We start from the raw sequence: 56,819 nt of genomic DNA on the forward strand, positions 1-56,819 counted from the left end.
AACGGGAGCTATTTGGCGCTGCCTTCGACCACTCAACGGAGCTGGATTTGCTGCCGGGCGCTCGGGCGCTTGTCGAGGAGCTGTACCGGCAGGGCGTGCCGCTGGTGCTGGCGTCGTCGGCTTCGAAGGAGACCATTGCGCGCGTGTTCAAGCGCTTCGAGCTCTATCCGTATTTCGACCACATCGTGAGCGGCGAAGATTTTCCGCAGTCGAAGCCGAACCCCGCTATTTTCCTGCAAGCCGCCAAACTGGCCGAAACGCCCGCCGCCGAGTGCGTGGTAATCGAGGATTCGTCCAATGGCGTAGCGGCAGCCAAAGCGGCCGGTATGTATTGCATCGGCTACAGCAGCGAGCACTCCACGGGTCAGGATCTACACCTGGCCGACCTCGTTGTCTCCAGCCTCAGCCAGCTCGATGCCGCCACTATTATGGGGCTAGCACCCGCCCGATAAGCGGCTGATCGAAAAGCCTTAACCTTCGGGCGAAGCACAACGTTAAGCGGTGGGCCAACTGCCTTCTTCTCCAGAAAATCTGCGTTTGGAAGAAGGTTTGGCGGTTTCTGGCATTCTCATAACCACCGTTCGCTTTTTCCCGATGAAGTATTTTTCCTATCTGTTTCTGAGCGTGGCTTTGTGGGCCTCGCCAGGCCCGGCTGCTACGGCCCAACAAGCTCCTTCGCCCTACAAAACCCGCTTCGCCGTGGACGCGCCCATTACGGTGGGCCTCGGGGCGGCCAGTGGGCTGGGCCTTTATCTGATTCAGCAAAAGAAAGGGCTGACCAACACCGAGCTGACTGCTTTGGATAAGAACGACGTGCCCAAGTTCGACCGGTTTTCGGCGGGCAATTACAGCCAAAAGGCCCAGACTGCCAGTGACTTCCTGTGCTACGGGAGCTTGGTGGCCGCGCCGGCTCTGCTGGCCCTGAATTCGGATGTGCGCAGCCGCTACGGGCAGGTGCTGGGCCTGTATGTGCAAACGCTCACCGCCACCGACGCCGTGTTTACCCTCACGGTCGGCTCGGTGACGCGCTATCGGCCTTTTTTGTACGGGCCCGACGGCGATGCCAGCCGCAACAGCAAGATTTCCACCAACTCGTTTTTTGCCGGGCATACGGCCCACACGGCCACGGCCACGTTTTTCGCCGCTAAGGTTTTCCACGATTTCAACCCCGGCTCGGCTGCCGAACCCTTTGTATGGGGCGCGGCTGCGCTGGTGCCGGCGGCCGTCGCGTATTACCGCATCGAGGCCGGCAAGCACTTCCTGTCCGACAACATTGTGGGGTACGTGGTCGGAGCTACGGCGGGCATTCTGGTGCCGCAGCTGCACAAAAAGGCCTCCAACGGCCTGAGCGTGCTGCCCATTCAGGGCCTGACGCCCCAAGGCCACTCGTACAGCGGCCTGCTGTTGGTGAAGCAGCTCTAGCTGCCGAAACGCGATACTAGGGCACAAAGCCTTCCTTCGTATAAGTAGTTGATTATCAAATACTTATACGAAGGAAGGCTTTTATTTGCACTTCTTCTTACGCCGCGTATCAATGATGTAGGCGATTTTCCAGCCCCCAGCCAGCTTCACCAGCTGAAAAGAATCGTAGCCGCAGTGGCTGAACTTGTTGCCCAAATAGAATTCGTAAGGAGCCCACACACTGGCTAAGTTCGCATCAATCAACACTTTATCGAAGCTGATACGCTCATCCCACACGTCGGGGTGCGGCGTGCCTACGGCTTTCAGAAACTCGTTTGTGCTTTCGACCTGGAGTTGCGGGGTGCCGTTGCGGTTGGCGATGGTGTGCAGTACTGCGCCTGGCGCTAACGCGCTGCGTACCAAGGTGCTGTCGCCCTTGCGCATGCCGTCGAAGAAGGTAGTGACGGTTTTTTTCACCGCGGCCGTTTCGGCGGAAGTTGCCTGAGCGAATGCGCTGGCGCTCGTGGTTAGCAGCAGGCCGGAAAGTAAGATTTTGATCATGGACAGCGTACGATATACTGGGTGGGCCTCAACGACACGCGGGCTGGGTTGGGGTTGCAGAAGGCTAGCCTGGGCACGCGGGCAAAACGGATATTCACCGGAATATTGTTAGTTTTCCATAAATCTTTCTGCCTTCCGGGGTGTTATAGATTCATACCAAAAGCCCACTCCATGCGTACCAAAGGCCTTTTTAACCTCGGACCCGTTTTCGGTTATTTCTTCCGCAAAAACGATCCGAACCGGCATAGCAACTTCAACCTGCGCACGATGCATTTCATCAACAAGCTGAGCATGGCCATGTTCTTGGTTGGCTTCTTGGTGCTGATTTATCGTTGGTTTATTCGCTAAGTCTCTCTGGCAATGAACATTGAGGATTTCCGCGACTACTGCTTGCTGAAACCCGGTGTTGTCGAAGATACCCCCTTCGACCTGGACACGCTCGTGTTCAAAGTTGGCGGTAAGATCTTCGCCCTCACCGACATTAGCACATTTGGAAGCGTTAATCTGAAGTGTGACCCGGAGCGTGCTATTCAGCTTCGTGAGGAGTACGATTACGTACTGCCGGGTTATCACATGAACAAGAAACACTGGAATACCATCCTCATCGGCACTGGTGTCAGCGACCGCCAGTTGCGGGAATGGGTTGATCATTCCTACGAGTTGGTGTTGAAATCCTTGCCCAAGGCCAAGCGCGAAGCTGCCGCCGGCCCCGAGGAATAAAGCGTTGATTATCCGAATAATAGAAAAAGCCCGTGGCATTGCTGCCACGGGCTTTTTCTATTGTCAGTACCTCACTTGCTGAGCATTGTCCTGTAACCCACCCGCCTGTCATCCTGAGCTTGCGAAGGACCTTATCACGGCAGAACAGACAAAAAGGCGGTCATGCAGAGCGGAAGCGAAGCATCTTGCTCGCTGACATCAGGTTACCAACTCAACGAAGCGGTAAAGATGCTTCGCTTCCGCTCTGCATGATGTTCTTGTATTGTAAATTATTGATTATTAATAACTTACAGAACAACGTTTACCATGCGGCCGGGAACTACGATTACTTTCTTCGGGGTTTTGCCCTCGCCGAATTTCTCAAATACCTCAGAGGCAAGTACTTCCTGCTCGATGTCGCTGGCGGGCGCGGAGGCGGCGAACGTCATTTTGCCGCGCATCTTGCCGTTGAACGCAATCGGATACTCCACCGTGTCTTCGGCCAAGTATTTCTCCTCAAAAGCCGGGAACTGCGCCGTACTAATGCTGCCCGCTTCGTGGCCCAGTTCCTGCCACAGCTCTTCGGCCAAGTGCGGCGCGTAGGGCGACAGGATGATGGTCAGCGGCTCCAGAATCGCACGTTTGTGCGTGCTTAGGGCCGTGAGCTCGTTCACGCAGATCATGAATGTGCTCACCGACGTGTTGAAGGAGAACCGCTCGATATCCTCCTGTGCCTTCCGAATGGCTTTGTGCAAGGCCTTCAGCTCGGCGGCGGTTGGAGCTTCGTCAGTTACGGCGAAAGCACCGTCTTCGGGGTGGAACAGGCGCCAGAGCTTCTTCAGGAAGTTCGAAACGCCGCTCATGCCGCTGGTATTCCACGGCTTGAACTGCTCCAGCGGGCCGAGGAACATCTCGTACATACGCAACGCGTCGGCGCCGTACCGCTCAATGAGGTCGTCGGGGTTGACTACATTGTGCTTCGACTTCGACATCTTCTCGACTTCCCAGCCACAAACATAGCGGCCGTCCTCTTCGGTAATGAACACCGCATCAGCGTAGTCTTCGCGCCACTTGCGGAAGGCTTCCACGTCGAGCACATCGTTGCTGTCTACCAAGCTCACATCAGCATGCAAAGCAGTGGTTTCGTGTTGATTTTTCTTGGAAAGCGTTACAAACTCATTCGTACCGTTGATCCGATACACAAAGTTTGAGCGGCCCAAAATCATCCCTTGGTTGATGAGCTTCTGGAACGGCTCGTTGCCGCTTACAATGCCTAGGTCCTTTAGGAACAGATACCAGAAGCGGGAGTAGAGCAAGTGACCCGTAGCGTGCTCTGCGCCACCCATATATAAATCGACATTGCCCCAGTACTGTTCTGCTTCCTGGCCCACAAAACGCTCGTTGTTGTGCGGGTCCATGTAGCGGAGGTAGTACCACGACGAGCCAGCCCAACCGGGCATCGTGCTCAGCTCGTAATCGTACTGGCCCTTGTACTTCCAGTCCTTGGCGCGGCCCAGGGGGGGCTCGCCGGTTTCGGTAGGCTTGTACTCATCGATTTCGGGCAGCACGAGCGGCAAATCGGCTTCGGCCACGCCGTAGGCGGTGCCGTCTTTGTAATAGATCGGGATGGGCTCGCCCCAGTAGCGCTGGCGGCCAAAAATGGCGTCGCGCAACCGGAAATTAACTTTGCCTTTGCCGAGGTTATGCTCTTCCAGCCAGCTAATCAGCTTGTCGGTAGCCTCTTTGTAAGTGAGGCCGTTGATAATGCCGGAGTTGATGTAGCGGCCTTCCTTAGTTGGATCGGCCTGGTGCTCAATGTCTTTCTGGGCGTCGGTTACCTGAATGATGGGCAGGTCGAAGTGCTTGGCAAACAGGTAGTCGCGCTGGTCGCCGGAAGGAACGGCCATCACGGCGCCCGTGCCGTAGCCGGCCAGCACGTAGTCGGCCAGCCACACCGGCACGGGCTCGCCGCTGACGGGATTCAGGGCGTAGCTGCCCGTAAATACGCCCGAAACGGTTTTGGTATCGGCCATGCGGTCGCGCTCCGAGCGGTGCTTGCTCTGCGTCACGTAGGCTTCTACGGCTTCGCGCTGTTCGGGCGTGGTGAGCTGTGCAGCTAGCTCATGCTCAGGGGCTAACACCATGAACGTGGCGCCATAAATGGTATCGACGCGCGTGGTATAAACCTTGATGCTCTGGTTTGGGTCGTTCTGGAGCGGGAAGATCACTTCCGCGCCCACCGAGCGGCCAATCCAGTTGCGCTGCATCTCCTTCACCGCGTCCGGCCAGTCGATCGTGTCGAGGCCCTGCAACAGGCGGTCGGCGTAGGCCGTGATGCGCAGGTTCCATTGCGGCATCAAGCGCCGCTCGACGGGGTAGCCGCCGCGCTCCGAAAGCCCGTCTTTTACCTCGTCGTTCGAGAGCACCGTACCCAGCGCCGGGCACCAGTTCACATACGTATCCGATTGATAGGCAAGGCGATACGGATGCACTGCTGCAAGGCGCTGCTTTTCGCTCATCATCTGCCACTGACCAGCCGAAAACTCGTGGCGATCTTCCTCGTCGCCAGCGGCGCGGATGCCGGCGCTGCCGTTCTGCTCAAACTTGTCGAGCAGCGTTTTGATGGGCTCGGCGCGGTCGGTGTCGAGGTTGTACCAGGCGTTGAACAGCTTTAGGAAGATCCACTGCGTCCACTTGTAGTAGCTGGGGTCGGAGGTGCGCACTTCGCGGCTCCAATCATAGCTAAAACCCAGCGACGACAACTGCTCGATGTAACGGGCTATGTTTTCGCGGGTCGTTTTTTCGGGGTGCTGGCCGGTCTGGATGGCGTACTGCTCGGCGGGCAGGCCAAACGAGTCGAAACCCATGGGATGCAGCACGTTAAAGCCCTGCAAGCGCTTGAATCGCGTAACAATATCGGAGGCAATGTAGCCCAGCGGGTGCCCCACGTGCAGGCCAGCGCCCGACGGGTACGGGAACATGTCGAGGACGTAGTACTTGGGCTTATCCGATTGATTATCAGCCTTAAACGTATTATGTTCTTTCCAGTGGGCTTGCCACTTTTTCTCAATTTCCTCCGGACGGTATGCGGGCATGGGGCTAGGGTTTGTCCATTCGTATATGGATCGCGAAATTACGGGTAATTGCCGTAGCGTGGTAGGGCGGCTCTGCCGAAGCTCTTACAGTAGCCGTTGGCCGTTCCAGGTGCCTTCCGTTTTCAGCACCCGGAAACGGGCAAACAACTCTTCTTTGTACCACTGCTCGGCGCGCGTGCGCTGAATGACTTCGCGGTGCAAAGGGCCACGGTAGGCGTACTGCTGCATGGCCTCCGCCGATTCCCAGAGGCTAAACGTCGCTTGCCGCACCAACGGCAGCTCGCCCAGCCCGATCGAGGCCAACAGGCCCGAAGCTTCGGCCAGCGCGGTGCTCGTTTGGGGCACAAACTTCCAGAAGCGCGGGGCCTTCAGCAGCCGAATCGAAGCCCGCGTCAGGACCGCAACGGGCCCGTCAGCAGAATCCTTGGCCATTGCTTCTGCTTGATACTCAAAGGGATTGACGCCGTCCCAGAGGCCGTGGGAGCGAAGCGGTGCCAGATACGCCGTCCAGATTTCTTGGCAGCGCCGCTCGTATATTTGATACAGGGCATGGCCGCCGAAAAAAGCGGCGGCGGCTTCCTCCGATTCCCACACGGCCATCATCCCGTAACGGTGAAAATTGGGCGTCAGGCCAAAACCTTGTCCCTTGCCGCTGCCAAACAGCTTAAAAAAACGCAGCCCCGGCACTCGTTGCAGCTGCGGCGGCGAAGTGCCCATCTGGGCCAATCCCCAACGGACGTTGCCAGGCGCTAAGCCAAAAAGCGTAAGGGTGGTGAGCGGAGAAGGCAAGAAGGAGGAGCGTTATACCAAAGTGTAGGCAAATGTAGGAAGGCAGACTCGCGTCTTTGCAAGGGCTGCTCAAACGAAACTGGTTTGCTGCTAATGCAACAAAAAAGGATCGGAATTGCTTCCGATCCTTCTATAATCATCAGTAAATCAAGTAATTATGGATTTACTTTTGCGTGCTCGTCGCCGGTTGGCTGGTAGCGCTCGCCGGTAGTCACGGCTTTGACATAGCCAAAAGCCCGCACCAACAGGCTGCTGGGCTGATCCCAATACTCGCCGCGGTCGATGTCGATGCGCAGCAAGGCGATGTTGGGATCCTCCTGGCCTTTGGGGAACCAGGCTCGCAGGCCTTCCGACCAGTATTTCTTGATCAGCTCCTTGTCGGATGTGACCGTAGCCTTGCCGGAAATCGACACGTACAGGTTATCGTCGGGTTTGGAATAGCCCAGATTAACGTGGTTTTCTTTGCGAACCTCGTAAATCTTGGCGGAGTCTTTTTCGGTAAAAAACCACAGCGTGCCGTCTTTTTCCGGCTCCTGGGTGTACATCGGGCGGCTATGCAGGGTGCCGTCCTCGTCGTAGGTGGTCAGCATCGCAATCTTGATGTCTTTGATTCTCTCAATCAATTTCGTGACATCGTTACTGACAGCAACTTGTTCGGCCATGACAGGGGTGTTTTGGTAGTGGAGGATAGTCCACAGAAGTACGGCCCTGCTGCCTGAAGGTTCTGTTTCAGCGGGTTCGCCGCCGGTAGAGTACCTTTGAACCCGTGAATTTTCTGGCGCACCTCTACCTTTCCGGCTCCGACGACCCCGACTTGCTCCTCGGCAACTTCATCGCTGACTCGGTGCCTGGCCGGCAGCTCGAAAAGTATGCGCCCGGCATTCAGCGCGGCATTCGGCTGCACCGCCACATCGATACCTTCACCGACCAGCACCCGGTGGTGCGCCGCGCTACGCTGCGGCTGCGCGAGGCGGGCTACGGCAAGTACTCCGGTGTTATTTCCGACGTGTTTTTCGACCACTTCTTGGCCCGCAACTTCAGCGAGTTCTCCAGCGTGCCCTTGGCTGAGTTTTGCCAGCGCGCCTATGCATTGCTCACGCGCCGGGCTGCTGAGTTGCCGGAGCGGGTGCAGCATTTCCTGCCCTACATGGTGCAGCACAACTGGCTCTTGCACTACGCTGATTTTGAAGGTATTGCGGCATCGCTTCGTGGCTTGAGCCGCCGCGCTTCGCCGGGCTCAGGCATGGAAACAGCCGTGGAAGAGCTAAAGCTGCAGTACGCAGCCTATGAAGCGGATTTTCGGGAGTTTTTTCCGGAATTGCAGGCGGAAGTAGAGCTAAGAGGTTCAACTACTTAATCGCAAGAATTCTTGTGTGAGTAACATTGCGCTGAACCCGCGCTAGGTATGGGGGTATACATACTCTTGCATGCATCAATTCTTCTCCCATTTGATAAAGAAATACCAATAGTCGTTTCTGGGATCTTCGTACAGGGTGGCCTCACCCCACGCGAAGGTGTTCTTCGCTTGCAGTCCCATTGCAGCCAGTATGGTACGTAATTGCGTATGCTGCTCACTACGGGGCGGACCAGTAGCCAAATCACTTGAGTTAAGGATTATGGAGACACTCTGCACGCTGTGGCTCCGGAAAAGCGCTGAGAGCACCAAGTTCTCATCTGCTTGGTTTGGGGTCGGAACGAAGCCTAGTCTTTCCCATTCTCCGTTTTGGGTTAACGGGCGTAGTGCTCCTTTCCCGCTTAGTTTATCGGTCAGCGATAGCAAAGTTTCGTGCTTGGAGAGCACGATATTATAAATATTTAGATTCCCAGCGGCAGCATCTAGTATCATATTCCTTCTAGATAATTTGAATAAAAAACGGGGCCTATAGCCCCGTTTTTTCAACTCACGAAAGTAACTTCTAATGGTGATGCCCGCCTTCGCCATGTACGTGGCCGTGCTCTAGCTCTTCCTGAGTGGCTTCGCGCACCGACTGCACCTGGCCGTCGAAGTGCATGACCATGCCGGCGAGGGGGTGGTTGAAGTCCATCTGCACTTCGTCGGGGCCGATGGCGACTATTTTGCCCTGCATGTGGTTGCCTTGGTTGTCGGCCATGGGCAGGTAGTTGCCTACTTGCAGCATTTCCTCGTCCATCTGGCCGTCGATTTCAAATACCTGCTTCGGGATTTTCACCAAAGCTTGCTCGTCGTAGTCGCCGTAGGCTTGCTCGGGCGTGAGGGAGAAGCTAAAGGCATCGCCGTCGCTTTTGCCATCTAGTTGATGCTCAAACTCTTCTGGCAAGCCGCTCTGGCCGAACAAAAAGACCATGGGACTGTCGGCTTCCGCCGATTCGACGAGCACTTTCTGGTTGTTTTCGTCAGTCACGCTCAGGTCGTAGGTGATCGTGACGACTTTGTTGGGGCTGATTTGGGCCATAAATAGGGGTGGACCGCGGTCCGGGTGAGAGGTTGAAAGAAAGGTTTCGGGCGGCTAGTTACGGAAATGACGCCGGATTCGTGGGCATCCTGTCCTTGTTAGATAAGAACCTGGAAATCTTACGTTTTCCTACGCAAGATTTTGGCATTTGGCTAACTGGCTCACGGCTATTGCGTTAAGCAGAACATTAAAACTGATTAACAATATGTTAGGCTGCGTTGCTGTAACGCGCAGAGTATCAACCGCTACACCCATGAACCAAACCCTGACCGCGCTGCTGCTGGGCGGCGCTCTGTTGGCCGGCTGCCAGCAAAAGAAAAACACCCCCGAACAAGCCAGCCAGGCCGCCGCTACCGATTCGGCGGTAGCCGCAACCGACACGGCCGCCCGCGTGGGCAAGCCGGTATTGCTGCACACGCTGCCCGACCAATACAACACACCCGATGGCCTCGCGCTGGCGCCCAACGGCAGCCTGATCCTGTCCGTTCCGAACCTGGCCGACAACAAATACCCGGCGGTGCTGCTCGAAATGACCGACGACACCATCAAGCCCTATCTCACCAACCTGCCCGTGCAGCCCGATACCAAGCACGCCGCCCCCATGGATTTGGCTTTTGGGCCCGATGGTAACCTGTATTATGCTGAAAATCAGTATGAAAACGACAAGAATTTCAAATCGCGGCTGATGCGCGTGCGCGTGCAAAACGGCAAGCCTGGCGCCGTAGAAACCGTGGTCGACAACTTCGCGCTGGCTAACGCTGTGGTGTGGAAAGGCAATACGATCTATGTAACTGATAGTCAATGGGATATGCCCAACGACGACAAGGGTAGCGCCATTTTGCGTTTCACGCTCGCCGAACTAAACAAAGGCCCCGTGCACCTGAAGCCCAAAACGATGGACCCGCACGTGCTGACTACCTTCACGACGGCCGTGAACGAGACCGGCGTGGACAACGGCGCCGACGGCCTCGACTACGACAGCAAAGGCAACTTCTACACCGGCTCCTTCGGCGATGGCACCTTCTACAAAGTCACGCTCAAGCCCGATGGCAGCCTCGCCAAAAAGGAAGCCATGACGCTGAAAGGCAAGAAGATACCCTGCATCGATGGCCTCATTATCGACCGCACAACCGATAAGGCGTACGTCTGCAATTCGCGCGAAAACGCCATTGAAATCATCAATCTGGCCGATGGCACCGTCACGACGCTGGCCCAAAACGGCGACACCGACGGCCAGAACGGCTTGCTCGATCAGCCTGCCGAAGTGCTGCTGAAGGGCAACCGTTTGTATATCAGTGATTTTGACAAGCCCGAAAAGAAGTTCGTCAACCAGAAGTCCGATGCCCCGCACACGATGTCCTACATCGACGTGCCGAAGTAGACGCAAATAAGGGGCAATGCTTATACCCACCATTCATTCTGTAACCATGTGTATATCTGCAGTTTGTATAGAATCTATGCGCGAGTGGTAACCTCTAGAGTACAGAGTACGCGGCTGGGAAATTCCTTTGCGCGCTGACAAAAGCAGACGGTTATGGTTCAGGTGATAGGTAACGGATAAGCTGTTATCTTGAAACAAGTAAGTTTCAGCAGGTTATAACCCCTTGTACCGATGCAGCACCAAGCGACCGCCACTTCTTTTGCCCGCGAAACCCTGTTGCAGCAAATGGTCGGCACCCCCAGTTGGGATTTGATTGTAATCGGAGGGGGGGCGACGGGCTTGGGTGTCGCGTTGGATGGCATCAGTCGGGGGTACAAAACCTTGTTGCTGGAGCAGGTAGACTTTGCCAAGGGCACCTCCAGCCGCAGCACCAAACTCGTGCACGGGGGCGTGCGCTACCTGGCCCAAGGCAACGTAGGGCTGGTGCGCGAAGCGCTCTACGAACGGGGGCTGTTGCTGCAAAACGCGCCACATCTGGTTAAAAACCAAGATTTTGTAATTCCGAATTACGATTGGTGGGGCGGGCCTTTTTACACCATCGGCCTGAAGATGTACGACGTGCTCGCGGGGCGCTTGAGCTTGGGCGCCTCGGTGCACCTGAGCCGACAGCAAACACTGGAGCGCCTCAGTACGCTGCAGCCGGCGGGTCTGCGCGGCGGCGTACTCTACCACGACGGCCAATTTGACGATGCACGCCTAGCCGTCAACCTCGCCCAAACGGCCATTGAGCAGGGCGGTACTCTCCTGAATTATTTCGAAGTAAAGAGCCTGCTGAAAGACCCGCAGGGTCAGATAACGGGGGTAACCGCCACCGACCAAGAAACGGGCACCGCGTACGAATTGCGGGCGCGGGCCGTGGTGAATGCCACAGGCATTTTCGTGGATGAAATCCGGCAGATGGACCAGCCGGGCACGCCGAAGCTGGTGCGCCCCAGCCAGGGCATACATTTGGTAGTAGATAAATCGTTTCTGCCTGGTAATGAAGCGCTTATGATTCCGAAAACCGATGATGGCCGGGTGCTGTTTGCCGTACCCTGGCATAATCGGGTGGTGCTGGGCACGACTGATACACTGCTCAACGCCTATAGCCAAGAGCCAAAGGCGTTGGAGCAAGAAATTGAGTTTGTGCTGCGCACGGCCGGCCGGTATTTGGTCCGCGCCCCGAAGCGCAGCGATGTGCTGAGTATGTACGCCGGGCTGCGGCCGCTGGCGGCCTCCCAAAACGGCTCGCAGAAGACGAAAGAAATCTCACGCAGCCACAAAATCATGGTGTCGGAAACGGGGCTGATTACCATCACGGGCGGCAAATGGACGACGTACCGCCGCATGGGCCAGGATACTATCGACAATGCCATTGCCTTGGGTAAGTTGCCCGCTGCTCTCAGCCAGACGGCTCATCTGCCCATCCACGGCGCCCTGCCGACCGCCGACCATAGCCCGCACCTCGCCGTATACGGTAGCGACCAAGTGCCTCTGCTGCAATTGGTTACAGATGAGCCGGCATGGGGCGAGAAGATTGATGCCGCGCTGGAATTTCTAAAGGCAGAAGTGGTGTGGGCGGCCCGCTTCGAAATGGCTCGCACGGTAGAAGATGTGCTCGCTCGTCGCGTGCGCATCTTGTTTCTGGACGCCAGGGCAGCTATTCGCGCGGCTCCGGAAGTCGCGGCGCTGCTGGCCCAGGAGCTAGGCCACGATGCGCAGTGGCAACGGCAGCAAGTAGATACCTTCACCCAGGTAGCCCGCCACTATGTATTGCAGGAACAAGCTACAACAGTGGGTGTGGAAGACTAAAACCTGCTTTACTAGAGCTACAAGCTAGTTCCCCTCCTTAGCTAAGGAGGGGTTAGGGGTGGTTGGCCGGAGCGCCATACGATTATTAGTTCTAGCTTCTAACTCTAACCTTTCAACCACCCCTAGCCCCTCCTCAGCTGAGGAGGGGAACTAGCTTGCTAGTTTTAATCTGGTAGCCCTGATTTACAATCTTGGCAATAGCCAGCCTCAACAGATTCTTGCCTGCATATCACGGGTTTTCGACTTTTTCTTCTTCCTTAGCGATTCCGCAGCTTCCCACTCTCAATCGCTTTGTATGCAGCAATTTATCCTGGCTTTGGATCAGGGAACGACGAGCTCTCGTGCCATTCTGTTCGACCAAAAAGGGCATATCGTTTCGCAGGCCCAGAAAGAGTTTACCCAAATTTTTCCCCGACCGGGATGGGTAGAGCACGATCCGCGCGAAATCTGGTCGACGCAGGCGGGAGTAGCAGCCGAAGCGACGGTGAAAGCCGGGCACAACGGCAGCAACATCGCAGCCATCGGCATCACCAACCAGCGCGAAACAGTGGTAGTCTGGGATCGCAAAGATGGCAAGCCCGTCTACAACGCCATTGTGTGGCAAGACCGCCGTACGGCCGAATACTGCGACCAACTCAAAGCGGATGGGCACGAAGAAATGATCCGGGCCAAGACCGGCTTGGTGCTCGACGCTTATTTTTCGGCTAGCAAAGTCCGGTGGATTCTGGATAACGTGAAAGGGGCCCGTAAAAAGGCCGCGGCCGGTAAGTTGCTCTTCGGTACCGTGGACACGTGGCTGATCTGGAACCTGACGCAAGGCCAGCGGCACGTAACCGACGTGACCAATGCTTCGCGTACTATGTTGTTGAATATCAATACATTGGAGTGGGACGACGAGCTGCTGGCCCTTTTCGATATTCCGCGTAGCATGCTGCCCGAAGTGCGGCAGTCCAGCGAGATTTATGGGGAAACCAGCACGACGCTTTTCGCCTCCAAAATTCCGATTTCGGGCATTGCCGGCGACCAGCAGGCCGCGCTGTTTGGGCAGCATTGCATGAGTCCGGGCATGGTCAAAAATACCTACGGGACGGGCTGCTTCATGCTGATGAACATTGGCAACGAGCCCAAGCCTTCTCGCAACAACCTGCTGACCACGGTGGCCTGGAAGCTCAACGGGCAAGTGCAATATGCGCTGGAGGGCAGCATTTTCATTGCCGGGGCCGTGGTGCAGTGGCTGCGCGATAACATGGGCGTGATCCGCACGTCGGCACAAGTTGAAAAGCTGGCCCGCCAGGTCAGCAGCACCGACGGCGTGTACTTTGTGCCTGCCTTTGCCGGCTTGGGCGCTCCTTATTGGGATCCCTACGCCCGCGGCACCATCTTCGGCCTGACGCGCGCCACCAAAGCCGCCCACGTGGCCCGGGCGGCGCTGGAAGCCATTGCCTACCAAACGATGGATGTGCTCAAGGCCATGGAAGCCGATTCAGGCCTGTCGATCAAGGAGTTACGCGTCGATGGGGGTGCCACGGTCAACGAGCTGCTGATGCAGTTTCAGGCCGACGTGCTCGATACCCAGGTGGTGCGCCCCAAGATGACCGAAACCACTGCGTTGGGCGCTGCTTACCTCGCGGGCCTGGCCGTGGGATACTGGCGCGACGCGGACGAAATCCAGCAGCTCGGCCAGGCCGACACCGTCTTCAACCCCAAAGCCGATCGCGACGGCATTGCGGCAGGCATCGGCAACTGGCACCGGGCTGTGCAGGCGCTGCAAGTCTGGTCAGGTGCTTCGCAACCCATTGTTTCACAAGTACTTACTGAAACTAAATGACGCCCTTCGCCGCCGAATTTGTGGGCACTGCTCTACTGATATTGATTGGCGACGGCGTGGTGGCCAACGTCGTGCTGACGGATACCAAAGGCCACAACAGCGGCTGGATCGTGATTACAACAGCGTGGGCACTAGCCGTTTATGTGGGGGTAGTGGTGGCGGGGCCGTACAGCGGTGCCCACCTCAACCCGGCCGTGACCCTCGGGCTGGCGGTGGCCGGCAAGTTTGCCTGGGCGCTGGTGCCGCAATACATCGGGGCGCAATTTGCGGGTGGTTTGCTGGGAGCCGGCTTGGTATGGCTGCTCTACAAAGATCACTTCGACCGCACCCGCGAGCCGGCCCTGCAACTGGCCGTGTTTTGCACCGGCCCAGCCATCCGCAACCACCGCCTGAACCTGATCAGCGAAATAATCGGCACGTTCGTGCTGATGCTGACCGTGTTGTACATCACCGGCGCCGAACTTACGGCCACGCATGCGGCCGTAGGGCTGGGCTCGGTAGGAGCCTTGCCGGTGGCGTTTCTGGTGTGGGCGATCGGGTTGGGGCTGGGCGGCACGACGGGCTACGCCATCAACCCCGCCCGCGACCTTTCGCCGCGCTTGGCGCATGCGCTGCTCCCGATCCGTGGCAAGGGTTCCAGCGAGTGGTCGTATGCCTGGATTCCCATCGTAGGGCCGGTGATAGGGGCCGCCCTGGCCGCCCTGACGTTTCTGCAACTCCAGTAAAAGCCTATCCGGAATCGGTAGTATTGCCGGACTTATAGCAAAGTGTTTAGCTGGTTATCATGCGTGCATTCTCGACTATTTTTCTGTTGCTGACAACTTTAGGGCTGATGGCAACCCAATGCAGCTCTCCTACACCTGCTGCCTCCACCGCCGAAACTGATTTGGCCACGGAGCCTAAGCTCATTGCTACAAACTCCGGTGAGGCTGAGCCGCTTAGCCCGGACCCTAACCTTCCTTACCAAGAGGTGAAGCCGGAAGTCTTGGCCACTATGCCGACCAACTACACGGCAATTTTGCCTTGCACGCGCGATTCGGCGGGCCAGCTTAGCGTACAAATCCAGTTGAATCCGCACAAGCAATCCATTGAGAAAATTACGGTGCTCTACGCCGGCACCAGTTCAAAGCGCACCCTCAAGCAGATTGGCAACGGCGTAGGCCACTTCGACCCGAAAACCCAGCGGTATTATTTCAATGCCGCTTACCAAACGATTACTGAGCTTACAGGCCACCTCCGCAACTTCAGCGACTTGCACGAAATAAATGGCTGGGTATCTGCCCAAAACAATACAGCCGGACTGCAACCGATACAGCCTTAGCTGCTTAAGCTGCTAAATTGTGCCTCCAGCAGAAGTAGGGGCACTCAGCTATCAAGTAGTGCAGAAAGATTTTGCAGCGTTCATGGCGACGTATTATGGCAACGTTGCCATGGAGGATCGCTTGCGTACCCCTCAATAATCTCCATCACGGCCTGACCACTGTGCTGATGCACGTAGGCGTGACATGATCGTTCAGATATTTTATAAATATTTGTATTTAAGCAGGTTATGTGTAGTTCTGGGCTAAAGTCCAGGACCTTCCATGTTGAGAAGATTTAATGTCGATTTAATCTAACTGGTCAATCCAAGCTAAATATGTACGCCGTATCTGTATAGGTAATTTTTAATTTTTTCACGTTTAATTCATAAAGAATAACTGAAATGAAAAAAAACACCTACATCGCTGGCTTATGTGTTTCTGCACTTGTGCTGTCTACCTTGGCTGGGTGCGATAAATTCGAGCATTCCCCCAACCCTAACGTTCCGCAAACAAAGTTAGCCACCACGTTTTATGCCTTGGCCGGGGGCACCATGTTGGATAAGTATTCCACTACCAACCCCGCGCAAGAGCTGAAGTCGGTTTCTATCAGTGGGTTGCAAGGCGGCGAAACCATTTTGGGCATTGATTACCGTCCGGCTACGGGGCAGTTGTATGGGGTTGGCAGTACCAGCCGCCTGTACGTGATCAACCCGGAAACCGGCGCGGCCCGTATGATCGGCGCGGGCCCGTTTACGCCCGCATTGGCGGGCAACATGGTTGGTTTTGATTTCAACCCCACCGTCGACCGCATTCGCCTGGTAACCAGCACGGGCCAGAACCTGCGCCTCAACCCCGAAACCGGCACGGTAGCGGCTACCGATGGCTCCATCAACGGGGCTGCGGGCGCTACGCTGACGGCAGTGGCCTACGAAAACAACACGGCGGGCGCCACCGCTACCGATTTGTTCGGCATCGACGTAGCCAGCGACAAGCTGTATCGCATCTCGCCACCCAACGACGGTACGTTGGTAGAAGTAGGGGCTTTGAAGCTTAATGTAACGGGCAACGGCGGCTTCGATATCGACCCTGTAACCAACATCGGCTTGGCGCTTTTTGAAGTAAACGGCAAGGCCACACTCTTTACGGTGGATGTGGAAACGGGCAAGACGCAAACCTTGGCGAAGTACGATAAAAGCCTGATGTATACCGGCATTGCCATTCCCACGCAGCCCGTAGCATACGCCGTAACCAATGCTAATCTGTTGGTATTCAATCCGACGAACCCAAGTGCTGCCGTGAGCAAGCCCATTACGGGATTAGCAACCGGCGAGAACATCGTAGGACTTGATTTCCGGCCGGCGAACGGCCAACTCTATGCCGTAGCCAATAGCAGCAGCAACAGCCGACTTTTTACGATTAATGCATCGTCGGGGGCCGCGACAGCCGTTGCAACGTTGAGTACTCCTTTGGTGGGCTCCAGCTTTGGCGTGGACTTTAATCCGGTCGTTGACCGGATTCGGATTGTAAGCAACACAGGCCAGAACCTGCGTGTAAATCCGGCCGATGGCATAGCCATCGTTGATGGCAGCCTGAATCCGGGTTCGCCTTTCGTGACAGCGGCGGCTTACGAGAATAACTTCGCCGGCACAACGGCAACTAACTTGTATACCATTGATAGTCAAACAGATAAGCTTTATCTGCAAAATCCACCGAATGCGGGAACACAGGCTGCAATCGGCGATTTGGGTGTCAATGTGGAGGCCTCCAACGGCTTTGATATCGGAGGGACCTCCAACAACGCCTACGCGCTTTTAACTGTTGGCAGTGCCACCAGACTCTACGTCGTCAATAAAAGCACTGGCGCAGCCACCGCCTCCAACTCCTATAGCTTTTCCAGTCCGGTAAGCGGCTTTGCGGTCGGTTTAGGATTCTAAGCTATTTCGGTAGAAATGTTTTACAACAAAAAAACCTGATTAACTGGTCAGGTTTTTTTGTTGTAAAACACAGATTATTAATCGGTTATGCTGGTTATGCATTAAGATGCGTATGCTCAGGTAACTAGGGCAGCAACTCTACTGCATCTCCCAAGCCGTGCGGTATGCGCCAATGCTCTCGACATAGTCGAGAAAGTTTTTGTAGAACTCGTGGCGGCCGAGCGTGCCGGAGTCGCCGACGATGAGCAGCTTGCGGCGCGCGCGCGTCATGCCGACGTTCATGCGGCGAATGTCGGAGAGGAACCCGATGTCGCCCTGGTCGTTGCTGCGCGTCATGGTAATGCAGATGATGTCGCGCTCCTGGCCCTGAAACGAATCGACGGTGCCCACCGACAGCAGGCGGTGCGTTACCATTTCGGCTAGCTCCGGAATCTCTTCCACTTTGTCTTTCAGATAGTTAATCTGGGCGCGATACGGCGCGATGACGCCCACCGTGAGCAAATCTTCCAGGTGATCTTCGGGTACGTACACGCGCAACAATTCCGACAGACGGCGTAACAGCAAGTCGGCCTCCTCAGGGTTGGCAACGGAGCGGCTTTCAGCAATACCCAGTTCCTGGAAGCCAAAGCCGGCCGTATCCAGAAACTCCACGGCCAGGTCGGGGGCGAAGCGCAGGTCGTAGTCGGGCAGGTCGGCGTGCGCCACGCTGGGCGCGGCCACCAGCTTGCCGTCGTAAAATTGCTCCGAGCTAAATTCCATGATCTGCTCGTGCATGCGGTACTGCACCTGCAACATGCGCGACGCGTCGGGCTGGCGCAGAATGCATTTCTCAAACAAGGTTTCGCGCAGGCCATCGCGGGCAGCTTGTTCGCTTTTCACGGTGGGCGGCAGCTGGCAATGGTCGCCGGCCAGCACCACGCGATTGGCCTTCGTAATCGGAATCCAGCAGCCAGGCTCCAGGGCTTGGGCCGCTTCATCGATGAAAACCGTTTCGTACGTTAGGTGTCGGATCGCGCGGTTGGAAGCGCCTACTAATGTGCACGTTATGACCTGCACCTGATCCAGCAGGTCCTCGGTAATGTAGCGCTCCAGTTGATCTGATTCCTGTAGCATCTGGTGGGCCTGCTCTTTGAGCACGCGGCGCTGTTCGCGCTCTTCGTAGCCAAAGTGCCGCTTGTACTTGCTGGCCATTTCGCGGTACTGCTCCGCCGTTTGCCGCATCGACTTTAGCTCGCTGTAGCTCTTGTGCGACATAATTTGGGCGTCGAGCGTGTGTTGCAGCAGCAAGTCCGACACCCGCGACGGGTTGCCCATCCGAATGACGTTGACGCCGCGCTCGGCCAGTTTTTCGGTCAGCAAATCCACGGCCGTATTCGAGGGCGCGCACACCAGCACCCGACGCTCGCGCCGGATGGTTTCCAAAATGGCCTGCACCAGCGTTGTGGTTTTGCCCGTGCCCGGCGGGCCGTGAATAATGGCCACATCCTGCGCGGCCAGCACGTGCCGCACCGCCGCCAGCTGCGACTCATTGAGCGGGCTTGGGTAATACAGCGTGGCTTCCGAAGCGGGCTTGTAACGGGCTAGGCGGGCACCCAGCAGCACGTCGCGCAGCTCCGCCAAGCGCGATTCGTAGGCGCCCATCACCTTGCCCAGGGCATATTCCATCTCGCGGTAGCTCACCTCGTCGAAGGTCAGGTCTACGCCCAGCTTGCCCTCGTCGACCCAATCTGGTAGGTCTTCCTTGTTGGTGGCGAGCAGGATTTTGTTGCGCTTGACGCTGGTAATCACACCGTTGAGCGTGGGGCGGTCGGAGCCGGCGCGGTTGGGAATGTTGCCAAACAGCGCCGCGTTTTTGCCCACCTGAAACAGGTGCAGGCTGCTTTGCGAGGCCGGGCGTTCGAGTTCGAGCACAAGCTTGCCGCCGAAGCCGATATCTTCCTTGGTGATGGTGACCGGGTACCACGTCAGGCCGCGGTGCTGGCGCTCGGCAATGGTGGTTTTGGCGCTGCGAATCTTGAACTGCTCCAGGTCTTCCTGCTGCTCAAGTTTGAGCAAGGCCTGCACTTTACGCAGCTCTTTTTCCAGCGCGTAAGGGTCGGTGTATGTAGGTTCGGACAAAAGAATGGGTATTTGGGATTCGTTGGTAACAACGAAAACGGCAAAAGGGTGGCTTAAGGTTGAGGAGAATTTATCTATCGCCCATTTCGAAATAATGCTTGATGCGAAATAGGCCTTCTCGAGCTATATCTTCTAATAACCTGCCCTTGCTTGTTTGCGAGCGTTGCTTGTCATACGTCCTCAGATGCTTAATCTGCTCATTTATAAATTGATAGAGAGAATGGTTGTCATCCTGAAATTCACGCCATAAGATGTTGTGCGCTTGGGTAAGTAAATCTTCTACATCTTCCTTTTTCCGACGACACTCATACATCTCATGACCGATTTCCAACAAGACTTGTTTCACCGTTTTGTCCGAAGGATTAACCCATTTTATCGGTTGATCAATGTAAGTAATAGTGCCATTAGGACTTCTATATCCTACCTTACGAGTTGGTGCTTTTTCGTTCATATTTATATCGAGGAAAGTTAAACTACGCTGCCAATAATATTTTCGGCGAAATACTCAGATGCCAGTGCAGTAATAAAGTAAGCAATAAAAATGGCGGTCATGCTGAGCTAGCCGAAGCATCTCTACCACTTCGTTGAGACGACAAAAGGATTAGTGTTGCGGTAATGCTTCGGCTAGCTCAGCATGACCGCCTTCTTGTCTGAGGAAAGCATTTGCTACTCAAAAAAATCACTCGAATCCGTTTGGCTGAAGTACTTGTTCAGCGTTCCCAGATCCGCGAAAATGGGGCCGACAATGCGAAGAAAGTGCTGCACGGTTTTTTCATCATCGGCCAAAAATAACAGGCTCGCCGCGGTCGAATAGCCGCTTACGTGGTCCAGCAGCTCCGGTGCTTCTTCCTCCAGCATCGTGGTGATGTGCTCTTCCCACGACAAGCCGCTGCCGCCAAAACCGTATTTTTCAAACAGATAAAAATACCCTTCCAGCGCCGCATCCGCTTCGACGTCGGCCGTGATGCCCCACAGAAATTCTTCCGTACGCAGGTGTTCCGGAAGGCGGTAAACTTTGAAAGGGAAGGTAGTTTCCATGGGGAAGCAAAAGGTTATTCCGAGAACTCCTCGCCGCAATTTCGGCATTGGTAGAGGGTCGTGCCGGCGTAAAAAAGGCGTTTCAGCCACGAGGTGCGCGGCACGGGCCACGCGTCGGGCGAGCCGCAGCGGGGGCAACGTTGGGGCAACGGCTCGGTGCGCTTGCGCTCAAACTCCGCCAGTATTTCCTGGGCGGCCGCCGTTTCGTCGGCTTCAATCAGAAGCTGGTAATACAGCCCGTCGCCAAACGGCAGCGACGGCGGTCCGCACGTCTTGACCAACGACACGATCTCGGCGTCGAGCAGTTGATTGTACAGCCCCACCGCTTCGGCGTAAGTCAGGTAATTGGCAGCCGGGACGAGCATTTTTAGGTAAATTTATAAATAATTGATTGTCAATTATTTATGTAATAACGCAGAAGTGCCTGCTACCGACGATTTCGGCGGGCGGGCAACTTGCTGCGCAGGCGGTACACGTACAGCAGCAGAGCCGCACACAGCAACGCCAGTACCGCGGCCAGTAGTTCGCGGCTGGTGCGGGCCTGGGTGGCTTCGGCGGCAGTTTCCTGGGCATCGCGCAGCTTGGCCTCGCGCTGTTTATCGCGCTCTTTGAGGTTGTCGATCTGGTTTTGCAGGTCGTAGAAGCGCTGGCGTGTAGAGGTTTGGTCGCCTTGGGCGACCGAAATCTGTTGTTCGGCTTGTGTTTTTTCGGCGACGATGGCCGCCGTGCGGCGCAGCGCGCTTTCCTTCACGGCCTGCACCACTTCGGTGTCCTTGCGAATGATGCCTTTGAGGGCATCGACCACGTCCTGCAAATCCTTTTTGGAGGGCTTGTTGCCGAACAGGCTGTTGCGCTGGGCATTGGCTTCTTCGTACTGCCGCACCAAGGCTTCGCGCTCCCGAATCAGGCGCGGCACGGGGTCGTCGGTAGGCGGGGTGGGCTGCTGGGCTGCCGCGGTAAATGCGGTGAAAAACAGGAATAACAAAGGCAAAAAACGGTGCATCATGGCGCAAAGTAACACGGAAGCGGCCAGTCGCGCGCACTTGTGGCACGCAACCAAGGGGCGTTGGGGCCCTATCGCACGAATGGAAGCGGCAAATTCGCGCCGGTGCCTTCAGCCCTTACTTGCGGGCCGGCGCGAACGGACGCGTCCAGAGCAGCACCGCCGCGGCGGTGCTGGCCGTGAGAAAGCGCAAATCACTCTGCAAACCGCTTTTTAGCCAGATTTTACCCTGTGGCGTTTGCAAATCGACCAGCGCAATAGGCTCGTTGTGGTAGATGATTTCGTAACCCACAAACTGCGGGGCGGGCAAAGGTTCGGGGGCACCGGTTTGGGGGTTCGGGGCCATGCGGCGCACATCCTGCCGGATGGCCAGCAGCACGCGGTCTTGGTCGCCGACGAGGCCCACCGTGGCCGGTACACTGGCGGCCGTTTCAGGAGTGGGTATGTCACTGCCCAGCAGAATGTTCCAGACGTTCGTGGAGTCCAGGCGTGGGCCCAGAATAACGCCCGTGAAGGCTTCGGCGTGCGACCTGGCAAACGTGGCTGCATCCTTTCCCCACAGCGGCGACAGCGTTTGAAGCTCCCGGTTGCTGACGTTTTTGGCCCCGTAGAAATCGGCCCAGTGCGTTGTGCGGTCGTGGATGGAGAATTGCAGCTTATTGGGCGCATTTTTCAGCCGCGCCATGTAGGGCAAATCCAGTACATCGAGTACCGGCGAACCGCCCGTGCCCGTGCGCAGCTGCGGCCCGCCCAGCGGCCGCGACGGCGACCAACCGCGGCGAAGCTGATCGGTCTGGAAGTCGCCAAACGACACTTTGTGCTCAAACGTCCATTGCGCCAAGCCTTCTACCGGCAACTCGTCGGCGCCCGCCGCAAAAGCCGGGGGTGCCACCTCCGACTGCACCGCCGCGACTCCACAACCAGCCAGAATGCATAAAACCAGCAGGATCAGCGGAGTCAGTCGTTTCATAGGGTGCCAAAATAGGAGTGGGGAAAGCCAAACGGTCGGGGCCCCAAATTTGACACAAAAAAATCAAGCTACCATCCAATTTGCCAAGCGCCGTGCATCGCTGCCTCTCGCGATCGCTGCTTACCCACCTAGCGCGGGCACCGGTTGGCGAATCTCCTTGACCTTGTGCTTGTAGAAATAAATAATCAGGATGGGCAGCAGCGTCAGCTCGGCTACTACGCCGAAGAGCAGCGTCAGGCCGATGAGCAGGCCCACGTAAAATGTGCCGTCGAAGGAGGAAAAGATCAGCGTAGAGAAGCCGCCTACCAGAATCAACGACGTGACAATCACGGCTTTACCGGCCATCAGGTAAGTCTTGCGCACCGCCTTGAACAGGTTGGGTTCGTGTTGCAACGTCAGCTTTAGCTTGCTGATGAAGTGGATGGTATCGTCGACGGCAATGCCAAAGGCGATGGTGAAGATGATGCTCGTGCTGACCTTCATGCTTACGCCCGCCAAGCCCATCACCCCGGCCACGATCAGGATGGGTACTAAGTTGGGGATGAGCACGATAGCGGTCATGCGCAACGAGCGGAACAGCGCCAGCACGATGATCGTGACCATCACAATGTCGATGCTCATGCCCGAGATCATGTTCAGGGTGAGGTTTTCGTTATTCTTGTCGATGAGGTTGGCCGAGCCGGTGAGGCGCGTGCGCACGACGGTCGAGTCGGTTTGTTGGCGCAGAAACCGGCGCAGATTGGCGTTGAGCGCATCGGCTTTGATGCTGCCTACGTCGGGCATGCGGCCGGTGATGCGACCCTCGCGACCGTCGGGCAGCGCCAGCGCGCGGAACTCTGGCTTTTTGCGGAACAGCTTGATTTTGTTGACGATACGCCGCAGCTCCGATTCTGAATCCGGCAGCCGGTATTCTTCCACCAGGCCGCCCTTGAGCGCCTTTCGCACCGATTTGACGATGGTAACCGGCGAGGCCAGGAAGTTCAGCCCGTAGTCGCGTTGGAGGTAGTTTTCGATGCGCTCGGTTTGGCGCAGCACGGCAAGGTCGTACACGGTGCGGCCGTCGGCGGGCTGTAAATCCAGCTCAAAAGGCCGCACGCCGGCAAAATGCCGCTCAAAAAACCGGAAATCCAGCTTCACCGGGTCGTTCTTCGACAGATCATCTAGCAGCGCCGAGTTAATCCGGATTTGCATGGCTGAGGCAATGGAAGCGGCTAATATTAAGCCACTTACCGTTACCACCAAGCGGCGGCGGGCCAGCACCGTCCGGAACATGCGCCCCAGCACGCCATCCCAGCTGTGGCCCTGCGACCGCGGCACGCGCAGTTGCGGCTTTTTCAGGAGCATGAGCATGGCCGGCAGCAGCGTAAACGACAGCAAAAACGTGAGCAGCACGGCAATGCCCGTAAACAGGCCGAAGTTGTAAATCGGACGTATCGTGCTGGTCATCAGCGTGAAAAAGCCAATGCTGGTGGTCAGAGCCGAAAGCCCCGAGCCAAACCCCGATTCTTTTAAGGTAATCAGCAGGGCTTCGCGCTTAGCCGTGCCATAGCCCAGCTCCGTTACGTAGCGCGTGATGATGTGAATGGTGTCGGACATGCCTACCACGAACAGCATCACCGGCAACAGGGCCGTCATCAGATCAATGCTCACACCGCACGCCGACATCAGCCCCAACCCCCACAAAATCGCGCCCAGCACCACTACCAGCGGCAACACCACGCCCCACCACGTGCGAAAAGTAAACCACAGCAACACCGTCACGAGCACCACCGACAGCGACATAAACACCATCAGCTCGCGTTGCAGCCGATCGACGAAAATGGACTGGGCAACCAGCTTGCCGGCCAAGTGGTATTGATTCTCCGCGAAGCCCTGCCGCGCCAACTCGGTGCGCACGGCTGCGAGCATGGAGTCGCCGGGGGGCTTGCTGAGGTTGGGCGAGGTCTGGAACAAAATCGTGACGGCGCGGGCATCGCGGGCAATGAGGTTGTCGACGAGGCCCGGCGTGCGGTACACCAGCGCCGAATCGGCGGCGCGGCGGGCGGGCTCGGCAGGGTGGAGGTAGGGCACGTTGAACACGCCCAGCCCTTCCACTACCGGATTGGTAGCGTTGGTAGGCGAGGTAACATGCTCAATATGTGGACGTTGCTGAATAAAGCGCGTGAGCGAGTCAACGTGCGTCAGAAATTGTGAATCGAAGACGGTGCGGCCCGCCGGCGCTTCCAGTCCCAGCAGCACGTAATCGTTGTCGTTGCCGAAGCGCGCCGAATATTTCTCGTAATAGGCCAGATCGGGGTCGCCGGCCGGATAGAAATCGTTGAAATTGTAGTTAAAGCGCAGTTGCGCCACAAAATAGACGCTCAGGCCGGTGAGCAGCACCAGCACGAGCAGAATAAGATGACTGAGTTTGCGAAGCGGCATGAGCACAGAACCGCGAAGCAGTGCTTCGCGCGGGTAAAAAGTAACGGTTCTTCCGCCAGGCAGAAGCCGCACGGATGGGGCCGCGAGCGTTGAAATCGCGGGGCGTTTCGTACTTTAGGGTCGGCGGAAAACCGGTACGAAGACGTAGTCAAGCCAACCGCGCCCCGCTGGCTTTTGTTTCCTCATCCTTAGATTATTCCCCATGAAAAACGTTCTGTTGGCCCTCGCACTTTTCGCTTTCGTTGGCACCGCTTCCGCTCACGGCGACAAAGACGGCAAAAAAGGCAAAAAGGAATCTTGCGCCATGAAAGGCACCGACGCCTGCTGCATGAAGAAAGGTGCCAAAACAGCCGCGGGAAAAGCCAAAACCGCCACTACGGAAACTGCTGCTACGAAGTCACTGTAAGTATTTGTTAATCAGATATTTGCAATAAAAAGCCATCTATAGCATAAATGGCTTTTTTTATCTAATAATTGTAGGAAATTGTTTAATAGCTGTGCCAAGGATCGAAATACAGACCATCGTTCATGCACCTCAAGGGGTCTGTTATCAACTAGCCCTTAGCACTGATCTACACACGGTTTCCACTAAGCAGACTCAGGAGAAAATCATTGCTGGGGTAAGAACTGGAATTCTGCAACTTGGCGATACAGTAACGTTTCGGGCACGGCATTTTGGATTCTGGCTAACCCTGACTAGTCAGATAACTGAAGCCGAAGCACCCGACTATTTTTGCGATGTTATGCGACAAGGCGCTTTTAAGCTCATGCGTCATGAGCATCATTTCGCAAGCGTTGGAGGAGCTACCGTTATGAGTGATGTATTTACCTTTGAATCGCCTTTTGGATGGATCGGTAAAGTGGTAGATGCTTTGATTCTCAGGAAGTACTTACGCCGTTTTTTAACCCAGAGAGTAAGCGTGATAAAGGAATATGCAGAAGATGGTTCGTGGCGGGAGCTGTTGCCTGCCGATGCGCTCGACATCTAAGAATTTCAAAAAAAGGTCGTTGGCACTCAGCTTTGTCATTCTTAAATATGTGCCGTTCTTGTAGTCGCAAGCCACGTTACTTTGTTACTAATGCAGCAATATCTCGACCTCGTCCGGCACATCCTCGACCACGGCACCCAGAAAACTGACCGAACCGGCACGGGTACGCTCAGCGTGTTTGGGTACCAGATGCGGTTTGATTTGCAGCAAGGCTTTCCGTTGGTAACCACCAAAAAAGTGCACCTGCGCAGCATTATTCACGAGCTGCTGTGGTTTCTGCGCGGCGACACCAACACGCAGTACCTCAAGGAGAACGGCGTAAGCATCTGGGACGAATGGGCCGATGCCAGCGGTGAGTTAGGCCCCGTGTACGGCAAGCAATGGCGCAACTGGCCTCGGCCCGACGGCTCCCACGTCGACCAAATCAGCGAGGTGGTGCGCCAGCTGCGGCAATCGCCCGACTCGCGGCGCATTTTGGTATCGTCCTGGAACGTGGCCGAACTCGATCAGATGGCCCTGATGCCGTGTCATGCGTTGTTTCAGTTTTATGTGGCCGACGGTAAGCTTTCGTGCCAGCTCTACCAGCGCTCCGCCGACGTGTTTCTGGGCGTGCCGTTCAACATTGCCAGCTACGCGCTGCTGACCCTGATGATGGCGCAAGTCACGGATTTGCAGCCCGGTGAGTTTATCTGGACGGGCGGTGATACGCATCTGTATTCTAATCACTTAGAACAGGCCCGCTTGCAACTTACGCGCACGCCACGCCCCTTGCCGCAGATGCACCTGAACCCTGAGGTAAAGGATATTTTTGAGTTTAAATACGACGACTTTAAGCTGGAGAATTACGATCCGTGGCCGGCCATCAAAGCGCCAGTCGCGGTATAGGCCGATCGGTTCGCACATACTGACCGGCAACCTTCGTGCGTTATCACAGTAAAAAGGGCGTATCCAGCCCGTTGGACAGTGTTGACGTACTCGAAGGTTATGAACGTAAAATCTTTACTTACAGCGCTTTGCAACCCGGCTCGGACGCTGGCGGTCGGGTCCTTGCTGCTGGCAGCGCATGCCGGTCAGGCCCAAAACTCATTCAACGTCTGGGAAGCCAAGCCCGTTACCAAGCCTGAACCGGCCGCCCGGCCGGCTCGCAAAGCTGCGCCGGCCGCAGCCCCGTTGGTTGCTCCCGCGGCTACGCCCGCTCCGGCATTCGCCCCCGCAGCAGCTCCGGCGCCTAACAACGCTCAATCATTATCGAAAGCCCGCCGCAAAACCCAAGATTCGTTGCAGGTAGCCAAAGGGTATTCGATGACGTTGCGCCGGGGATTAGGCGAGCGGTTGCGCCGAAACCGCTACAGCAAAGCCGATTCGGCCTATTATATGTTTACGTGGCAGCATTTACACTACCCATCGGCGGCATTACATGCTGGCCTGGCGGGGCAGGTGATGGTACGCCTCAACGTGAGCCCAGCCGGCGACGTAACCAATTCGGAAGTGACAGGCACGAGCATTCAGCAGGAAAGCCAGGCTGACAAAGGTGCCTCGGCCGCGGCTGGCAAGGAAGCCATGCAGCGCAGCGCCAAAGAGTTGCTGTGGCGGCTGCGCTTCGAACCTGCCTCGGGTGCTACTCAGGAGGAAATACCAGTTCGGTATGTGTTGCAGTAATTTTATATAAATACTTGATCATAAGGTATTTGTGTAAATAAAATTGAAGTTACGAATACCAGCCGAAAGCAGATCGCCAAAGAACTTCCGGCGACACGACTGCAACGTTCAGGATTAATAGTGGGTCTGCATGGGCAGCACTCCGGGTGATGGAAAACAGGTCTTGCTGACGGGCTGTGTGTTACCGTAGCGCACCCTGAAGGCGTAAACGCCGATTGTGTCCGGCAAATGCAACCAAGTGCCCCAAGAAGCGGTTGAGGCAGTAATTGCTTGATTCTAACGATGCTATGTCCTGTTGAGGCGTCCCCAGCATAAGCTGGTCCGGCAGAACAAAGCACAACCAACGCTAACTCACGAAAAGCATGAGAAAGAGGTTTATCGTTGTGATAGGGGTGGCCATGATGTTGGCAGACCACGCAGCGCAGGCGCAGAACAGTTTCAATCAGTGGACGGCTGCCCCTCCCGCACCCATTACGCCTTTGGCCAAAAAACAGCGGTCGGCACCTAAAACGGCGCCTGTTCCAATTATTACGCCTCCTCCGGCTCCTGCGGCTGCCCCACCAGTAGTGGCTCCTCCGGTTGCTTCAACGCCGGTGGTAAAACAATCGAAGCTGCTTAAGCGCGGACTCACCATGCGGATGCGGGAAAACCGTCCGTTGTCAGAAGACAGCGTTTCAATGGTCTTCTTCGCCCAAAACAGCGAGTACCCGCCCGTCGCCATTCAGGCCCGTGCCCAAGGCAAAGTAATTATCAAGCTGAAAATTGCACCAAGTGGAGAGGTAAGCAGTACTTCGGTAGTGGCCATGGAGCCACGCTCGCTGCCGGGGTGGGACAACAAGGTTCCGGCTTCGGCCATGCAAGCGCTTGCCTCGGAGGCACAACGGGTGTTCCAGATGCTACGATTTGAGCCCGCCACCAAGACTACCGAAGAAGAATTGATGGCAAATTTTTCGTTGCAGTAGAGTCACTTGTACCACAAATCCTTAGCTAAAGGCTACTGCTCAAGTAGTTACATAGACTTGGTTTTGAAATATTTGATGAGGTTATACAGTATCATCAGAAATAGTATTCTGTATAGTTGAGTTGATTGATATTTCGATTATTTTAGCGATAAATAGTACAATAATCATTCATGTATGTATTAATAAACGACGATTGGTGGCTTTGAAAAATTAATTAAACTTTAATAAGTACAACTATAGGGGATATTCATTTTAGCTATTATGTTTGTCCATATGCAATGGTCATCGGCCGAAAAACCCTCCCCCCTGAACTCAATTCTTTCGCGGAAACATCGCGCCTGGATCGCTCTATACGCCCTCGACGGTACGTTTCAAGCGCGTGATGAGGTATTACACCTCAACAACGTAACCGAGGCCGACCTACTCGAATTTGAAGAAAGCTGGTTGCGTATGCGGTTCCGGAACCAAGAGCTAGCGCACGTTTGTGCATAGGATTACGCCAAGAGCGCGTCGAGTATACTGTGGTTGATGCTTGAAAATAGCACTTTACCTACTTGCTTTAAAATACGTATTCCGGCAATATTAGCTGTAAATACAACTTCGGCCTGTAGAAGTGCCTCTGACTCGTACAGCCCTTCTGCACACGGAATAGCCAGCTCACGGGCACGCTGAAGCAAGTAAGCCCGGCGTACGCCCGCTATGCATCCTGTTTCGAGGGATGGCGTGTACAAACAGCCGTTACGCACCCAGAATATTGCGGCCGACACGCACTCGGCCACGCAGCCAGCACCGTCCAGCAAAATCAATTCGTCCAGTTCGCGCTGCTGCCGCTCTTGTGCCGCCAGCACGTACTGCAGTGCGTTGGGCCCTTTGCAAAAAGATACCGTTGAAAAAGCAGTGCGCACACGCTGCGCAAAATCTGCCTTGTTCACCACCGATTCAGCGGGCTGAAAGGGCTGCGCCGTAACCACAAATTCTGCCTCCGCCGTGGTAGGGGCGTACAGTCCGCCGCCTGTTCGCCAGAATTGCAGCCGCAGCCGCGCCGTGGTAAGCTGTTTTGCTTCCACGAGGGCGCGCAGCATATCCTGCAAACCAGTTTCGGTGGTTAGTGCAGTGGGCAACTGTAGGCTCAAAGCCTGAGCCGCTTGCCGCATCCTGGCCGTATGGTAGGGCAGAAGCTGTACTTTGTGGTCGTCCCAAATCAGCGTTTCGAAAAACCCGTCGTTGAATTGCAGCCCGCGGTTGGGCAGGGGCAACGCAAACGTAGCTTCCGGCACCAAATGGCCGTTGTGGAGCAGATACATAGCAATAAATTGTGGGCTTGGTACCTGCGCAAGCTAAAGCTTCCGCTATACTAAAACGTATTTCTTGCCCGGCAGCGATTTGACCACCCCGCGAAACTCCAACCCCAACAATAAGCTAGCTACTTGATTGACTGGTAGTTGAGTTTTCCAGCTAAGGTTGTCCATGAGCTCTTCCTTGGCGGCCATCAGCACCTCCACGAGGCGGAATTCTTCCTCCGAAAAGTCGGCGGCCTGGTAGGTGGGCGTGGGCTTGAACTTGCCGGTCTGATGCAGTGCTGCATCCCAATTGAGCAGTTCTTCCAAGTCTTTGGGTTCGCTGTAGAGAGCCGCTTTGTGGTCTTTGATCAGGGCGTTGCAGCCCTCAGACGTGGGCTGCCCGATGTTGCCGGGCACAGCCAGCACATCCTTGTTGTAGCCCAGCGCGATTTCGGCCGTAATCAGAGCACCGCCTTTTTTTGCCGCTTCCACTACCACCGTGCCGTCGGCAAGGCCGGCAATGATGCGATTGCGAGCCGGGAAATTGTATTTGTCGGGCTTGGTGCCGAACGGAAACTCGGTCAGCAGGCCGCCTTGGGTGAGCATCTTTTCGGCCGTTTTGCGGTGCGTCGGTGGATAGATCACATCCAGCCCAGTGGCCATCACGCCGATGGTTTCCAATCCTTCCTGCAGGGCGGCGCGGTGGGCTGCAATGTCGATGCCGTAGGCTAATCCGCTAATAATTAAAGGATTATGTGAGGCAACACCTTTGACGATGCGTTCGGTCTGTTCACGGCCGTAGTCGGTGGCCTGGCGAGTGCCCACGAGCGCGACCGTTTTAGGATGGTTGAGGTTGCTGGTGCCTTGGTAGTACAGCAACGCCGGCGCATCCGGAATCTGCTTGAGGCGGGCAGGGAAGGCTTTGTGCGTGTAAAAAAGCAGCTGTACGCCATCTTTTTCCGATTGGCGCAAGATGGTTTCGGCGCGGTTGAGGGCAAGGGTGCGCTCGCCTCCGGTGAGCGTGGCCACCATCGCGGGGCCCACGCCCGGAATTTTGCGCAGCCGGCCGGGTGGCGCCATCAGCACGTTTTTGGCCGAACCGCCATAACTCATTAACTGCCGCGTCAGTTGCGGCCCGATACCGGGGAAAAGCGTAAGAGCAACCTCGTGAAATAGATCCTGATTAATTACTTGCACTTTGTTGATAATTATTCTGAATAAGATTTAAAAAGAAACCTTCGCATTACCCAAAGCATAGGTATAGCGCCAAGTAAGACTCCAATAAAGCGTGCTGTTTGGTGATGTTTAACTTGCAAGCGCACCCCCAATCCTAATAAACAAAGTAGATAAATAGCTAAGATAAACCTGCTTACTGTTTCTTCGGACGAATAATCTCCATTGGTTTTGTCTCCCATTATAGGAAGAAGAGCTACAAACGCTGCTACGATGTCAATCAGTAGCACCAACGCAGTTGTTGATACAACTACACCAAAGGCATTTAGGTGTTTCCTATGATGAGGGTCCACCTACCCCTGCGATTTGGCGATGGCATCCAGCTCTTTGCGCATGGTGGTAAGGAAAGTGCGGACCTTTTCCAGCGACTGAATCACGTCGATTTTTTCCTTGAGCTGTGGGCCTTTTTGCTTGAGCAGGTCGCGGGCGCCGGGAATGGTAAAGCCGCGCTCTTTCACCAAGTGATAGATGGTGCGGAAAATATCAACGTCCTGATGCGTGTAGAGGCGGTTGCCCTTTTTGCTCTTGCGCGGGCGCAATTCCTCAAACTCGGTTTCCCAAAAGCGAATCAGCGACGGGGCCACCTTAAACTGGGCCGCCACCTCGCCGATGGTGAAATACTGCTTTTCTATATCGCGCTCTTTATAAGGCATGGTCGTACGCTTTGGAGGCTTAGAAGCTGCGGGTTGCAGGTAATGTCCGAACCGCGCCGAGCGGGCAATTCCAAACGGCGCCAACAACACGCAAGCTAAAGCTTAGACTGCACTTTTTAACTAGTTTGGCGGTAAAGTGTTACTTAATCTTGTACTTTTTACTGATTTCGTCATAGACCAGGATGCGTTCGTTGGACTTGCCTTGCTTGTCAAAAATCGCCTCCCAAGTGTTGAGCGGTTCCCAGATAAAAGTACCCTTGCCCTTGTTGTTGGGCAAGCTGAAAGCGGCGTCGTTGACCTCGGCTTTGCGCTCCGAGTATTCCACTACCACCACGTCCTGCGGATAGCGTTTGGCCAAGTCCGTCAGGTTGTTGCGTAACTCTGGGATGGTACCGTGCCACTTAGGGTAGTACGATTCGCCGATCACATCAAACGGCACGTTGCGCGCCCGAATGCGGTCGAGCCAGGTTACCGAATGCAGGTTCTGGCCGCCAAGCGCTATGTGCAACATTACCAAAGTTTTAGGCGCTACTTCGTGCACAGCCGAAACACCAGCTTTCAGCAAATCGGCCAGCGCGTCGAACTTCACTAGGCTGTCGGCCTGCTGCACATCGCCGTCGGGCCAGATCATGCCGTGGTTGATTTCGTTGCCCACCTGCACCATGTCAGGCGTCGTGCCTTGCGCTTTCAGGGCCAGCAGCACGTCGCGGGTGTAGTCGTGGATGGCTTGGTTGAGCTGGGCGCCGCTCAGGTTGGCCCACGCCGACGGCTTAAATTGCTTCTGCGGATCGGCCCAGGTGTCGCTGTAGTGGAAGTCGAGCAGCAATTTCATCCCCGCTTTCTTCGCGCGGGCGGCCATTTGCTTGGTGTGCTCCAGGTCGCAGAAGCCGCGCTTGGGCGAATAGCCGCTGTCGGCGGCGGGGTTATTGAAGATGCGCAGGCGGACGTAGTTGAAGCCGTGGTCCTTTAGAATCTCGATGGCATCCTTCTGCACGCCCTTGTCCTGAAACTTGATGCCGCGGTCTTCCAGCTGCGGCAAAAAAGAAATGTCGGCCCCCAGGATCTTCCCGTCAATCTTTCTAACCACCGTTTTGCCGGGCGCTGAAGCAGAAACGGACGTTGCTTTGACCGATTGCCCAACAGCCGACAAACTGCCCAAGAGGCAAATGCCAGTAAACCAGATACTTGCCTGGGTAGCTAAAGACGAAGGCGCAAAGCGTGCGAAATGAAAACCAGACATGGTGGGAAGCAGATTAAGGAAAGTGAAGGAGGCAAAGTAGTGAATCAACCGCCGTTTCGACTTACAGTTGAAGTGGCTACCTTTGTCGGAAGTGCCTTCCACACCCGATTGTTGGGTTGGGAAGGCCAAAAAGTAGCCAAAATCCCGGCCGCCGCCAACTGCGGGCGCGCCGCAACCCGATCCGCCATGTCACTTCCTACGGCCGCCCACGTTCGCCAACAATTCCTGGATTTCTTTGCTTCCAAAGGCCACCACATCGTGCCCTCGGCGCCGCTGGTGCTCAAAGACGACCCGACGCTGCTCTTCATCAATAGCGGCATGGCACCCTTCAAAGACTACTTTTTGGGCAACAAACCGGCTCCGTTCAAGCGGATCGCCGACACCCAAAAGTGCCTGCGCGTGTCGGGCAAGCACAACGACTTGGAAGAAGTAGGCTACGATACCTACCACCACACCATGTTCGAAATGCTGGGCAACTGGTCGTTTGGCGATTACTTCAAGACGGAAGCCATTGCCTGGGCCTGGGAACTGCTGACGGAAGTATACAAGTTGCCGAAAGACCGCTTGTATGTGACTTATTTTGAAGGAGATACGGGCGACAACCTTGGGGCCGACACCGAAACCCAAAACCTGTGGCGCCAATACACTACCGACGACCGCATCTTGCCCGGCAACAAGAAGGATAACTTCTGGGAAATGGGCGACACCGGCCCCTGCGGCCCCTGCACCGAGATTCACATCGACCTTCGCGACGAGAGCGAAGTAGCCGCAAAATCGGGCCGTGAACTCGTGAATGCCGACCATCCGCAGGTGGTTGAAATCTGGAACAACGTGTTCATGGAGTTCCAGCGACGCGCCGACGGGTCGCTGGTAAAACTGCCTCAGCAACACGTAGATACGGGCATGGGCTTCGAGCGTTTGATGATGGCCGTGTCGGGCGTCAAGTCGAACTACGACACCGACGTTTTCCAACCGCTGATTCAGTTTATCGCTGCCGAGGCCGGGGTGGCATACACCGGCCAGATGGAGAAAACCGACATCGCGATCCGCGTTATTGCCGACCACATCCGCGCCATCAGCTTCACGATCGCCGACGGCCAATTGCCTTCCAACGTGAAGGCTGGCTACGTAATTCGCCGCATTCTGCGCCGGGCCGTGCGCTACTCGTTTTCGTCGTTGGGCTTCAAGCAGCCTTTCCTCTACAAGCTGGTGCCGGTACTCGCCAATCAGATGGCGGGGGTGTTTCCGGAACTCAAACAACAGACGCAGTTTGTACAGCGGGTGATTGAGGAAGAAGAAATTGCCTTCCTGAAAACGCTGGAAAACGGCCTGCGCCGCATTGACGCCTTGGAGGAGTCCGTGAAAGCGCAAGGCGGTGTGATCGACGGCAAAACGGCGTTTGAATTGTCCGATACCTTCGGCTTTCCGCTGGACTTAACGGCGCTGATTGCGCGCGAAAAAGACCTGACCGTGGACGAGGCCGGTTTTCAGAAGGAATTGGCAGCGCAGAAAAACCGCTCGCGCAACGCCCAAGAAACCGAGCAAAGCGACTGGACCATTGTGACGCCTTCGGAGGAGCAGCCGGCGTTTGTGGGCTACGATCTGGACGAAGCACCGGCTCGCATCCTGCGTTACCGCAAAACCACGCAAAAGGGCAAAACCGAGTACCACATCGTGCTCGACCAGACGCCTTTCTACGCCGAGTCAGGTGGGCAGGTAGGAGACACGGGCTTCCTCGAATCGGAGCTGTCGAAGGTGCGTGTGCTGGACACCAAGAAGGAAAACGACCTGATTGTGCACACCGTGCTCGACTTGCCCGAGGACTTGAAAGCTGACTTCCTCGGCCGCATCGACCACGCCCGCCGCGAGCAGATCCGGAAGAACCACACCGCTACGCACTTGCTGCAAGCCGCTCTGCGTCAAGTAATTGGCTCGCACGTTGCTCAGAAGGGCTCGTTGGTAAATGAAAAGCTACTCCGTTTCGACTTCTCGCACTTCACGAAAGTAACGGATGAGCAACTACGTGATATTGAGCGCATTGTGAACGAGCGCATTCGGCAGCAAATACCGTTGGACGAGCGCCGCAACGTGCCCATCAACGAGGCGAAGTCGCTGGGCGCCATGGCATTGTTTGGTGAGAAATACGGTGAGTTTGTACGCGTCATCACCTTCGACAAAGACTACTCAGTAGAACTCTGTGGCGGCACACATGTGCGCGGCACCGGCGAAATTGGCTTCTTCAAAATCACCTCGGAGAGCGCCGTGGGTGCCGGCGTCCGTCGCATCGAAGCTGTAACGGGTGAAGCCGCCGAACTCTATGTAGATCAGCAGCTTGACTTGCTCCAGCAAGTGCGAGAAGCGTTGGGCAATCCGCAGCACCTGCTGCCCAGCATCCAGCGCCTCAGCGAAGAAACGGCCGCTCTGCGCAAACAGATCGAGCAGTTTGAGCAGCAGAGCCTCAACGCCCAGAAACAGCAGCTGGCCTCGCAAGTGAAGCCACTGAACGGCGTTAACTTCTTGGCTGCTAAGGTAAACGCTTCGTCGGCTGATGGCCTGAAAAAGCTCGCCTACGACCTGCGCCAGACCGTTGACAACCTGGTGGCTGTGCTCGGCGCCGACATCGAGGGCAAGCCGCAACTAGCGGTAATGCTGGACGATGAGCTAGCCAAAGGCGGGAAGCTCAACGCCTCGACGCTGGTGCGCGAGTTGGCCAAGGAAATTCAGGGTGGCGGCGGCGGCCAGCCGTTCTTCGCCACGGCCGGTGGCAAGAATGTAGCCGGGCTTGATGTGGCCATTGGGAAGGCGGAAGAATTGGTAAGCAAGACGTTGTAATGCGTTCTGCCTAATGAAAATGCTGCCGATAAAGAAGTATTTATAGGGAGCAACTTGTTTCTTACGTGGGTGAATGCTCGGAAAATTAGACGGAGAGGCCGTGGATGTGTTGTTTACACTTCCCTTTACCTTCGCTTTTCAATAACTGGCCTTAGCCTGAATAAACTAGTGAAATCTGCCGCTACAAGCAGAAATCTGTGATTCAAGATACTCATGGACGAAACCATCAAAGCCAAATACCAGCCTGTTATCGGTTTGGAAGTGCACGCGCAGCTGCTTACGCGCAGCAAAATGTACTCGTCGGACGAGAACGAATACGGTGCGTTGCCAAATAACAACTTGTCCGTCATTACGTTAGGCCACCCTGGTACGCTGCCGCGGGTGAACCGGACGGCGGTGGAGTACGCCATGAAAATGGGCCTCGCTACCAATTGCCAGATTCGGCGCGACAACCTGTTTGCGCGCAAAAACTATTTCTACCCCGATCTGCCCAAAGGCTACCAGATTACGCAGGACAAAACGCCAATCTGTACCGCGGGGCACGTCGAAATTCGCCTCACCGATGGTTCGACGCGCCAAATCGGCGTAACGCGCATTCACATGGAAGAGGACGCCGGCAAGTCGATGCACTTGGCAGGTGAAGTAGAGACGCTCGTGGACTTGAACCGCGCCGGCGTGCCGCTGATTGAAATTGTATCGGAGCCGGACATTCGCAACTCAGATGAGGCCTATGCTTACCTGAGCGAGATCAAGAAGCTGGTGGTGTACCTGGGCATCTGCGACGGCAACATGGAAGAAGGCTCGCTGCGCTGCGACGCCAACGTGTCGGTGATGCTGAAAGGCGCCGATAAGTTCGGGATGAAGGTGGAGGTCAAGAACATGAACTCCTTCCGCAACGTGCAGCGCGCCATCGAGTACGAAATCGAGCGCCAGATCGCGATTCTGGAAGCTGGCGGCACCGTGGACAGCGAAACCCGCGGTTTCGACGCAACTACGGGTACCACCAGTGGCCAACGTTCGAAGGAAACAATGAACGATTACCGCTACTTTCCGGAGCCCGATTTGCCGCCGTTGGTCATCGACGACGAGTGGCTGCACCGTGTGCAGGCCGAGTTGCCGGCGTTGCCGCAGCAGCTCTATACGCGCTTTACCGGCGAGCTGGGCCTGTCGGACTATGACGCTACGGTACTTACTGACCAGAAGGAAGTTGCGCTGTTTTTTGATGAGCTTTCGCGTCTCACGCCCAACGCCAAAGCTGCCGCCAACTGGGTGCAAGGCCCCGTGAAATCGTTCTTGAACGAGCGCGCCCTGACGATGGAAGATTTCCCGCTGCACCCCCAGCACATCGCAGACATTATCCAGCTTATCGACGAAAACAAGGTGGGCCATTCGGTCGCCTCCAAGCAGCTGTACCCGTACCTGCTCGAACACCCAGAAATGACGGCTGCGCAAGTAGCTGAAAGTCAAGGATTTGTGCAGAAGTCGGATGCAGGTGAACTGGAAGGCATGATTCAGCAGGTGCTGGATGCCAACCCGGTGAAAGTAGCGGAATACCGCGCCGGCAAAAAATCGTTGACCGGCATGTTTATGGGCGAACTGATGAAGCTTACCGGCGGCAAAGCCGATCCGAAGCTGGCCAATCAGTTGCTGCGTCAGAAGCTGGAAGCTTAAGATGCGCTTGCTGCGTTAGTTTAGAAAAACCACCGGCTCTTGTGTCGGTGGTTTTTCATTTTTGCCGTTGTTCAATGTATAAAATATCAATGCGCTTCTTCGTCTTTGTTCCGTTGCTCTGGCTGGCCGCAGCTTGTCATTCGGGTACCACTTCTCCGGCCGTCCAAGGAAGTGCGAAAGCCGATGCCGGTGGTTATTCCTTGGACGGGGCGATAACGCATGCGCTCCCCGGCGCGAAAGTGTATCTGCTTGATTATTGGAACGGTACCAACACCAAGATCGACTCGGCCGTGCTTGATGCTGGCGGCCACTTTACGCTGCACGGTCGGGTGCCGGAGCCCGTGGTATACCTGCTGGGCAGCGGGGAGTTGCAAGGCACTATTCAGGTGCCGCTCGACAATAGCAGCCACTTGCGCCTTGTAGCCGACGCCGAACACTTCTACAATACGGCCCACCTGAGCGGCTCGCCGGAAGCAGAAATTGCGCAGCAATACCGCAATTGGTACGCCCAGTACGACAACTTGCGCAATGCCAACCTGCAACGCTATCTGGCCTCGTCCGCCGATACGGCAGCGGCCGAAGCGGCTTCGGCTAAGAAAACGCAAGCCATTTACGACCAAATTCCGCGCGACACCAAGCAGCTGATTCGTGCGCACGCCGATTCGTACGTAGCCCCATATCTGGTGCTGACAAACTTTTCGCAGGAAAAGGATTTTGCCTTCGCTGATTCGATGACGCGCCATTTTGAGCAGCAGCGCCCGACTTCGCGCTACACCCAAAAGCTCGTTCGGCAGTTGCAGCAGCAACGCGCCACTGCCGTCGGGCACCTGGCTCCGGAGATTAATCTGCCCACGCCAGCGGGGCCACGTTTGGCTCTTTCGGAGTTGCGCGGCCACTATGTGCTGGTTGATTTCTGGGCATCGTGGTGCGGGCCGTGCCGGGAGGCAAATCCGGAAGTGCTGCGGCTTTATCACAAGTACCACGCGCGTGGTTTTGACGTATACGGTGTGTCGCTCGACGATTCGCCGCAGGCCTGGGCCAAGGCCATTGCCGCCGACAAACTGCCTTGGCACCACGTTTCCGACCTAAAAGGCTTTGGAAGCGAAGCCTGCCAGACCTATTCCGTGCAAGCCATTCCCTTCGCCGTGCTCCTCGATCAGCAAGGTAGAATTGTAGCCAAAAATCTGACTACCAAAGAATTAGGGGATAGGCTGGCGGCGCTGTTGCCGGCTGATGAATAGGATGTTTCGCTCCTTTGTCGGGAACCTATGGCTGGATTTCGGGTTTTGAGTAGAAATTCCCAACCGCGTACGAAACGGTAAGTATGTCCGTTACTTCGCCATTCCCACTCAAATTTGGCAACTTGCAGCTCCAATTCCTGTTCTTTGCCTAACGGTTTGCAGGCCCGTAGCCTGTCCGTCACCCGAGATGAAATATAACATGAAGAGTTTTTTGCTGATTGGAGCCGTACTCGGTATGGCCAATGCTTGCAACAAAGCAACAACTCCCACCACCAGTATTACCGGTTCCGATAGTGCTGGTTATCAGATAAATGGTCAGTTGACCAACGCGCCGGCTGGCAGCAAAGTGTATCTTTCTGAGTTGGGTACCACCCAGTTTATTGCCCGCGATACGGCCACCCTCGACGACAAAGGCCACTTCAGCTTCAAGGGCACCGCACCCGAAGCCGGCCTCTACCAAGTCAAGCTAACTGATGCCAACCAAGTGCTGGTGGCGCTCGACAACAAAAGCAGCCTGGAACTCAGCGGCGACGCTACTTCGCTGGGCACCAACTACACGGTGAAGGGTTCTAAAGATTCGGAACTGTTGCAACAGCTGAGCCGCACCATGCAACAGTCGAAAGGTGAGATGCAGAAGCTGGAGCAGCGCTACACGCAAGCCGCGTCGTCGAACCGGCCTGACTCGATGAAAGTCATTGAAAAGCAGTTCTTTGCCGCCCAGGCCCGCAACGCGGCCGCTGTGAAACAACTGGTAAGACAGAATCCAAATTCGGTGGTGTCGGCGTTTGCCGTGGGCAACCTGCTGAACCCCGACGAGCAGTTCGTCTTTGCCGATTCGATGGCTACGCAATTCAAAAAAACGCTGCCAGACTCGCGCTATACTAAAGAGCTAACCGCCCGCCTCGATCCGTTGCGCAGCACGGCACTGGGCGTGGTAGCACCCGAAATCAAACTGGCCGCCCCGGACGGTAAAGAGGTGGCCCTGAGTAGCTTACGCGGCAAGTACGTGCTTATCGACTTCTGGGCATCCTGGTGCGGACCCTGCCGGCAGGAAAACCCCAACGTAGTAAAGGCCTACAACAAATTCAAAGGCAAAGGCTTCGAGATCTACAGCGTTTCCTTCGACCAAGACCGGGCTAAGTGGCTGAAAGCCATCGAGAAAGACGGCCTGACCTGGACGCACGTCTCGGACCTCAAAGGCTGGGAAAGCGCTGCCGGCCAGACCTACAGCGTAAAATCCATCCCGCAATCGGTGCTGCTCGATCCACAGGGCCGCATCATCGCCAAGAACCTGCGTGGTGAAGCCTTGGATGATAAGCTAGCCTCGCTGCTGGGCGGTAAACCACTGTAAGTTTGTAACCATGTTAACCAATGAATTAAAAAAAAGGCCTGCTGGGAAGCAGGGCTTTTTTGTGGATACGAGGTGAGGTCAAGAGCTAGTTCCCCTCCTTTTTTCAAGGAGGGGTTAGGGGTGGTTCAATCGTTGAATAAGCAAGAAGGATTAAATTCTAGCTTTAGCTTTACCACCCCTAACCCCTCCTTGAAAAAAGGAGGGGAACTAGATTTAGGTACTACGTTGTAGATCAAGTAGTTAGCTCATAAACATGCGTTGCATAGCGCGCCAGAGCAGTTTTTTGCGGCTGTTGTCTTCCTCAATCAATTCAATTTCGGCGGCGGGTAGATAGCCCGCATCGCCAGCCAGAATTACGGGTTCGTAAAGCTGTGTCTTGTTGATGGCTACGTCGAGTAGGTTTTTGCCGAAGCCAATGATCTGAGTAGCAGCCAAATGCTGACGAAGGGTTTTTAGCTCCACGGGCAAATGCGACTCTACGTTGATCAGCACTGCATCTTCCACAATCATACGGATGGCTTTCAGCATGTTGTTCAGAAAGACGTTTTTGGGCAGACGCCGGAATCGCTCGGGGTCCATGCGCACCAAGATGACGAGGCCGGCGGGGTTGCTGCCCAAGGTCGTGAAGGGGGTTTCGGATAACGGGGGAGCGGTGCGTTTCGGCGGCGAATCGGGTGGTGCAACCGGCGGTTGTGAAGGAGAGACGGGCGCAACGGCCGCCGCCGGCGCTGCCGGTAACTTTAAGTCTGACAACGACGGCAGCTTCGGTGGTGCCGGAGTAGCTGCAACGGGCGCAGCAGCCGGCCTGGCTGGTGGCAAAGGAACAACCGGCGCTGGCGTCTCCGCAATGGGAGGCGCTGTAGCCGGCGCTGCCGACACGGCCGCTGGTGTGGAAGTAGCGCCTGGCTCCGGCACCACGTACAGCGTCACGTTGGTGTAAAAGTTCTCGAAAAAAGCCAGCGAATCCTGTTCCACAGCGGGGTTGATTAGCGGTTGCGGGATTTATTCCAATTCAAAGAGGGCGCGTAGTTCGGTGGCGTCGGTGGGCTTCATGCGGCCGGCCAGTACCAGGCGCAGTTGCCGGCGACGCAGCGCATCGTCGTAAAGCCGAATCTCGTCTTCTGTTTCCGGCACGGCTTCGGGCACGTCGATGGGACGGCCGGTTTGGTCGACGGCCACAAAGGTGAAAAAGGCCTCGTTGGATTTTACTTTCGTGCCCGAAGGAATGTCTTCGGCCCACACGTCGATGTGCACTTCCATGCTGGAGCTGAAGGCGCGCGTTACCTGAGCTTGCAGCGTCACAACGTTGCCCAGCCGGATGCTGTCGCGAAACGATACGTTGTCTACGGAAGCCGTGACTACGATGCGATTGGAGTGTTTTTGGGCCGAAATAGCGGCCGCAATGTCCATCAGGTGCATCATCCGGCCGCCCATCAGGTTGTTGAGCGTGTTGGTATCGTTGGGGAGCACCAGCTCGGTCATTATCACGAACGAGTCTTTAACGGGCTTCTGTTTGCGCATCATCGGGGAAAAGTTCTGCTAAAAAGAGAGCGCAAAGATAGGACAGTGGCAAGTGGGCTTTTCCAGGAAGCGAAACTAGCTATTGAGATTTGTTACGCTGGTTGTTTCGATGGAAAGAATCCACATAGTCAGGTAGATCCTTCAAGGGCTTCAAATTGCTTTTATCCTTCTCATCGACCAAATCCTGAAAGTCATAATGCCGAACTTTCATCACACAATCATATTCGCCCAATACGTTGTCCATAGCTATCAATCCATAGAAAGCAACCGTGTCAGGATTGTGATTTTTTAAGCCTTTGCTGTAGATGATTAAATCCAGCGAATCACCTTCTGCAATTGGGTAGAAATACATATCGGAAGGAGTAAATCGGAGGGAGCGGTATTGCAAAGTGAAGTCATCGTCCGACCGTTGGCGGAAGGCCGTTACAGTCCAACCAGGGATGAAAGGTGCCGTTTGTACAATTTCCTTTACCACTGGAAACTTTTCTTTATCGCCTTCCGCTGAAATCACCAGATCGCGGACACCTTGAGATTCATTTGAAACCTCCACAGCAAGGCCGTCATCGATTTTGAGCAGTTGTTCGAGAAGCTGATTAAGCTTTTCATCTTTTTCGTTTCGAGTAGCCTCATTAAGATGCTCAAATTCTGCCCTATTTTCTACAAACCATAGCCAAAAGGCTTCCGTCTTATTAGAAGATATAGAGGAGGAGCAGGCAGTTAGCAGTAATAAGATGCATGAAGTAAAGATATTTTTCATAAGTTATTGATTAATAACCATTTGTAGTTTTGAGCGTGGCTGCTATTCAGGTATAACCATAGCTAAAAACGTCACTTCTGCCAACCCGCCCGGCCCAGCAACGGCACGAAGCGGAATTCCTCGAATTCTTCGCTCGAAAACTCATCCTCACTTTCGCGCACCACGCGCATCATGCGCTGGCTGCGCTCGTTGCCCACCGGAATGACCAGCGCGCCGCCTACCCGTAGCTGGCTCAGCAGCACCCGCGGAATTGTTGGTGAGCCGGCCGTAACCAAGATCTTATCGAAGGGAGCGTGGGCGGGCAGCCCCACCGAGCCGTCGCCGCAGAAAAGGTGAGCGTGCAGGTGCATGCTGGCTAGTCGGCGGCGCGTGCGCTCAAACAACACGGTGTTAAACTCGATGCTGAATACGTGGGGCGTAAGATGCAGCAACACAGCGCATTGGTAGCCCGAACCCGTCCCGATTTCCAGTACCCGGTCGTGGGGGCGCAGGTGCAGCAGCTCCGTTTGGTAGGCCACCGTGTACGGCTGCGAGATGGTCTGGCCCTCGCCAATCGGGAAGGCTTTGTCCTGGTATGCGTGTTCCTGAAATGCCGGCTCAAAAAACAGGTGGCGGGGCACACTAGCCACGGCAGCTAGTACGCGCTCGTCGCGAATGCCCTTGCGGCGCAGCTCCTCTACAAGAGCGCGGCGCTGGCCACGGTGTCGGTAACTGTCGGCGTGCATGAGTAAGTCAGGGAGGCGAGCTGATTAGGTTCCGTTTATTGCTCTACCTTTGCGGGCGTGCTGCGGCACCGAAAAGAGGCTTTTAGCAGCGTTTCCGCTGCGAAACTACCATTTCGAACGAACATAACCCACCCGACCGGCTTCTCCCTCACACCCTTGATTCGCACCGTTCAAAAGCTGAAGCTGATAGCTGCCGATTTTGGGGCCGCCTTGCTGGCGTGGGTATGTTTCTTTTTGCTGCGTAAATACCTGTTGCGCGAAATCAACGAAGGCTACCACTTCACGGGCGGGGCCTTGTTTTACCTGTCGGGGTCGGCTATCATGATCGCCGGATTCTGGACGGCCCTCTACGCCTTAATTGGCGAGTACCAAGATGTGTTTCGCAAATCGCGGCTGGGCGAAATTATTCGGTTGGCCCGGGTTTCGGTGCTAGGAGCACTAGTGATCTTCTTCTCGTTACTGCTTGACGATCAAGGAATTAGTAATTATAAGCTGTATTATAAAACCATTACGGCGTATTTTCTGCTGCACTTCTTGATCACGGCCGTGCTGCGGACGTGGGCCGTAACAAGCGTGCAGCGCCTGGTGCGGGGCGGCGTAATTTCGTTTAATACGCTATTGGTAGGGTCGAATGCCCTGGCCCGCGACACGTTCTATGAGTTAAAACGCACCAGCAAACATTTGGGTTTGAAGCTGATCGGGTTTACGCCCGTGGGGGATTCCATGGACTCCGATCTGGCGGCCGAACTGCCTGCGCACGGGTCGTACAAAGACTTACCCATTCAAATCCGGGACCTCTACGTTGAGCAGGTAGTCATCGCCATTGAGCCTTCGGAACACCGCCTGATTCAGGAAATCCTGACACTGCTGGAAGATACCCCGGCTCGCGTGAGCATTCTGCCCGACCTGTACCAGATGCTGCTCGGGTCGGTAAAAGTGAACCACCTGTTCGGGACGCCGCTCATCGAAATCAAGCACGACTTGCTGCCCGTGTGGCAGGCCGTCACCAAGCGCATCCTCGATGTGGTGTTGTCGGCCTTGTTTATGCTGCTGGCCTGGCCCGTGTACGTGTTCACGGCCGTTATGGTAAAGCTGTCGTCGCCGGGGCCCGTGTTCTACAGCCAGGAGCGCATCGGCAAGCACGGCGAGCCTTTTCTCATCTACAAATTCCGCTCGATGGTGGTGGACGCCGAGCAACTCGGCCCAGCCCTTTCTTCAGACAACGACCCGCGCATTACGCCCTGGGGCCGCTTTATGCGCCGCGTGCGCTTGGATGAGTTGCCACAGTTCTGGAACGTGCTCAAGGGCGACATGAGCTTGGTAGGCCCGCGCCCCGAACGGCAGTTTTTCATCGATCAAATTGTGGAAGTGGCGCCCCACTACCGGCACCTGCGCCGCGTGCGGCCGGGGCTCACCAGCCTCGGGCAAGTGAAATATGGCTATGCCGAAACGGTGAGTCAAATGGTCGAGCGCCTCAAATTCGACATTCTCTACATCGAAAATATGAGCCTGGCCATGGACTTCCGGGTGCTCCTGTACACTCTGAAAATTATCATTGAAGGCCGCGGGAAATAAGCGCGCGGCTTTCTGCCAAAACTGTTGCCGCCGTACGCTGTTTTATCCGCTGAATCCGGCTGGCGCATTGCCGATCGGTCATTGCTAATCCTGTTTTTGTAACGTGTTCACTGGAATCATAGAAGCCCTCGGCACCATCACCGATGTGCAAGCCGAAGGCACCAACCGTCATTTTACCGTGCAGTCGCCCTTCGCCAGCGAATTGCAGATTGATCAGAGTGTGGCTCACGACGGCGTGTGTCTTACTGTGGTTGCCGTTGATAATCAGGCGGGTACACACGTCGTGACGGCCATCGACGAAACCCTGCAAAAGACTAACCTGGGGCAATGGAAGCCCGGCCGGCGCGTTAATCTGGAGCGGTGCCTGGCCGCCAACGGCCGCTTCGACGGCCACATCGTGCAAGGCCACGTCGACCTGACGGCTGTCTGCGAAAGCGTGGAAGATCAGAACGGTAGCTGGCTATACCGTTTCCGACACGAGCCCGGCCCCGGCCGCGTAACGGTAGAAAAAGGCTCGATCTGCATCAACGGCACAAGCTTGACCTGCTTCAACAGCGCCGACGACGGTTTTTCGGTGGCCATCATCCCGTACACCTACGAGCACACCACATTTCAGGACCTACGCCCCGGTACGCTCGTCAACCTCGAGTTTGACATTGTGGGCAAGTACGTCGCGAAACTGCTGGGAAAGTAATATAAGCACTTGATAATAAGTAAGTTGTAGTTAAATGCTTCAGTCTGAGCCGAAGGTATCAGGCAAGAAAGCGTGAAACGAGCTGATTTGCTTCCGATTTAGCACAACAAAGGCCTCTTGCAAACGCAGGAGGTCTTTTTGTAAATATCTGTTAATCAAGCGTTTATATTGGGCCAGACGACCACCAGCGCAAACTGCCTCGCTTGTAAAGCGTAGCACAACCCCACGCCATGAGCGAACCCAGCAGGGCACCGGCTGCCACGTCGCTGGGGTAATGGGCGCCGAGGTACATGCGGCTATACGACACGAGTAGGGCCCAGATCAGCGTGAGCCATTTGACCACTTGAAACCGTTTGGGCAGCACAATCCACAGGAACACGGTGAGGGCGAATGCGTTAGCCGCGTGCGAGGAAAGAAAGCCAAACTGCCCGCCGCAGCCGTTTACCAGATTCAGCGTCGCCGACAGCTCCGGATCGTGGCAAGGGCGCAGACGGGCGAAATACGGTTTGAAAATCCGGCTGGAAACGGCATCGGCCAAGGCCACACTCAGTCCCAGCAACGGCAATAAAAGCAACGCCTGCCGCCGAAATAGGTAGCTCAGGGCGATAAGCATGACAAAATACGCTGGAAACCAGACGGTACGTTCAGAAAAGAACACCATCAGGCTGTCCAGTTTGGCAACGTGATGATTGTTGATGGCCAGTAACAGCCAGTTGTCCAGGGATTTAAGCTGTTCGATCAAGGAGTGGAGCGGGGGTGGCGAGCCAATCCACGTCTTTGCGCAGCCAAGCTTGCGTGGCAGCTTCGGGCGAGCCGGGTTCGGGTTGGCGGTTGTAGTACCATTCGGCCTGGGGCGGCAGGCTCATGAGAATGCTTTCGGTGCGCCCCCCGGTTTCGAGGCCGAAGCGCGTGCCCCGGTCAATGGCCAGGTTAAATTCGGCGTAGCGGCCGCGGCGGATCAGCTGCCACTGCTTTTGCGCTTCCGTGAAAGGTAAATCGCGGTTTTCGCTCAAAATTTCAGTGTACGCCGGGCCAAATACATCCCCCACGTCCTGCACGAAGGCAAAAAGCTCGTCGCGGTCGCCGTCTTTGCCTACGGTCAGCCGGTCGAAGAAAATGCCGCCGATGCCGCGGGTTTCCTGCCGATGCGGCAGGTAGAAATATTCGTCGGCCCAAGCTTTGAAGCGCGAATAATAGGTAGAGTTGTGGCGCTCGCACACTGCAAAAATACGCTCGTGGAACCGGCGTGCCTGCCGCTCGTCGACGTAAATAGGCGTCAGGTCGAGGCCGCCGCCAAACCACGCTTGGCCGTCGCCGGCTTCGAAGTAGCGCACGTTCATGTGGGCAATGGGCTGGCGCGGACTGCGCGGGTGCTGCACTACCGAAACGCCCGTGGCAAAAAAGCGCGGGTCGGGCATCAGCAGAGTTTTAGCCGCCGCTGCGCTCATCTCGCCCCAGACGGCTGAAAACGCCACGCCGCCTTTTTCCAGAATGTTGCCGTTCTGAATGACGCGGGTGCGGCCACCACCGCCGGCATGGTGCTCCCAAGCATCGGTTTGGAAGGTGGCGCCCCCGTCGGTTTCTTCCAGCTGCGCGCACAAACGGAGCTGAAAATCGCGCATCCAGTGTTCTACAGATTCGCGGAAGGAGGAAGGGGCAGTTGGTACCAACAGAGGAGCAGAGGTAGTGAAGGGAGCGTCCATGAGAAGTTATGATTTGGTGGGGCGAAGTAAGAACCTCACTGCCAGATCAAAACTGATATAAATCAGGGACGCGGCTGATAAATAATGGGCAAAGATACTGTTTTCCCTGCTACGTATTTGTGCCAAACCAAGGTTGCTTGGACGGACCTAAGGCCTTCAGATTCGTTGCATCTGCTGGCAATGCCGTAATTTCGCTGTTTAAGATTTCCACCCCGCATGCCCAACTCAACCACCCCCGGCGTTGAAGCCGAGTTTGCTGCTCACCCCGTAGCCGACAGCCCACACGCGCCCGACCGCGCCACGCTGCTTCGGGCCTACCGCCTCATGCGCACCTCCGACGAGCTGGCGCGCCTTTACGAAGTGAATAAAGCCGTGACGGCCAAGTACGTACACGCCACCGCCCGCGGTCACGAAGCCATTCAGCTGGCTACTGCCTTTCATTTGCGCCCCACGGATTACGTAACGCCTTATTACCGCGACGACGCCATGCTGCTCGGCCTCGGCTTGGCGCCTTATGAACTGATGCTGCAACTGATGGCTAAGCGCGACGACCCGTTTAGCGGCGGCCGCACATACTACAGCCACCCTTCACTGCGTCGCGAGGGCTTTCCCGTGATTCCGCACCAGAGCTCGGCCACCGGGATGCAAGCCATTCCGGCCACCGGCATGGCCCACGGGCTGCATTATCTGGAAGGACAAGGCCTTTTGCAAACAGCTGACCAGCAACCGGTTGTGGTGTGCTCCATCGGCGACGGCGCCATGACGGAAGGAGAAGTTTCGGAAGCCCTGCAAATGGCCGTGCTGCATCAGTTGCCCATTATTTATCTGGTGCAGGACAACGACTGGGGCATCTCGGCTACTAGCCGTGAAATGCGCGCGATGGACGCCTACGAGTTTGCTGCTGGCTTCAAAGGCCTGGAGCGACTTCGGGTAGATGGCGCCGATTTTGGGGCCTCGTACGCCGGTATGGCCGATGCGTTCGACTACGTGCGCCGCACGCGTCGGCCGGTGTTGGTGCACGCCAAATGTCCGTTGTTGGGCCACCATACCAGCGGGGTACGCCGCGAATGGTACCGCGGCGATAACCTGGCCCAACACACCACCAACGATCCGTTGCCGCGCTTTCACCGCCAGCTCCTCGACCAAGGTGTGGCTTCCGAAGAAGAATTGCAACAGATTGGTGATGAAGCTATTAGCCTAGTTAAAAGCGATTACGAGCGTGCGCTGGCGGCTCCTGATCCCGAGCCCTCCACCTTCGCCGACCATGAGTTTGCTTCGCCTTTCGTGACCGAAGAAGCGGGTGAGCGAGCCCCGGCTGGGGCCCTAAAAACCACGCTGGTAGACGCGGCCCTGCACGCCGTTGATGACATTCTGCGCGAATTTCCGGAGGCGTTGTTCTACGGACAGGACGTAGGTGGCGAGCTGGGCGGCGTGTTTCGCGAGGCGGCGTTGCTGGCTAAAAAATACGGCGACGCGCGCGTGTTCAACACGCCTATTCAGGAAGCCTACATCGTGGGCAGCACGGCCGGCATGTCGGCGGTGGGCGCGAAGGCCATCGTAGAAATTCAGTTTGCCGATTATATCTGGCCCAGCCTCAATCAGTTAGTCGAGGAGCTGTCGAAATCGTGCTACCTGACCAACGGCAAATTTCCGGTGCAGTCGCTGATTCGGGTGCCGATTGGCGCTTACGGCGGCGGCGGCCCGTACCATTCGGGCTCGATTGAAAGCACGTTGCTAACCATTCGCGGCATTAAAGTGGTGTACCCCAGCAACGCCGCCGACATGAAAGGCTTAATGCGCGCCGCCTTCCTCGATCCGAACCCCGTGGTGATGCTGGAGCACAAGGGCCTGTACTGGAGCAAAGTGCCCGGCACCGAAGATGCCAAAACCATTGAGCCGGCTGCTGGCTACGTCATTCCGTTGGGCAAAGCAGCCATCGCACAACAGCCTGACCCCGAGAAGCTTGCCCAAGGCGAAACCTGCGTGGTAATTACCTATGGCATGGGCGTACATTGGGCGAAAGCCGCCAGCCGCCAGGTTCCGGGGCAAGTCGAAATTATCGACCTGCGCACACTTAACCCCCTCGATTTTGAGGCCGTGGAGGCGGCTGTCCGCCGACATGGTAAAGTACTGGTTTTGACCGAAGAACCTGTCCTGAACTCCTTTGCCGAGTCGCTGGCCGGGCGCATTCAGCGCACTTGTTTTCAGCAGCTGGACGCACCGGTGTTCACGCTGGGAGCTGCCAATCTGCCCGCTATTGCCCTAAACGTCGAGCTGGAACGGCAAATGCTCCCCAACGCCGAAAAAGTGGCCACAGCCGTAAGAGAGCTATTGGAGTACTAGTTTGCAACTGCTTGATTGATAAAGCGATACAAAAAATACCGCCTGAAGCTCAGGCGGTATTTTTTGTATCAAGCCTGTTTCAACTCAAAACGGATAGCCAATGCCGAGGTTGAATGCCGTTTGGTTGTTGCCGAAGTTGAAGTTGGAAATCAGCCATTTGTTGCGACCCAATGCCGTCGGGTCGTAGACTTTGGTGGCAATGTCGAGGCGCAGAATAAGGAAGGTGAAGTCGAAGCGCAGCCCAAGGCCCGAGCCAACGGCTATTTCGCGGTAAAAGCGATTGAGTTGAAAATCAGCCCCTTCGCGATTGTCTTTGTGCAGAGCCCACACGTTGCCAAAGTCCGTAAACAGCGCCCCGTTGATGAAGCTGTACAGCGGAAAGCGGTATTCGACGCTGCCTTCCAACAGCACCTCGCCGGGCTGCTCGATGTCAAAGTTCTGGACTTCCGGGCTGGTGGGATCTTTCGGGTCGGATAGCTTGGTGGAGGTATACGAGCCGGGACCCAAACGCCTTGGTTTCCAAGCACGTACGCTAGAGCTGCCACCCGCAAAAAAGTACTTATCGTAGGGCACGATATAGGCCGAGGCGCCTTCGGTCGGCAGCCCGTTGCGGTCGGTGGGGGCACTTTTGCTCAGCGCACTGACAATGCCGCCGTTGAGCCGGTACACAACATAGGTCTTGCCCGAGAGCTTGTAATAGCGTCTGTAATCGGCGTTGAACTTGGCGAAGTTGTACACGCTCAAACGGGTTTTGTCCCGCAGGAAATTCTCGTAGAGCCCTTTGGTCAACCCGCCGACCTCGGCAAACATGCGCAGGTAATACGCATCCCGCGTCTCGTTGAAATCGTTGGAATTATACAGCGAAGTGGCGTTAAAGCTGGGCACGAACTGGCGGCTGAAGCTCTGCCGCAACGGTGACCCCAGGGTCGCCAGCGAATCGAGCACATTTTGAAATACCGGATCGATGCGCACGGTATTCACGATGCTCAAATCAAGGGGGGTGAGCACGTATTGATGATACGGGGAACGCTGCCAGATGTAATCGTACGTGCCTTCAAGATTCGTGCGCGTGTACTCGGGCCGAATCACGTAAGTGTACGACGTGTTGATGCGCGTCTGGGGGTTGAAGCGCGTCAGGTAGCGGTTGGCGCGCCACGGCACCAGAAACTGGGGCAGCAGCAAGTTGGCGTTGGCACCTACCTGCGTGGTATACACCGAGTTATCGGTGATGCCTTGCACGGCACCGATGCGGCTATATTGTCCTTCGAAGCCGAGCCGAAGGCCCAATTCAAGGCGCTCAGCCCCGCCAAATACGTTGCGGATTTTCAGGCGCACGTTGCCAAAAGGACCGGGCAGCTGCGCGACGTAGGTGCCACCGAATTCGGTGGTTTCCTGGTATTTCTTTGCTGGTGAGGCATTTACGATTGCGTCGAGTAGGCCGGAGGTAGAATCGAGGGCTGCAGCATCGCGCACTCGGCGGTAATTGACGGTATTGAACCGGAACACATCCAGCTGGCCAAGCTGCCGCTGGGTTTGCAGGGTGTTGGCCAAGCTGTAGGTTTCGCCGGGACGTACGGCCAGCTTCTGGTCGAGAACTTTGGTGCTGAACTTGTGCTTGAAAGCCAGATAATACACCGAGTCGCGCACCACCGAATCGCGGACCTGGCCAAAGCGAACCACGCCTGCATCGGTCAGGAAATTCACCTTGCGGATGGTGTACACGCGGTGCAAGCGGCCCTGACCCGGCGGATTGGCAATCAGGGTGCGCAGGCGCACCGTGGTCGGTGCGAAGCTGGTATCGGCTTCGAGCGTGATGTACTGCTGACGAAAGTCGAAATAGCCCGCGTTTTTGAGCAGCGTTTCGATGCGGGAGCGCTCCTGGTCAATGACTTCTTCGTCGTATTGGTTGCCGACGTGCAGCAGCGAGCTCGGCTGGCTGGCCAACACTCGACGCGCGACGGCCGTGTCGGGGATTTCGTAATCGAGCTGCGAATAATGAAAGGGTACGTTTTCGGCAACGCGGTACGTGACCGTTACGCGCCGGTCTTCTACAGTGTCGGTCGAAGTGACGGCGCTGCGGAAGAAGCCCTTGGATTTCAGGAACGTCGCGATTTCTTCCGTGGTGCGTTGGGTCAGCAGCGAGTCGTAGATGACCGGCGCTTCGCCCAAACGCATAATAGTATTGCCTTTTTCGAGGGCCAGCTGGTGGCGCTGGGTGTGGCGCTCGCGCTTGCTGACCAGCTTGCCTACCTTCACCGAATCGGGGCGGGCCGCCTGGATGCGCTCGTTCCATTTGGTGCGCTCGGCATCCAGCTGCTGCTGGATCTTTTCGGGATGATAAAAGCTGTAGCCCAACTGGTAGATTGCTAGCTTTGGCAGCGGAAACCGCGAGTTGGGTTTTTGCTGGTACAGCGTCAGGATGCGTTCGGCATCGGCCTGCTTCACGCCTTCCAGCTTGATGCGGGTGAGCAGGTTCTGCTTGGGCGCCAGCAGCTTCGTGGGCGAGCAGCCCATTACCAGTGCCAGCCCCAACAGCCAGACCGCCAATATCCTAGTCTTCGAAGTGGCCCGCTTGAAGGGCATAGTTAGCAGCGAATATGGTTTCAAAAGCAGTAGCGAAATACGTGCACGCGCTGCACCTGAAGAAGTTTAGGCTCCGGCACGGCGCTTTCCTGGTGGAAGGCGGCAAAAGCGTGCAAGAGCTGCTAAGTTCTGGACTTCTGACCGAACGGTTGTTCCTGACAGCGGAGTTTGCTGCAAAAATTCCGTCCGTGCCGGCTTCCATTCCCCTTGAGGTCGTGTCAGAAGAAGAACTTACGCGCCTGGGCACGCTTTCGACCAACAATACGGCATTGGCCATCGCAAGGCTGCCCGAAGAGCCTCCTTTGCGGCCCACCACCCACGGCCTGCTGCTGGCTCTTGACCAAGTGCGCGACCCCGGCAACCTCGGCACGCTCATTCGGCTGGCCGATTGGTACGGCCTGCAAGGCGTGGTGTGCTCCGATACCTGCGCCGATCCGTGGGCGCCCAAAACGGTGGCCGCGACCATGGGCTCCTTTACGCGCGTCCCGATCTGGCAGCGCGAATTGCCCGATTGGCTGGCATCGCTTCCAAAAGATGTGGCGGTATACGGTGCTGATTTAGAAGGAGATAACGTGCACAAGTTAAATCTCAGTCCGAACGGAGTGCTCATCATGGGCAGCGAGTCGCACGGCATGCGTCCGGAGGTAGAAGCGCACCTCACGCGCCGCCTGCACATCCCCGGCGTGGGCGGGGCCGAGAGCCTGAACGTGGCCGTGTCGGCAGCCATTTTGCTGGATAATTTCTACCGCCATCTGTAAGTAATTGATACATAATAGGTTATGAAAAAGGCCCGCTGAAGCGATTCAGCGGGCCTTTCTGTGCAACGAAGTACTACTCCGTTCTGTGAGTTGAGACGACTTACAAGAACGTGATGCCAAAGCTAAGCGTCTGAGCCTGAGGGCCGCGGTTGTCTTTGAACAGCTCGTTGAGGTTATACTTCACAAAGAAGTCGAGGCCGCGGACGCCGATCATGCCTTGCAGACCGTACTGAAAGTCTTCGAGGTTGTAGTTGCCCCGAACCTTATCTTTTTTGGTATCGCCGTCCTCCTGGTATTTCAGCTTGGTGTGGCTGCTCAGGCGGTAACCGGCAAAGCCACCAGCAGCAATCCGGAAGGCATCATGGCCTTTCTGATCGCGGAAATAGAGCTGCGCCATCAGAGGCAGGTTGATCGTGGTGGTGGCCAGCTTGCTCTTTTCGAGGTTGCGGTTGGCGGGCGTGGTCACGGTCGTGATCTCGGTGCGAGTATCGGTCAAAACAATCTGGCGGTTGTTGTCGAACATGTAGTTGTTAAAGGCCAGCTCGGGGCCGGAAACCAGGTACAGCGGGCTGCCTTTGGCTCCCAACCGCAACGATTGGCGCCACTGAAAGCTGATGTAGCGCGAGCCCAGAGGGCGCAAGTCGTAGGTTTGTTCCTGGCCCAGAGCATCGAGCTGCGGCTTGCGGTTGACCAAGGCATTGAGGCCCAGATCCATCGTGAAGGTGCTGTGGTAGGCGCGGTTGAAGCGTTCTTCCGACTTCACCTTGCGCAGCGAATCTTTGTTTTCTGTGCTTTCGGTGCGACCGATGTGGATGTTCACGTTGTCATCGTTGTCGTTGTCGTCGATGACCATGCCGAAGCTCGGGCCGAGTCGCACTTCAACGTGGTCGCCCGATTTCTGGCGGTTGCGAACCGTCACGCGGATTTGTTCGGGTACAGCTTTGCCGGGGTTGTCTTTGGCCGGGTAAAATTCCATCGTAACCTGCTCATCCTTGGAGTTTTTGCTGGCGACTTCGGCTTGCGTAATGTACTTGTCGAGCATCACCATCAGCGAGTCGAGCTTGTAAGCGCGCATTTGTCGGAGTTGGGCTTTGTCCTTGACAAACAGCGTCAGGGTCGCCTGGTTGGGCATTTTTACGACGATCGTGTCGAATTTGGCAGGGCGGTTGTTGGCGTGCACGAGGGCAGGAACAGCCAGGGCTGATAGCAGCAGGATGGCCAGCAGCGAGAAGAGACGTTTCATAACGAAGGAAGAAAAAGGAGCGTGCAAGACTAAGGATGGGAGGTGTTGGTCCAGGATTCTACCTGCGCCGTCACGACTTCGGGTAGTTCCACTTTGGGCAGGTTGATCTGCCGGCCGTCGAGGACCGCGTTGCCTACTTTTTTGCCGGCTTTCAGGAGCAGATTCCCCAGGCGGGGCCGGCGGCCCGCATCGTTGGCCGCGTAGGCCGAGGCACCGGGCGTTTTGGCATCACCACGGCGTACTTCCACCACAATCGGGCCGGTTGGCGCGGCCGCAGCAACGAGGGCCGGTGCGGTGGGTTGCGCAGCTTCGGGAGTTGCCGTGGGCTCCACGGCCGGGCGCTCCGGACGCGCTGGCGCGGGGGTGTTCACGGCAACGGCTTGGGCGGGCGCGTTGGTATTCAGTTTCTTAGCAGATGTAGGCCGGGTGGCGCGAGCCAAAGCAACGGAGCGGCGGGCGGCGGGTTGCTGCCCTACAGAGCGGGCCGTGTGTACCGCCGGCGCCAACTCAGAAGGAACAACCGAAGCCGGAGTGGTAGCGGCCAGCGCTTCCGAACCTGCTTCTGATGGGCTAGATGCAGCTTGTGGAGTGGGGGTTGCCTGCGTGTTGGCAGAAGATGTAGAAAGGTTGTCGGGAGTGCTGGTGGGGGCTTGCGCAGCCCGCTTGGTAGTGGCCAAAGTGCCTGTGGATGAGTTGGTTGCAGGGCCACGCAGCAGCAGGCCATAGCTCGCCACGAGCAACAGCGCTATAGCGGCTGCCGCAGCGTAAAGCCATAGTACGGGCCGCTTTTTGGCGGCGGGTTTCAGCTCGGCTTCCAGCTGATCCCAGAGGTAGGCGGGCGGCGTGGGCGCGTGGCCCTGGAGCCGGTCCCGGAACAGCTTATCAATATCTTCCGGTTGCATAATATTCTTTCGGTGAAGAGTTGGAAGCCGACGCGCTTGCGGCGGCCAAACGGCGCTGGAGCATGGCTCGTGCCTTGCTGAGCTGTGATTTGCTGGTCCCTTCCGAGATGCCCAGCAACTCACCGATTTCGGGGTGCGAATAGCCTTCCAGCGCGTACAGGTTGAACACCGTACGGTAGCCAGCGGGCAGTTCGGCCAAGAGCCCCAGCAGGTCCGCTTCGTTTAGCTGCGACTCGGCATCGGCAGCGGTTACGGCTACATCGGCCGAATAGTCGTCGATGGCTAGGTGCAGCGGCTCTTTGCGGCGCAATTGGCCCAGGGCTTCGTTGACCATGATCCGGCGAATCCAGCCTTCGAAGCTGCCTTCGTGCCGGTACTGGTCCAAGGCCCGAAACACCTTCACGAAGCCCATGAGCATGACCTCTTCGGCGTCTTCGCGGTGGCGTAGGTACCGAATGCACACGCCCAGCATCATGCCCGCAAAGCGCTCATAGAGCAGCTTTTGGGCCCGGCTGCTGCCTTGGCGGCAAGCGGCTATGAGATCGGCGTCGGTCACGGTGGCGAAAGTAAAAAGGAACTATAGCAGGCTCTTTGATGGGGTAGATGGGTCTGGTTGCCTGACCGTTGCCTGAAGATCAGAAAAAAGCATAGAGTGGCGCGTGTAATTTTATAAGATATTGATAATCAATAACTTGTGCTTTTACAAATATTTGACTTCTATTCTTCGTAGCCGCCCATTTGCGCTCCGTTAAACGATTGCGATCCGCTGCCGGAAGCGTCAGACTGGGAAAAGGCAATGGCGCCAGGGCACAAAAACGGCTCCTGCACCAGCTACGCATAGCCAGTACAGGAGCCGTAACGGAGCCGAGCAACTTGCTACGACAACGACAATAACACGTCGTTGGCCTGGCCGTAGTGCTGGTAGGCGCCCCACGTCGAGCCGCCGCGGTGTGCGATGCGGTTGCGGCCTTCGGCGATGGCATAGCCCAACGGTCGTGGATTGGCCTCGCCGGTTTCGCCGAGGTGGGAAAGCTCCGTGATTTTGTCGGCGGCCAAGCCCAGCAGGGCCTGGGCGTAGAATTCGGTGGCAAACTCTTCGGCCTGGGCATCGTTGACGGGCCAGCCGGTGCCGAGGTAGTTGCGCACGCCGCGCTCGAAAAAGGCTTCGGCAATGCCGGCCAGGTTGCGGTTCAGTTCTTCGGCCGTCAGGGCCGGGCCTTGGTTGATTTCAGCCGAAAAACAAGCGTTGGCAAACACCAGCCGCGGCACTTGCCGGGCCTGAAAAATTTCGCGCGCCGATAAAAACCGATCTTTCCCAAACACCCAGCCGCCGCACGAGGGGTGGTCGGCGTTGAAAACGCCGTGTCCGGCGAAGTGCACCACGTCGAAGTTGCCGTTGAGAATCAGGGCCAGAATTTCGAGCGGGTCGCACTCGGCGTCGCCGATGCGCTCCACCACGTCGATGTCGAGGCCCGAATACTGCTTGATGCGGCTGAGCATCTGCACCACGGCGCGGCCTTCGCGGCGGGCGCCTGGCAGTTGATATTCGGGCTCGGGAGCAGGGTCGGCAATGATCAGCACGCGCAAATCCTGGTTGCGGGGCGGGGGCAGGCCGGGTCTCGGCGAGAGCATGGTCCGGAACTGGCGCGTGAGCAGCAGCTGCGGTCCGAAGTATTGCGTTCCCGGCCGCCGCTCGTGCGTAAAGCAGGCCATTTCCCAAGGCAAGCCTGCCGTTTCGCGGTCCAGGATAAACGTAAGTGGCTCAGCAAGAAGCTCTTGAAAATCAATGGGAAACAGCGTCGTCGTCAGCAGCTGGCCGTAGGTTTCCTGCTCTTCGCGCGTCACCGAGTCCATGAGCCGCCCCGACAGGCTGTTCGGGAAAAAGGCCTGCACATCCACTTCGCGCACCGGAATTACGGCACCCTTCACCAAGGCCGAAAACCGAAACCGCGAGCCGTCGCGCTCGATGGTAATGCGCGGTCCGGCTTCGTCGGAAGGCAAGTTGATGACGCCTTTGGGCGACGATTTGCCAATGGCATCGGGTGCGGGCGTGGGCGGCGTGGTGAAGTTTTCGGGTTTAAA

53 protein-coding genes (2 of these 53 only partly in view) are annotated in these 56,819 nt (G+C 56.4%); 25 read left to right on the top strand and 28 right to left on the bottom strand.

Translation table 11 applies throughout. The annotated features are described in order from the left end of the window. On the top strand, positions 1–452 hold the 3' portion of the coding sequence (locus FHG12_RS17985; protein ID WP_139517044.1) for an HAD family hydrolase. It extends 214 nt beyond the left edge of the window; 452 of the gene's 666 nt are visible here — the last part of the coding sequence; the start codon falls outside the window, past its left edge; its stop codon occupies positions 450–452. Positions 453–594: 142 nt separating this feature from the next. Next, a complete protein-coding gene (locus tag FHG12_RS17990; RefSeq protein WP_139517045.1) occupies positions 595–1,422 on the top strand; it encodes a phosphatase PAP2 family protein in 828 nt (275 codons plus the stop codon). An 81-nt stretch (positions 1,423–1,503) separates the two neighbouring features. On the opposite strand, the gene FHG12_RS17995 is transcribed toward FHG12_RS17990, so the two are convergent. Continuing rightward, positions 1,504–1,962 (bottom strand): nuclear transport factor 2 family protein, encoded by a 459-nt coding sequence (locus FHG12_RS17995; protein ID WP_139517046.1) that lies wholly within the window; start codon positions 1,960–1,962, stop codon positions 1,504–1,506. A gap of 171 nt (positions 1,963–2,133) precedes the next feature. On the opposite strand from FHG12_RS17995, the gene FHG12_RS21035 reads away from it, so the two are divergent. Then, entirely contained in the window at positions 2,134–2,310 is a 177-nt protein-coding gene (locus FHG12_RS21035) for a DUF6728 family protein (protein WP_165699446.1), read from the top strand. Between the two features lie 12 nt (positions 2,311–2,322). Further along, positions 2,323–2,682 carry an MmcQ/YjbR family DNA-binding protein gene (locus FHG12_RS18000; RefSeq protein ID WP_139517047.1) on the top strand — a complete coding sequence of 120 codons (360 nt, stop codon included), beginning with the start codon at positions 2,323–2,325 and terminating at the stop codon, positions 2,680–2,682. A 287-nt stretch (positions 2,683–2,969) separates the two neighbouring features. Here the strand turns inward: FHG12_RS18000 and leuS are convergent, their stop codons facing one another. From leuS to FHG12_RS18015, 3 genes are all read right to left on the bottom strand, one after another. Beyond that, positions 2,970–5,756: a leucine--tRNA ligase gene (leuS, locus tag FHG12_RS18005; protein ID WP_139517048.1), complete on the bottom strand. Its 2,787-nt coding sequence runs from the start codon at positions 5,754–5,756 to the stop codon at positions 2,970–2,972. Between the two features lie 84 nt (positions 5,757–5,840). Beyond that, the gene (locus FHG12_RS18010) at positions 5,841–6,545 is read right to left on the bottom strand and encodes a spheroidene monooxygenase (RefSeq protein WP_139517049.1); all 705 of its coding nucleotides are present in this window, start codon (positions 6,543–6,545) and stop codon (positions 5,841–5,843) included. Positions 6,546–6,700: 155 nt separating this feature from the next. After that, the gene (locus FHG12_RS18015) at positions 6,701–7,207 is read right to left on the bottom strand and encodes a pyridoxamine 5'-phosphate oxidase family protein (protein ID WP_139517050.1); all 507 of its coding nucleotides are present in this window, start codon (positions 7,205–7,207) and stop codon (positions 6,701–6,703) included. A 104-nt stretch (positions 7,208–7,311) separates the two neighbouring features. On the opposite strand from FHG12_RS18015, the gene FHG12_RS18020 reads away from it, so the two are divergent. Further along, the gene (locus FHG12_RS18020) at positions 7,312–7,902 is read left to right on the top strand and encodes an acyl carrier protein phosphodiesterase (RefSeq protein WP_139517051.1); all 591 of its coding nucleotides are present in this window, start codon (positions 7,312–7,314) and stop codon (positions 7,900–7,902) included. 559 nt (positions 7,903–8,461) lie between these two features. On the opposite strand, the gene FHG12_RS18025 is transcribed toward FHG12_RS18020, so the two are convergent. Continuing rightward, positions 8,462–8,977: an FKBP-type peptidyl-prolyl cis-trans isomerase gene (locus FHG12_RS18025; protein ID WP_139517052.1), complete on the bottom strand. Its 516-nt coding sequence runs from the start codon at positions 8,975–8,977 to the stop codon at positions 8,462–8,464. Between the two features lie 253 nt (positions 8,978–9,230). Between FHG12_RS18025 and FHG12_RS18030 the strand changes: the two genes are divergently transcribed. From FHG12_RS18030 to FHG12_RS18055, 6 genes are all read left to right on the top strand, one after another. Further along, on the top strand, positions 9,231–10,358 hold the full coding sequence (locus FHG12_RS18030) for an SMP-30/gluconolactonase/LRE family protein (protein WP_139517053.1): 1,128 nt from the start codon (positions 9,231–9,233) through the stop codon (positions 10,356–10,358). A 231-nt stretch (positions 10,359–10,589) separates the two neighbouring features. Further along, positions 10,590–12,209, top strand: coding sequence for a glycerol-3-phosphate dehydrogenase/oxidase (locus tag FHG12_RS18035; protein ID WP_317129679.1), 1,620 nt, complete (start codon positions 10,590–10,592; stop codon positions 12,207–12,209). 295 nt (positions 12,210–12,504) lie between these two features. After that, positions 12,505–14,037, top strand: a complete 1,533-nt coding sequence (glpK, locus tag FHG12_RS18040) for a glycerol kinase GlpK (protein WP_139517054.1) — start codon at positions 12,505–12,507, stop codon at positions 14,035–14,037. Beyond that, complete coding sequence (locus tag FHG12_RS18045) at positions 14,034–14,762, top strand: MIP/aquaporin family protein (RefSeq protein ID WP_139517055.1); 729 nt, start codon at positions 14,034–14,036, stop codon at positions 14,760–14,762. The genes glpK and FHG12_RS18045 overlap by 4 nt, the downstream gene beginning before the upstream one ends. Positions 14,763–14,821: 59 nt before the next feature. Further along, complete coding sequence (locus tag FHG12_RS18050; protein ID WP_139517056.1) at positions 14,822–15,358, top strand: hypothetical protein; 537 nt, start codon at positions 14,822–14,824, stop codon at positions 15,356–15,358. A gap of 381 nt (positions 15,359–15,739) precedes the next feature. After that, positions 15,740–17,272, top strand: a complete 1,533-nt coding sequence (locus FHG12_RS18055) for a DUF4394 domain-containing protein (protein ID WP_139517058.1) — start codon at positions 15,740–15,742, stop codon at positions 17,270–17,272. Positions 17,273–17,410: 138 nt separating this feature from the next. Here FHG12_RS18055 and FHG12_RS18060 read toward each other — a convergent pair whose 3' ends face one another. The 7 genes from FHG12_RS18060 to FHG12_RS18090 all read right to left on the bottom strand — a co-directional run bounded on the left by FHG12_RS18060 (position 17,411) and on the right by FHG12_RS18090 (position 24,822). Next, positions 17,411–19,390 carry an AAA domain-containing protein gene (locus FHG12_RS18060; protein WP_230471187.1) on the bottom strand — a complete coding sequence of 660 codons (1,980 nt, stop codon included), beginning with the start codon at positions 19,388–19,390 and terminating at the stop codon, positions 17,411–17,413. A 70-nt stretch (positions 19,391–19,460) separates the two neighbouring features. Further along, positions 19,461–19,841, bottom strand: a complete 381-nt coding sequence (locus tag FHG12_RS18065; protein WP_139517061.1) for a hypothetical protein — start codon at positions 19,839–19,841, stop codon at positions 19,461–19,463. 215 nt (positions 19,842–20,056) lie between these two features. Further along, a complete protein-coding gene (locus FHG12_RS18070) occupies positions 20,057–20,428 on the bottom strand; it encodes a hypothetical protein (protein WP_139517063.1) in 372 nt (123 codons plus the stop codon). A 14-nt stretch (positions 20,429–20,442) separates the two neighbouring features. Then, positions 20,443–20,793: a hypothetical protein gene (locus FHG12_RS18075; RefSeq protein WP_139517064.1), complete on the bottom strand. Its 351-nt coding sequence runs from the start codon at positions 20,791–20,793 to the stop codon at positions 20,443–20,445. Positions 20,794–20,855: 62 nt separating this feature from the next. Continuing rightward, entirely contained in the window at positions 20,856–21,434 is a 579-nt protein-coding gene (locus FHG12_RS18080) for a hypothetical protein (protein ID WP_139517065.1), read from the bottom strand. 115 nt (positions 21,435–21,549) lie between these two features. Further along, on the bottom strand, positions 21,550–22,401 hold the full coding sequence (locus FHG12_RS18085) for a hypothetical protein (protein ID WP_139517067.1): 852 nt from the start codon (positions 22,399–22,401) through the stop codon (positions 21,550–21,552). A gap of 120 nt (positions 22,402–22,521) precedes the next feature. Further along, a complete protein-coding gene (locus FHG12_RS18090) occupies positions 22,522–24,822 on the bottom strand; it encodes an efflux RND transporter permease subunit (RefSeq protein WP_139517068.1) in 2,301 nt (766 codons plus the stop codon). Positions 24,823–25,024: 202 nt separating this feature from the next. Here FHG12_RS18090 and FHG12_RS18095 point away from each other — a divergent pair, with 202 nt between their 5' ends. From FHG12_RS18095 to FHG12_RS18115, 5 genes are all read left to right on the top strand, one after another. Further along, positions 25,025–25,228 (top strand): hypothetical protein, encoded by a 204-nt coding sequence (locus FHG12_RS18095; RefSeq protein WP_139517070.1) that lies wholly within the window; start codon positions 25,025–25,027, stop codon positions 25,226–25,228. 91 nt (positions 25,229–25,319) lie between these two features. Beyond that, entirely contained in the window at positions 25,320–25,811 is a 492-nt protein-coding gene (locus FHG12_RS18100) for an SRPBCC family protein (RefSeq protein WP_139517072.1), read from the top strand. A gap of 90 nt (positions 25,812–25,901) precedes the next feature. Further along, positions 25,902–26,696, top strand: a complete 795-nt coding sequence (locus FHG12_RS18105; RefSeq protein ID WP_139517074.1) for a thymidylate synthase — start codon at positions 25,902–25,904, stop codon at positions 26,694–26,696. A gap of 99 nt (positions 26,697–26,795) precedes the next feature. Beyond that, entirely contained in the window at positions 26,796–27,470 is a 675-nt protein-coding gene (locus FHG12_RS18110; protein WP_139517075.1) for a TonB family protein, read from the top strand. Positions 27,471–27,832: 362 nt separating this feature from the next. After that, positions 27,833–28,432, top strand: a complete 600-nt coding sequence (locus FHG12_RS18115; protein WP_139517076.1) for an energy transducer TonB — start codon at positions 27,833–27,835, stop codon at positions 28,430–28,432. A gap of 494 nt (positions 28,433–28,926) precedes the next feature. Here FHG12_RS18115 and FHG12_RS18120 read toward each other — a convergent pair whose 3' ends face one another. From FHG12_RS18120 to FHG12_RS18135, 5 genes are all read right to left on the bottom strand, one after another. Beyond that, positions 28,927–29,736: an aminotransferase class IV gene (locus FHG12_RS18120; protein ID WP_139517078.1), complete on the bottom strand. Its 810-nt coding sequence runs from the start codon at positions 29,734–29,736 to the stop codon at positions 28,927–28,929. Positions 29,737–29,781: 45 nt separating this feature from the next. Next, complete coding sequence (gene dprA, locus FHG12_RS18125; protein ID WP_317129680.1) at positions 29,782–30,909, bottom strand: DNA-processing protein DprA; 1,128 nt, start codon at positions 30,907–30,909, stop codon at positions 29,782–29,784. Between the two features lie 11 nt (positions 30,910–30,920). After that, on the bottom strand, positions 30,921–31,238 hold the full coding sequence (locus tag FHG12_RS21195; protein WP_230471188.1) for a hypothetical protein: 318 nt from the start codon (positions 31,236–31,238) through the stop codon (positions 30,921–30,923). Next, positions 31,239–31,598, bottom strand: a complete 360-nt coding sequence (locus FHG12_RS18130; protein WP_139517079.1) for a MerR family transcriptional regulator — start codon at positions 31,596–31,598, stop codon at positions 31,239–31,241. A 139-nt stretch (positions 31,599–31,737) separates the two neighbouring features. After that, positions 31,738–32,838 carry a glycoside hydrolase family 53 protein gene (locus FHG12_RS18135; RefSeq protein ID WP_139517081.1) on the bottom strand — a complete coding sequence of 367 codons (1,101 nt, stop codon included), beginning with the start codon at positions 32,836–32,838 and terminating at the stop codon, positions 31,738–31,740. Positions 32,839–33,024: 186 nt separating this feature from the next. On the opposite strand from FHG12_RS18135, the gene alaS reads away from it, so the two are divergent. The 4 genes from alaS (at position 33,025) to FHG12_RS18155 (ending at position 39,933) form a co-directional block, all read left to right on the top strand. Further along, positions 33,025–35,670 carry an alanine--tRNA ligase gene (gene alaS / locus FHG12_RS18140; RefSeq protein ID WP_139517907.1) on the top strand — a complete coding sequence of 882 codons (2,646 nt, stop codon included), beginning with the start codon at positions 33,025–33,027 and terminating at the stop codon, positions 35,668–35,670. A gap of 213 nt (positions 35,671–35,883) precedes the next feature. Beyond that, positions 35,884–37,341, top strand: a complete 1,458-nt coding sequence (gene gatB / locus FHG12_RS18145; RefSeq protein WP_139517083.1) for an Asp-tRNA(Asn)/Glu-tRNA(Gln) amidotransferase subunit GatB — start codon at positions 35,884–35,886, stop codon at positions 37,339–37,341. A 74-nt stretch (positions 37,342–37,415) separates the two neighbouring features. Continuing rightward, positions 37,416–38,582 (top strand): TlpA disulfide reductase family protein, encoded by a 1,167-nt coding sequence (locus tag FHG12_RS18150; RefSeq protein ID WP_139517085.1) that lies wholly within the window; start codon positions 37,416–37,418, stop codon positions 38,580–38,582. 199 nt (positions 38,583–38,781) lie between these two features. Next, complete coding sequence (locus FHG12_RS18155; protein WP_165699447.1) at positions 38,782–39,933, top strand: TlpA disulfide reductase family protein; 1,152 nt, start codon at positions 38,782–38,784, stop codon at positions 39,931–39,933. 240 nt (positions 39,934–40,173) lie between these two features. Here the strand turns inward: FHG12_RS18155 and FHG12_RS18160 are convergent, their stop codons facing one another. Continuing rightward, complete coding sequence (locus FHG12_RS18160; RefSeq protein WP_139517088.1) at positions 40,174–40,512, bottom strand: hypothetical protein; 339 nt, start codon at positions 40,510–40,512, stop codon at positions 40,174–40,176. On the opposite strand from FHG12_RS18160, the gene FHG12_RS18165 reads away from it, so the two are divergent. Next, the gene (locus FHG12_RS18165) at positions 40,511–40,873 is read left to right on the top strand and encodes a hypothetical protein (RefSeq protein WP_139517090.1); all 363 of its coding nucleotides are present in this window, start codon (positions 40,511–40,513) and stop codon (positions 40,871–40,873) included. The two genes, FHG12_RS18160 and FHG12_RS18165, sit on opposite strands and share 2 nt — an antisense overlap. A 62-nt stretch (positions 40,874–40,935) precedes the next feature. Here the strand turns inward: FHG12_RS18165 and FHG12_RS18170 are convergent, their stop codons facing one another. From FHG12_RS18170 to FHG12_RS18180, 3 genes are all read right to left on the bottom strand, one after another. Further along, positions 40,936–41,454 (bottom strand): acyl-CoA thioesterase, encoded by a 519-nt coding sequence (locus FHG12_RS18170; RefSeq protein ID WP_139517910.1) that lies wholly within the window; start codon positions 41,452–41,454, stop codon positions 40,936–40,938. A gap of 79 nt (positions 41,455–41,533) precedes the next feature. Further along, entirely contained in the window at positions 41,534–42,211 is a 678-nt protein-coding gene (locus FHG12_RS18175; RefSeq protein WP_139517092.1) for a hypothetical protein, read from the bottom strand. Between the two features lie 71 nt (positions 42,212–42,282). Continuing rightward, positions 42,283–42,936, bottom strand: a complete 654-nt coding sequence (locus tag FHG12_RS18180) for a protein-L-isoaspartate(D-aspartate) O-methyltransferase (RefSeq protein WP_139517093.1) — start codon at positions 42,934–42,936, stop codon at positions 42,283–42,285. Between the two features lie 156 nt (positions 42,937–43,092). Here FHG12_RS18180 and FHG12_RS18185 point away from each other — a divergent pair, with 156 nt between their 5' ends. Together FHG12_RS18185 and FHG12_RS18190 are read left to right on the top strand one after the other, a co-directional pair. Then, on the top strand, positions 43,093–44,511 hold the full coding sequence (locus tag FHG12_RS18185; protein WP_230471189.1) for a sugar transferase: 1,419 nt from the start codon (positions 43,093–43,095) through the stop codon (positions 44,509–44,511). A 103-nt stretch (positions 44,512–44,614) separates the two neighbouring features. After that, positions 44,615–45,205, top strand: a complete 591-nt coding sequence (locus FHG12_RS18190; protein ID WP_139517095.1) for a riboflavin synthase — start codon at positions 44,615–44,617, stop codon at positions 45,203–45,205. Positions 45,206–45,368: 163 nt separating this feature from the next. Here the strand turns inward: FHG12_RS18190 and FHG12_RS18195 are convergent, their stop codons facing one another. Together FHG12_RS18195 and hemF are read right to left on the bottom strand one after the other, a co-directional pair. Continuing rightward, on the bottom strand, positions 45,369–45,947 hold the full coding sequence (locus FHG12_RS18195; protein ID WP_139517097.1) for a phosphatase PAP2 family protein: 579 nt from the start codon (positions 45,945–45,947) through the stop codon (positions 45,369–45,371). Continuing rightward, entirely contained in the window at positions 45,931–46,908 is a 978-nt protein-coding gene (gene hemF / locus FHG12_RS18200) for an oxygen-dependent coproporphyrinogen oxidase (protein ID WP_139517099.1), read from the bottom strand. The genes FHG12_RS18195 and hemF overlap by 17 nt, the downstream gene beginning before the upstream one ends. 216 nt (positions 46,909–47,124) lie before the next feature. On the opposite strand from hemF, the gene FHG12_RS18205 reads away from it, so the two are divergent. Continuing rightward, entirely contained in the window at positions 47,125–49,251 is a 2,127-nt protein-coding gene (locus FHG12_RS18205) for an alpha-ketoacid dehydrogenase subunit alpha/beta (RefSeq protein WP_139517101.1), read from the top strand. Positions 49,252–49,335: 84 nt separating this feature from the next. Here FHG12_RS18205 and tamL read toward each other — a convergent pair whose 3' ends face one another. Further along, on the bottom strand, positions 49,336–51,834 hold the full coding sequence (gene tamL, locus FHG12_RS18210; protein ID WP_165699448.1) for a translocation and assembly module lipoprotein TamL: 2,499 nt from the start codon (positions 51,832–51,834) through the stop codon (positions 49,336–49,338). A gap of 14 nt (positions 51,835–51,848) precedes the next feature. On the opposite strand from tamL, the gene FHG12_RS18215 reads away from it, so the two are divergent. Then, complete coding sequence (locus tag FHG12_RS18215) at positions 51,849–52,592, top strand: TrmH family RNA methyltransferase (protein WP_139517105.1); 744 nt, start codon at positions 51,849–51,851, stop codon at positions 52,590–52,592. A 100-nt stretch (positions 52,593–52,692) separates the two neighbouring features. On the opposite strand, the gene FHG12_RS18220 is transcribed toward FHG12_RS18215, so the two are convergent. The 4 genes from FHG12_RS18220 to FHG12_RS18235 all read right to left on the bottom strand — a co-directional run. Then, positions 52,693–53,835 (bottom strand): outer membrane beta-barrel protein, encoded by a 1,143-nt coding sequence (locus FHG12_RS18220; RefSeq protein ID WP_139517107.1) that lies wholly within the window; start codon positions 53,833–53,835, stop codon positions 52,693–52,695. Positions 53,836–53,864: 29 nt separating this feature from the next. Further along, positions 53,865–54,737, bottom strand: coding sequence for a hypothetical protein (locus FHG12_RS18225; protein WP_139517109.1), 873 nt, complete (start codon positions 54,735–54,737; stop codon positions 53,865–53,867). Then, entirely contained in the window at positions 54,718–55,293 is a 576-nt protein-coding gene (locus FHG12_RS18230) for an RNA polymerase sigma factor (RefSeq protein ID WP_139517111.1), read from the bottom strand. Before FHG12_RS18230 ends, FHG12_RS18225 begins: the two co-directional genes overlap by 20 nt. Positions 55,294–55,613: 320 nt before the next feature. After that, positions 55,614–56,819: the end of a CHAT domain-containing protein gene (locus tag FHG12_RS18235; protein ID WP_139517113.1), read on the bottom strand. It continues 2,226 nt past the right edge of the window; the window shows 1,206 of its 3,432 coding nt (coding positions 2,227–3,432); the start codon falls outside the window, past its right edge; it ends in the stop codon at positions 55,614–55,616.

This window comes from Hymenobacter jejuensis, from assembly GCF_006337165.1.
In the GTDB taxonomy this organism is placed as follows: Bacteria; Bacteroidota; Bacteroidia; order Cytophagales; family Hymenobacteraceae; genus Hymenobacter; species Hymenobacter jejuensis.

What these genes read in the sequence shown, in the direction of transcription:
- FHG12_RS18025 (WP_139517052.1), bottom strand. Translation starts at nt 8,977, where the DNA reads ATGGCCCAAATCAGCCCCAACAAAGTCGTCACGATCACCTACGACCTG.
- FHG12_RS18120 (WP_139517078.1), bottom strand. Translation starts at nt 29,736, where the DNA reads ATGTATCTGCTCCACAACGGCCATTTGGTGCCGGAAGCTACGTTTGCG.
- FHG12_RS18000 (WP_139517047.1), top strand. Translation starts at nt 2,323, where the DNA reads ATGAACATTGAGGATTTCCGCGACTACTGCTTGCTGAAACCCGGTGTT.
- FHG12_RS18165 (WP_139517090.1), top strand. Translation starts at nt 40,511, where the DNA reads ATGCGCACCAAGATGACGAGGCCGGCGGGGTTGCTGCCCAAGGTCGTG.
- FHG12_RS18090 (WP_139517068.1), bottom strand. Translation starts at nt 24,822, where the DNA reads ATGCCGCTTCGCAAACTCAGTCATCTTATTCTGCTCGTGCTGGTGCTG.
- FHG12_RS18175 (WP_139517092.1), bottom strand. Translation starts at nt 42,211, where the DNA reads ATGAAAAATATCTTTACTTCATGCATCTTATTACTGCTAACTGCCTGC.
- FHG12_RS18095 (WP_139517070.1), top strand. Translation starts at nt 25,025, where the DNA reads ATGAAAAACGTTCTGTTGGCCCTCGCACTTTTCGCTTTCGTTGGCACC.
- FHG12_RS18030 (WP_139517053.1), top strand. Translation starts at nt 9,231, where the DNA reads ATGAACCAAACCCTGACCGCGCTGCTGCTGGGCGGCGCTCTGTTGGCC.
- FHG12_RS18160 (WP_139517088.1), bottom strand. Translation starts at nt 40,512, where the DNA reads ATGGACCCCGAGCGATTCCGGCGTCTGCCCAAAAACGTCTTTCTGAAC.
- FHG12_RS18130 (WP_139517079.1), bottom strand. Translation starts at nt 31,598, where the DNA reads ATGCCTTATAAAGAGCGCGATATAGAAAAGCAGTATTTCACCATCGGC.
- FHG12_RS18085 (WP_139517067.1), bottom strand. Translation starts at nt 22,401, where the DNA reads ATGAAACGACTGACTCCGCTGATCCTGCTGGTTTTATGCATTCTGGCT.
- FHG12_RS18215 (WP_139517105.1), top strand. Translation starts at nt 51,849, where the DNA reads ATGGTTTCAAAAGCAGTAGCGAAATACGTGCACGCGCTGCACCTGAAG.
- FHG12_RS18050 (WP_139517056.1), top strand. Translation starts at nt 14,822, where the DNA reads ATGCGTGCATTCTCGACTATTTTTCTGTTGCTGACAACTTTAGGGCTG.
- FHG12_RS17990 (WP_139517045.1), top strand. Translation starts at nt 595, where the DNA reads ATGAAGTATTTTTCCTATCTGTTTCTGAGCGTGGCTTTGTGGGCCTCG.
- FHG12_RS18080 (WP_139517065.1), bottom strand. Translation starts at nt 21,434, where the DNA reads ATGATGCACCGTTTTTTGCCTTTGTTATTCCTGTTTTTCACCGCATTT.
- FHG12_RS18150 (WP_139517085.1), top strand. Translation starts at nt 37,416, where the DNA reads ATGTATAAAATATCAATGCGCTTCTTCGTCTTTGTTCCGTTGCTCTGG.
- FHG12_RS18055 (WP_139517058.1), top strand. Translation starts at nt 15,740, where the DNA reads ATGAAAAAAAACACCTACATCGCTGGCTTATGTGTTTCTGCACTTGTG.
- alaS (WP_139517907.1), top strand. Translation starts at nt 33,025, where the DNA reads ATGTCACTTCCTACGGCCGCCCACGTTCGCCAACAATTCCTGGATTTC.
- FHG12_RS18105 (WP_139517074.1), top strand. Translation starts at nt 25,902, where the DNA reads ATGCAGCAATATCTCGACCTCGTCCGGCACATCCTCGACCACGGCACC.
- FHG12_RS18155 (WP_165699447.1), top strand. Translation starts at nt 38,782, where the DNA reads ATGAAGAGTTTTTTGCTGATTGGAGCCGTACTCGGTATGGCCAATGCT.
- FHG12_RS18135 (WP_139517081.1), bottom strand. Translation starts at nt 32,838, where the DNA reads ATGTCTGGTTTTCATTTCGCACGCTTTGCGCCTTCGTCTTTAGCTACC.
- FHG12_RS18035 (WP_317129679.1), top strand. Translation starts at nt 10,590, where the DNA reads ATGCAGCACCAAGCGACCGCCACTTCTTTTGCCCGCGAAACCCTGTTG.
- FHG12_RS21035 (WP_165699446.1), top strand. Translation starts at nt 2,134, where the DNA reads ATGCGTACCAAAGGCCTTTTTAACCTCGGACCCGTTTTCGGTTATTTC.
- FHG12_RS18015 (WP_139517050.1), bottom strand. Translation starts at nt 7,207, where the DNA reads ATGGCCGAACAAGTTGCTGTCAGTAACGATGTCACGAAATTGATTGAG.
- gatB (WP_139517083.1), top strand. Translation starts at nt 35,884, where the DNA reads ATGGACGAAACCATCAAAGCCAAATACCAGCCTGTTATCGGTTTGGAA.
- tamL (WP_165699448.1), bottom strand. Translation starts at nt 51,834, where the DNA reads ATGCCCTTCAAGCGGGCCACTTCGAAGACTAGGATATTGGCGGTCTGG.
- FHG12_RS17995 (WP_139517046.1), bottom strand. Translation starts at nt 1,962, where the DNA reads ATGATCAAAATCTTACTTTCCGGCCTGCTGCTAACCACGAGCGCCAGC.
- FHG12_RS18115 (WP_139517076.1), top strand. Translation starts at nt 27,833, where the DNA reads ATGAGAAAGAGGTTTATCGTTGTGATAGGGGTGGCCATGATGTTGGCA.
- FHG12_RS18205 (WP_139517101.1), top strand. Translation starts at nt 47,125, where the DNA reads ATGCCCAACTCAACCACCCCCGGCGTTGAAGCCGAGTTTGCTGCTCAC.
- FHG12_RS18110 (WP_139517075.1), top strand. Translation starts at nt 26,796, where the DNA reads ATGAACGTAAAATCTTTACTTACAGCGCTTTGCAACCCGGCTCGGACG.
- FHG12_RS18180 (WP_139517093.1), bottom strand. Translation starts at nt 42,936, where the DNA reads ATGCACGCCGACAGTTACCGACACCGTGGCCAGCGCCGCGCTCTTGTA.
- FHG12_RS18070 (WP_139517063.1), bottom strand. Translation starts at nt 20,428, where the DNA reads ATGGAAACTACCTTCCCTTTCAAAGTTTACCGCCTTCCGGAACACCTG.
- FHG12_RS18075 (WP_139517064.1), bottom strand. Translation starts at nt 20,793, where the DNA reads ATGCTCGTCCCGGCTGCCAATTACCTGACTTACGCCGAAGCGGTGGGG.
- FHG12_RS18170 (WP_139517910.1), bottom strand. Translation starts at nt 41,454, where the DNA reads ATGCGCAAACAGAAGCCCGTTAAAGACTCGTTCGTGATAATGACCGAG.
- glpK (WP_139517054.1), top strand. Translation starts at nt 12,505, where the DNA reads ATGCAGCAATTTATCCTGGCTTTGGATCAGGGAACGACGAGCTCTCGT.
- FHG12_RS18220 (WP_139517107.1), bottom strand. Translation starts at nt 53,835, where the DNA reads ATGAAACGTCTCTTCTCGCTGCTGGCCATCCTGCTGCTATCAGCCCTG.
- leuS (WP_139517048.1), bottom strand. Translation starts at nt 5,756, where the DNA reads ATGCCCGCATACCGTCCGGAGGAAATTGAGAAAAAGTGGCAAGCCCAC.
- FHG12_RS18225 (WP_139517109.1), bottom strand. Translation starts at nt 54,737, where the DNA reads ATGCAACCGGAAGATATTGATAAGCTGTTCCGGGACCGGCTCCAGGGC.
- FHG12_RS18045 (WP_139517055.1), top strand. Translation starts at nt 14,034, where the DNA reads ATGACGCCCTTCGCCGCCGAATTTGTGGGCACTGCTCTACTGATATTG.
- FHG12_RS18065 (WP_139517061.1), bottom strand. Translation starts at nt 19,841, where the DNA reads ATGAACGAAAAAGCACCAACTCGTAAGGTAGGATATAGAAGTCCTAAT.
- hemF (WP_139517099.1), bottom strand. Translation starts at nt 46,908, where the DNA reads ATGGACGCTCCCTTCACTACCTCTGCTCCTCTGTTGGTACCAACTGCC.